The following is a 56,780-nucleotide window of genomic DNA, read 5'->3' on the forward strand; positions in this document are numbered from 1 at the left end:
CGCCGGGGCGGGGACCGGACGGCGGGCCGCCGGGGCGGCGGGGCCGGGCAGGCCGGGGCCCGAGTCGGTCACCTCGATCCGCAGCAGGTCGCCGCTGATCGACGCGGTGACCTGGTAGCCGTCGTCGGGGCGGCCGCCCGCGCCGTGCTCGACGGCGTTGGCGCAGGCCTCGCTGAGGGCGACGCCGAGGTCCTGGGCGATCTGCGGATCGACGCCCGCGGTCGCCATCGCGCCCAGCAGTATGCGGCGGGCCAGCGGCACGCTGGCCGGGTCGCGCTTGAGGTGCAGAGTCCACCAGATGTCCACGGGAGGTCCCTCCTGGCTGCGGCTCCACATATAACGAGGTATCTCCGGGCGGTGCGCAGGTGAACCGCGCCGGGGGTCCGCCACCGCCCGTTCGGCGGATGGACGGGGGGACGGGCATGTGCCGGGCGGCGCACGTCCGGGGGGCGCGCGGGCCGGTGCGCGGGGCCGATCGGGGCATTCGTAGGGATTTCCCACCCTGCCGGTCCGGTGGCCGTACGCGATGAGATGATGTCCCGGCCATGACTGCCCCAGCCGCCGCCCCGCACCCGGGCGCCCCCGCACCGGACGCGCCGGTGGGGGCCGCCGCCTGGGACCTGCGGCTTGCCCGGGCGGTCCCGTTCGCCCTGGTGAGCACGCTGATCGCGGCGGCCGGGCACGCGCTGGCGGGCGGCGGGGACGTCGCCCTTCCCGCGCTCTCGACGGGTTTCACCGCCTCCCTGGTGCTCGCCGCCGCCCTCGGCCGGCGGGAGCGCTCGCTCGGCGCGATCGCCGGGGCGCTGGCGGCGGTCCAGTTCGGGCTGCACTGCCTCTTCCACTCCTTCGGCGGCCACGCGGCCACCGGCGCGGCCGGTGCGCACCACGGCGGCCCGCTGGGCTCCGGCCCGCTGACCCTGCCGCAGGTGGCCGGCCGGCTGATCTGCAACGAGGCCCGGCCCGGCACCCTGGCCGGCCTGCCCGGCAGCCCGACCGCCGAGCAGCTGGTCGCCGGCGCGGGGCTGGACCCGCAGGCGTACGCGACCGCGCCCTGGTGGCAGGGCGGGGTGCTCGGGATGACGCCGACGATGCTGGCGGCCCACCTGGCCGCGGCCCTGGTCGCCGGCTGGTGGCTGCGGCGCGGCGAGGCGGCGCTCTGGCGGCTGGTGCGGATCGCCGCGTCGGCCGCGTGCGCCCACGGGGCGGAGCCGCTGCGCACCGCGTGCGCGCTGGCCGCGGTGCTGCTGCGCGGCCTGTTCGGCCTGCCGGCCGGCCCGGTCGGCAGGTCCGGCGGCCGCGGCGGGGACGACCCGCTGCCGGCCGGTGCCGCGCTGCGGCACAGCGTGGTGCGGCGCGGGCCGCCGCTCGGGGCCCTCGCGTACTGACCCGCCCCCGGTCCCCCGGTCCCCCACCGGTTCCGGCCCGACGGCGGACGGGTGTACGCGGCAGCCGAGCCGTACCCGCCCACGCGTGCGGTCCTACGGCCTCCCCCACCTCGTCCCCACGCCGCGCGGCCCCGCCGTGGCACGGATCCTCCCGTGCCCGGGAGCGGGCCTGCCCGCCGAGCCTCCGAACGGAGACACGAACCCCATGCGTGCCCTTTCCCCCCGCCGTACCGCCGCCGTCGCCCTCGCCTCAGCCGCCGCGGTGGTGGCGCTGGCCGGACCCGCCTCCGCGCACGTCACCGTGAACCCGGGCAGCGCCGAGCAGGGCGGCTACACCGCCGTCGACTTCCGGGTCCCGAACGAGAACGACGCCGCCGGCACCGTGAAGCTGGAGGTCAACCTCCCGCTGGACCACCCGCTGGCCTCCGTCCGCACCCAGCCGCTGCCGGGCTGGACCGCCGTGGTCGAGAAGTCCAAGCTGGACAAGCCGATCAAGGTGCACGGCAACGACGTCAACGAGGCCGTCTCCAAGATCACCTGGACCGCCGACGCGGGTGTGAAGATCGCCCCCGGCCAGTTCCAGGAGTTCCGGGTCTCGCTCGGCCCGCTGCCGGCCGACGCCGACTCGCTGGTCTTCAAGACGCTGCAGAGCTACGAGAACGGCGACGTCGTCCGCTGGATCGACGAGGCCAAGGACGGCCAGCCGGAGCCGGCCAAGCCCGCCCCGGTGCTGAAGCTGACCAAGGCCGCCTCCGGCGACGGCCACGGCGTGACCGCCTCCCCGTCGGCCGGCGCCGCCGCCCAGACCCACGGCGACTCGGCCGCCGGCGGGAGCGCCGCTTCCGACGACAAGGCCAGTGACTCCACCGCCCGGGTGCTCGGCGTCGTCGGCATCGTCGTCGGCGTGATCGGCACCGCCGTCGGCGTCCTCGGCCTGCGCCGCAAGAGCGGCGGCTCGGCCTCCTGACCCCCGCACCGGCGGGGCCGCGCCCGGCGCCCTCGGCGGGCCGTGCCCGTCTCCGGGCGCGGCCCCGCCGGTGATCCACCGCACACGATCGGACCTCTCCCATGCCCCGCTCCGCCCGCACCCCCCGCACCGCCCGGCTGGCCGGCGCCGCCGCCGTCGCCCTGGCCGCCGCGCTCACCCTGACCGCCTGCGGCTCCGACGGGGGCGGTAGCACCTCCCCCGCCAAGGTCGTCCAGCAGAAGGCCGACTCGCCCTACGAGGGCACCGTGCTCGGCAAGAACTTCGAGAAGCCGGACCTCCAGCTGACCGACACCTCCGGCCAGCCGTACGACCTGCGCCAGAAGACCAACGGCAAGACCACCCTGCTCTTCTTCGGCTACACCAGCTGCCCGGACGTCTGCCCGACCACCATGGGCGACATCGGCGTGGCGATGAAGAAGCTCTCCCCGGAGGAGCGGCAGAAGGTCAACATCGTGTTCGTCTCCACCGACCCGCAGCGCGACACCCCGCAGGTGCTGCGGACCTGGCTGGACTCGATGGGCAGCGACTTCATAGGCCTGACCGGCGACCTGGAGAAGGTGAAGGCGGCCGCCAAGACGCTCGGCATCCTGATCGAGGACCCGGTGACCAACGCGGACGGCACCGTCACCTCCACCCACGGCGCCCAGGTGCTGGCCTTCCTGCCCTCCGACGACAAGGCGCACCTGCTCTACCTGAGCGGCACCGAGGTGAAGACCTTCGAGCACGACCTGCCGCTGCTCGCCAAGGGAGTCGCCGCGTGAAGGGCGCCCGCGGCTTCCGCCGGACGGCACTCGCCGGGGCGGCGCTGGCGACGGCACTGGGCGCCGGAGCGATCCTGGTCGCCTGCGGCGCCGGCGACACCTCCGGCGGCGCGGCGGCCCGGCTGAGCGTCGCGGACTCCTACATCCCGCTCCCGCCGACCGGCGGGATGGCGGCCGGCTACCTGACCGTGCGCAACGAGGGCGGCCAGGGCGACGAGCTGGTCAAGGTCTCCAGCCCCGGCGCCTCGTCGGTCACCATGCACCGCTCCACCGCCACCACCATGGAGCAGGTCGACAAGCTGGACGTCCCCGCGCACGGCGCGTTGCAGCTCTCCCGCGGCGGCAACCATCTGATGATCATGGGATGGCAGAAGGCGCCCGTCCTCGGCGACGAGGTCGAACTCGACCTGACCTTCACCAGGACCGGCACCATCTCGGTGAAGGTGCCGGTCAAGGAGCTCACCTACCGCCCCGGCCAGCAGTAAGGGACCCGCACGATGCTCATCGCACCGGGACTGACGGGACCGCGGGGACGGCGGATCGCCGGGGTGATCGGCGTGCTCGGCGCCGTCCTCGCGCTGCTGCTCGGCGGCGCCGGACCGGCCGCCGCGCACGCCACCCTGCAGTCCACCGACCCCGGGCAGAACGCCGTCCTGCCCACCGCGCCGCCGTCCGTCACCCTGACCTTCAGCGAGGCCGTCTCGCTCTCCTCGGACTCGGTGCGGGTGCTCGACCCGTCCGGCAAGGCCGTGGACGCGGGCAACCCGGCGCACGCCGACGGCAAGGACAACACCGCCCGGGTCGGGCTCGGCACCGGACTCGCCAACGGCACCTACACCGTCGCCTGGCGGGCCGTTTCGGACGACTCGCACCCGATCGGCGGGGCGTTCACCTTCTCCATCGGCGCGCCCTCGGCCACCACCGTCTCCACCACCGCGCTGCAGAGCGCCGAGGCGGACGGCCTGGTCGCCGCGCTCTACGGCACCGGCCGGGCGGTCGCCTACGGGGCGTTCGCGCTGCTCGCCGGCGCGGCCGCCTTCGTGCTGCTCTGCTGGCCGGCCGGGGCGGCCCGGCGCCCGGTGCAGCGGCTGCTGATGGGCGGCTGGGTGGCGCTGCTGGTCTCCACGGTCGCGGTGCTGATGCTGCGCGGCCCGTACGAGCGGGGCTCGGGGATCGGCAAGGCCTTCGACCTGTCGCTGGTGCGCGCCACCCTGGACGAGCGGATCGGCACCGCGCTGGCCGCCCGGCTGCTGCTGCTCGCGGCGAGCGGGGTGTTCCTGTCGCTGCTGGTCGGCCAGCTCGGCCAGCAGCCGGCCGCCCGCGCCGGGGGCGGGGCCCGCGCCGACGGGGCCGGGCCGACGGACGGCGACGCCGAGGAGGCCGAGCTGCGGGAGCTGGAGCGGCGCGCCGCCGAACGCCCGCAGCGCGAGGCCCGGCTGGGCCTCGGGGTGGCCGGGCTGGTGCTGGCCGTCGCGCTCTCGGCGACCTGGGTCGGCGCCGACCACGCCTCGGTGGGCATCCAGGTCTGGCTGGCGCTGCCGCTCGGCATGCTCCACCTGGTCGCGATGGCGCTCTGGCTGGGCGGCCTCGCGGCCATGCTGGTCGGGCTGCGCGAGGGGATCGGCGCGGACGTCGCAGAGCGCTTCTCGAAGATCGCGTTCGGCGCCGTCCTGGTGCTGGCCGGCACCGGCCTGTACCAGTCCTGGCGCGGCCTCGGCAGCTGGGGCGCGCTGACCGGCACCGACTACGGGCGGCTGCTGCTGGTGAAGACCGGCTGCGTGATCGCCATGCTCGGCGCCGCCTGGATGTCCCGTAGCTGGCTGGCCCGGCTGCGGGCCACCCCGGAGGAGGCGGCCGAGGTCGCCCCGGCGGCGGTCGCCGTCGCGGCCGGCGGCTCCGCCGGCGCGGACCGCACCAAGAGCGCCCAGAGCGGCAAGAACGGCAAGAACGGCACAGACGGCGACGGAGCCGAGGACGACGAGGCCGGCCCGGACGGCGCGGACTCCGACGACCCGGTCCGCCGGGCCCAGCTGGCCCGGCAGCGGGCCGCCCGGGAGAACGCCGACCGGGCCCGCGGGCTCACCCCGACCCGCGCCGGGCTGCGCCGCTCGGTGCTGGTCGAGGCCGCCGTCGCGGTGGCCGTGCTGGTCGCCACCACCCTGCTCACCAACGCCCCGCCCGGGCGGGTGGCGGGCGAGGTCAAGGCCGGGGCCGCCAACGGCACCGCCCCGGCGGCCGGCACCACCGGCGGCGCGTCCGCCCCGCAGACGGCACCGGGCCGAACGGTGGAGCTGGCGCTCCCGTACGACACCAAGGGCCGTACGCCGAACGCCAAGGGCACCGCGACGGTCACCCTCGACCCGGCGGCCACCGGGTCGAACGAGGTGCACCTGAAGCTGGACGGCACGGACGGGCAGCCGGTCGAGGTGCCGGAGGTGCAGCTCGCCTTCACCCTGCCGGACCGCGACCTCGGCCCGCTCACCGTCCCGCTGACCGGCGAGGGCACCGGGCGCTGGACCGGGACGGCGCAGCTGCCGCTCGCCGGGAACTGGGTGGTGTCGGTGGTCATCAGATCCTCCGACATCGACCAGACCACGGAGATCAAGCAGCTGAAGATCGGATAGGGCGGACCACCTCCATGGAGACCAGCACCGACAGCACGGTCCAGCAGGACGCCACCGGCGGGCGCCCCGCCTCCGGCCTCACCCGGCGGGCCCTGCTGGGCACCGCCGGGGCGGGCCTGGTGGTCGGCGCGGGCGCCGGCGCCGCCGCGGACCGGCGCGACCCGGCGACCGGGCCGAAGGCGCCCGGCCCCGCCCACGGCCTCGGGCCCGCCCGGGTGGCGTTCCACGGCGAGCACCAGGGCGGGATCCTCGAACCCCAGCAGGCCCGGGTCCAGCTGGCCGCCTTCGACCTGGCCGGCGGGGTCGGCCGGGACGGCCTGCGCGCGCTGTTGAAGCGCTGGTCGCGGACGGCCGCCCTCATGGCCGTCGGCGAGCCGGCCGACGAGTTCGAGAACCAGGTCGCCCTGGACGCCGGCCCCTGCTCGCTCACCGTCACCCTCGGCTTCGGCGCGGGCCTGTTCGACAAGGCCGGTCTGGCCGACCGCCGACCGGCCGGGCTGGAGCCGCTGCCCGCCTTCCCGGCCGACGCGCTGGACCCGGCGCGCGGGGACGGCGACCTGTTCGTGCAGATCGGCGCCGACGACGCGCTGGTGGCCGTGCACGCCCTGCGGGTGCTGCAGCGCCAGGCGGCCGGCACCGCGGCGCTGCGCTGGCAGGCGTCCGGCTTCGCCCGGACGCCCGGTGCCACCGCCCACCCGATGACCGGGCGCAACCTGATGGGCCAGATCGACGGCACCAACAACCCGCAGCCCGCCGAGGAGGGCTTCGCGGCCAAGGTGTTCGTCACCGCCGGGGGAGAGCAGCCGGCCTGGCTGGCCGGCGGCTCGTTCCTGGTGTTCCGGCGGATCCGGATGCTGCTGGACAACTGGGAGGCGCTGCCGGTGGACCGCCAGGAGCGGGTGATCGGACGGCGCAAGTCGGACGGCGCCCCGCTCGGCGCGCCCGCCGAGGCGGGCGAGCGGACGCCGGTGGACCTCGCCGCGCAGGGGGCGGACGGCGCGCTGGCCATCCCGTCCGACGCGCACATCCGGGTCGCGGCGCCGGCCGCCAACGGCGGGGCGGCCATGCTGCGGCGCGGGTTCTCGTACCACGACGGGCTGCTGGCCGACGGCTCGCCGGACGCCGGGCTGCTCTTCCTCGCCTTCCAGGCCGACCCGCGCAAGGGGTTCACGCCCGTGCAGCGCAAGCTGGCCCGGGGCGACGGGCTCTCCCGCTTCCTGCGGCACGAGGCGAGCGGCGTGTACGCCGTCCCGCCGGGCGCACCGGAGGGCGGGTACGTCGGGCAGACCCTGCTCGACTGACCCCGCTCGACCGACCCTGCTCGACCGACCCCGCCCCGCCCGACCTGGCCCGGCCGGCCGGTTGTCCACCGGTTGTCCGTCCCCCTCCCACGGAGCGGAACGCGGTCACGGGAGGAGGGCGGAGTGGCTAAGGTGACTCCTTTCGGCGGTCCGCCGTTCTTTCCCACAGGTCCCGTTCCCCTTGGAGGCGTCATGTCGGCAACCCGCTACACGTACCTCGGGCCGGCGGGGACCTTTACCGAGGCGGCCCTGCGCACCCTGCCGGAGGCGGCGACCCGGGAACTGGTGCCGATGTCCTCGGTCCAGCTGGTGCTGGACGCGGTGCGCGGCGGCGAGGCGTCCGGCGCGTTCGTGCCGATCGAGAACTCGGTCGAGGGCGCCGTCACGGCGACCAACGACGAGCTGGCCTCCGGCGCGCCGCTGATGATCTACCGCGAGGTGCTGCTGCCGATCACCTTCGCGCTGCTGGTGCGGCCGGGCACCGGACTGTCCGACGTGAAGACCGTCACCAGCCACCCGGTGGCCCAGGCGCAGGTCCGCAAGTGGCTGGCCGCCCACCTGCCGGACGCGCACTGGGAGTCCGCGGCCTCGAACGCGGACGGCGCCCGGCTGGTGGCCGAGGGCCGGTACGACGGGGCGTTCGCGGGCGAGTTCGCGGCGCCGATCTACGGCCTCGACCCGCTGGTCAAGGACATCGTGGACGCGCAGAGCGCGACCACCCGGTTCGTGCTGACGGGGCGGCCCGGGCGGGTCTCCTCGCCGACCGGGGCAGACAAGACCTCGATGGTGGTCTGGCTGCCGGACGACCACCCGGGTGCGCTGCTGGAACTGCTCCAGGAGTTCGCGGTGCGCGGGGTCAACCTGATGCGGATCGAGTCCCGGCCGACCGGGGAGGGGCTGGGCAACTACTGCTTCCTCATCGACTGCGAGGGGCACCTCAGCGACCGCCGGGTGGGCGAGGCGATGATGGGCCTCAAGCGGATCTGCCCGCAGGTGCGGTTCCTCGGCTCCTATCCGCGCGCCGACCGGCAGGAGTCGGGGTACGGGCGGCCCGGCACCTCGGACGCGGATTTCACCGCGGCCGCGGACTGGCTCTCGCGCTGCCTCGACGGCCGCGGGGACATCTGAGTCCGTCCGGATCCGCCGGGGTCCGCCGGACATCCGGGCGCCATTCGGCGGCCATCCGTCCTTTTCGAACCGTTTTCCACCCCGCCGGGCGGCCGTCCACAGGGCGGCCGCCCCGGTCCGGGGCTTGTCCACAGGGGTGGGCGCTGTCCACAGGTCCGGGTTATCCACAGGCCTGGGGACGAGTCGACAAACCGGTATAGCCACTGCACGTTTCGGTCGGATCATCGGTTTGCGTCGCAGAGATGACTAATCGGACCAGAGTCACCCGGGTGTCAGCAAATCACCCGTCCGAGTGCTTCAATTCGCTCACCCGAGAAGGTCAATTCAGGTTTGAAACCTGAATTCCATGGTTCACTTCCCGGCCCGCCGACGCCTCCCCACGATCCACAGCCCACGCCCCGAACCTGTGGATAACCGGTCGCCGGACGGTTTCCCACAGTGGTTATCCACAGGCTGGCGCGAGTTATCCCCAGGGGAAAACCGGTACCGGTGGACAGGCCCCCGCCCGGTAGGCTTGCCCCGTGATTGACCTTCGCCTGCTCCGTGAGGACCCTGACCGAGTGCGCGCCTCGCAGCGCGTCCGTGGCGAGGACGTCGACCTGGTCGACGCCCTCCTCTCCGCCGACGAGCGCCGGCGGTCCTCGGGCACGCGCTTCGACGAACTGCGCAACGAGCAGAAGGGCCTCGGCAAGCTCGTCGCCAAGGCCCAGGGCGAGGAGAAGGCCGCCCTGCTCCAGCGCACCAAGGAGCTGGCCGCCGAGGTCAAGGCCGCCGACGCCGAGCAGACCGAGGCCAAGGAGGAGGCGGAGCGCCTGCTCCGCTCGCTGGCGAACCTCATCGACCCGGCCGCCCCGGTCGGCGGCGAGGAGGACTTCGTCACCCTGGAGGAGATCGGCACCCCGCGCGACTTCGCCGCCGAGGGCTTCGAGCCCCGCGACCACGTCGAGCTGGGCCAGCGGCTGGGCGCGATCGACACCGAGCGCGGCGCCAAGGTCGCCGGCGCCCGGTCGTACTACCTGACCGGTGTGGGCGCGCTGCTGGAGCTCGCCCTGGTCAACATGGCGATCGCCCAGGCCACCGCCGCCGGCTTCACCCCGATGATCACCCCGGCCCTGGTCCGCCCGGCCGCCATGGACGGCACCGGCTTCCTCGGCCAGGCCGCCGAGAACGTGTACTTCCTGGAGGGCGACGACCGCTACCTGGTCGGCACCAGCGAGGTCCCGCTCGCGGCGTACCACATGGACGAGATCCTCGACGCCGACAAGCTGCCGCTGCGCTACGCCGGCTACTCGTCCTGCTTCCGCCGCGAGGCCGGCACCTACGGCAAGGACACCCGCGGCATCATCCGCGTCCACCAGTTCGAGAAGGTGGAGATGTTCGTCTTCACCACGCCCGAGGACGCCGAGAACGAGCACCGCCGCCTGCTCCAGTGGGAGAAGGACTTCCTCAACGCCCTCGAACTGCCCTACCGGGTGATCGACGTCGCCTCCGGCGACCTCGGCGCCTCGGCCGCGCGCAAGTTCGACATCGAGGCCTGGATCCCCACCCAGGGCAAGTACCGCGAGGTCACCTCGACCTCGAACACCACCGAGTACCAGTCGCGCCGCCTCGCCATCCGGATGCGCGAGGAGGGCAAGGTCCGCCCGCTGGCCACGCTGAACGGCACCCTGGTCGCCGTCCCGCGCACCATCGTGGCGATCCTGGAGAACCACCAGCAGGCCGACGGCTCGGTCGTCGTCCCCGAGGCGCTCCGCCCCTACCTCGGCGGCCGCAGCGTGCTGGAACCCGTCCAGTAGGACCACCGGCACCGGCCGGAACCGCGGCGACGCGGACAGCGGTAACGAAGCAACTCCCGGGAGACCACGGCCCATGAGCACCACCAGCCCCAGCCCCGTCTCCCTCGCGGACGGTGGCGGCCTGCCCTTCAAGCTGGTCGCCACCGACCTGGACGGCACCCTGCTGAACAGCGCGGAGGGCGTCTCCGTACGGACCCGCGCCGCGCTGGCCGACGCCACCGCGGCCGGGGCGCTGCACATCATCGTCACCGGCCGGGGCGCCGCCTGGGCCCGCCCGGTCTTCGACGAGATCGGCTACCGGGGCATAGCCGTCTGCGGCCAGGGCGCCCAGGTCTACGACGCGGGCGCGCACAGGCTGCTCACCTCGATCACCCTGGACCGCAAGGTGGCCGCGCTCGCGATCGAGCGGATCGAGGAGGAGACCGGCCCGCTGGCGATCGCCGCCAGCCAGGACGGCCTGGACGGCGACGTGCTGGCCGGCCCCGGCTACGAGCTGCAGATCGCCTCCCACCTGCCGGTCGTCCGGGCCGAGCGGGACGGGCTGCTCGCCGCCCCGGTCAGCAAGCTCTACATCCAGCACCCCGAGCTGAGCGACGACGCCCTCGCCGAGGCCGCCCGCCGGGCGGCCGGCGACCTGGTCGGCGTGGTGATGGCCGGGGCCGGCATCGTCGAACTGCTGCCGCTCGGCCTCTCCAAGGCCACCGGGCTGGCCGTCGCCGCCCACCGGCTCGGGGTCAAGGCCGCCGACACCATCGCCTTCGGCGACATGCCCAACGACGTGCCGATGTTCGGCTGGGCGCGGCACGGCGTCGCGATGGCCAACGCGCACCAGGAGCTGCTCTCGGTCGCCGACGAGGTCACCCTGAGCAATGACGAGGACGGCGTCGCGGCCGTGCTGGAGCGGCTGTACCCGGCCGGGCTCGTCTGACGGCCCCGCCCGGCACACCCCGGCACCACCTCGCCCGACGGCACCGCCCCGCCCGACGCCCCCTCCGCGGCCGGGTGAACCCCCTTCCGGCCTCCGCCGGTTCAGCCGTTGGAGTGACCCTGCGGTGAGCCCGGACGGCGAAGCCGCGGGTCGGCGGGGGTGCGGCCGTTCCGGGCCGCCGGGCGGCGCCCGAGGAGTTTGTATGCTCCCAGCGTTGCCCGCTTCCGCCCCTGAGAGGTGCGCGCCATGTCAGTCCAGTGGGGCCAGAGCCCGCCGGATCCGGCTGGGCGGCGGCGTGCCGACGGCGGCCTCCGGACCGACCCCCCCGAGGACGCCCCCGGCCGGTTCCCGGTGCCGCGCACCGGCGGCCGGGCCGAGGCCCGCCGCGCCGCGCAGAACCGTGCCGCCCGGAGTCCCGCCGCGCAGAACCCCGCCGTCCAGAACCCCGGTGCCCAGAACCCCGGTGCCCAGAACCCGGCCGACCGGAAGCGCGCCACCCAGGGCCGGGTCACCCAGGCCCGTCGGCGGGCCGCCCCGCAGGGACGGCCGCGCGGCGCCCGGGGCGGCGCCCGGCGGCTGATCGCCTGGTCGGTGGCCGGGGCACTGGTGGCCCTGGTCGGGGCCGGTGGGGCGGTGTACTACCGGCTGAACGGCAACCTCCGGTCCTTCGACCCCGACGCCATCGCCCCCGACCGCCCGCCCGAACCCTCGGCCGACGCACAGGGCCACCGGCCGGTCAACCTGCTGCTGATCGGCTCCGACTCCCGCGCCGGGAGGAACGGCGACCTCGGCGGCGGCGACGAGGGCGGGGCCCGCTCCGACACCACGATCCTGCTGCACGTCCACGCCGACCACCGGCACGCGGTCGGCGTCTCGATCCCGCGCGACGCCCTGGTGACCATCCCCCGGTGCAAGCTCCCGAACGGCACCTGGACCCGGGAGCAGCCCGGACAGATGTTCAACTCCGCCTTCTCGGTGGGCAAGTCCGAGGCCGGAAACCCGGCCTGTACGCAGAACACGGTGGAGAAGCTCACCGGGATCCGGATCGACCACACCATCGAGGTGAACTTCGCGGGCTTCGCCGCGATGACCGGCGCCGTCGGCGGGGTCGACGTCTGCCTGCCGAACGCCGTCCACGAGGGGAACATCAACCCCAACCTGGGCCGGAAGGGCAAGGTGGTGCTCGCCAAGGGCCGCCAGCGGGTCTCCGGGCAGCAGGCGCTGGACTACGTCCGGCTCCGGCACGGCATCGGCGACGACTCGGACGTCGGCCGGATGAAGCGCCAGCAGGCCTTCCTGGCCTCGCTGCTGGCCAGGATCAAGAGCAAGGGGCTGAACCCCGGCACACTGCTGCCGCTGGCCGACGCCGCCACCCGGTCGATGACCGTCGACCCGGGCCTCGACTCGGCCGCCAAGCTGGTGGACTTCGCGCTGACGCTCAAGGACATCGACCTGCACGAGGTCAAGTTCCTGACCACGCCCTGGCGCTACAACGGCGCGCGGATCGACCTGGTGCACCCGGCGGTCGACACCCTGTGGCGGACCCTGCAGGCCGACCGGACCATCGACGGCCAGGACGCCACCGGCCAACAGCCGGACGCGACCGCCGCACCGTCCCCGGCGGCGCCCGCGCCGCCCCCGCCCCCACCGGTGCCGCCGACGCCGACGCCGACGCCCGGGGCCGACGGCGCGCCGATCAGGGTCACCGTCCACAACGGCACCGGCACCCCCGGTCTGGCCGCCCGGGCCGCCGAGACGCTCCGGGCGGCCCGGGTCACCGTCGCCGCGACGGCCACCGCGCGCGGCACCGCCCGGGCGGCGACCACCACCGTCGAGTACGGGGCCGGGCAGCGCACCAACGCGCAGCGGGTCGCCGCGCTGTTCCCGGGCGCCGCGGTGGCGCCCGTCCGGGCGGCCGGGATCAGCCTGCGGCTCGGCCTGGACTACGCCGCCGTGGCCGCCCCGGCCGCCGCCGCACCGGCCGGGGCGGTGGGCGCGGCGGTCGGCGGGGCGGCGGCGCTGCCCGCCGAGGTGGTCAGCGGGGCCAGGTCCGCCGACGACGACATCTGCAGCAACGTCTCCTACGGCTGACCGCCGGCGCCGACCGCTCACGGCCGGGCCGGGACCGCACCGTCCCGGCCCGGCCCGGGACCTCAGAGGGCGGCGCGGATCCAGCCGTCGACCAGCCCGGTGAGGTCCTCGCCGGCCTGGCCGTGGCCGACCACATGGGTGCGGATCACGTCCCCGCCGCCGCCGAACAGGCCGCCGCGGCGGTCCGCCTCCAGCACCACCTCGACCTTGTCCGGGGTGGTGACGAAGCTGACCTCCAGCGAGTTGCAGGCGTGCGCGTACTGCGGCGCCGCGGAGTACTCGATCTCCTGGTAGAACGGCAGCGTCTGGCCGGTGCCGCGGATGTGCCCCGCCTCCAGGTCCGCCGAGCGGAACCGGAAGCCCAGCTGGAGCAGCGTCTCCAGGATCCGGCGCTGCACCGGCAGCGGCTCGACCTCCAGCGGGTCGGAGTCGCCCTTGTCCAGCGCGCCCGCGATGTCGACCTCGGTGCGCACCCCGAGCTGCATGCCGTGCAGGCGCTGCCCGGCGATGGTGGTGACCGGCGCCTCCCACGGCACCTGGACGGCGAACGGGATCGAGCGGTTCTCGCCCGGCGCCAGCTTCAGCGGCGCGGTCACCGAGAAGCGCGCGAACGGGTACAGGCCGGTGCTCTCGCCGTCCTCGTGCTCGATCTCCACCCGGGCGACCAGGGTCAGCGTGATCCCGCGGATGTCGGCCTCCACCGTCCCGCCGGTCAGCTCGACCGTGCCGGCCATGGTCCCGCCGGGCTGCACGACCGGCGTGCTCAGGACGGTGTCGACACCGGGACCGCCGACGCCCAGGGCACCGAGCAGCTTCTTGAACACCATGCGGACGCTCTCCTCGCATCAAGGGGTGTGGGCCGGGTTCCGTCTCGCCGGATCTCCGGTCGTCCGAAGGAACGCCAGGTCGCCCCGGACGGTTCCCGCGCCGTTCATCCCCAGTTGTAGGATGACCGGGCAAGCAGTTGTAGGATGACCGATGACCGGGGCCGCGCACGCCCAGGACACCACCCGAACACGGCCCGCACCCGGGGAGGAGAGCCCGCCATGACCAGCGCGCACAGCGGCCACGACACGCTGCAGACCGCCGGGCGGCGCTCGCTCGTCGACACCGCGATCGAGCAGCTGCGGGAGCAGCTGAGCACCGGCGTCTGGCCGGTCGGCTCGCGGATCCCGACCGAGCACGAGCTCGCCGAGCGCCTCGGCATCGGACGCAACACCGTCCGCGAGGCGATCCGGGTGCTGGTGCACGCGGGCATGCTGGTCTCCCGGCAGGGCGAGGGCACCTTCGTGCGCTCCACCAGCGACCCGGCCGCCGTGCTGCGCGGCGTGCAGCGCTCCGGGGTGCGGGACGTCCTGGAGGTCCGCGCCGCGCTGGAGACCGAGGCCGCCCGGCTGGCGGCGCTGCGGCACACCCCCGAGGACGTCCGGCGGATGCGGGCCGCGCTGGCCCGTGAGGCCGAGGTGATCGCGGCACACCCCGAGCGGGCCGGCCGCGAGGCGACCGTCGAGCACGACCTGGAGTTCCACACCGCCGTCGTCGAGGCCGCGCACAACCCGGCGCTGACCGAGGTGTACCGCTACTTCGGCGCCTCGGTGCGCGAGTCGATGCGGGCCGCGTTCGGCGACCACGAGATGCCCGAGGTGGTCGTGGCGACCCACCAGGCCCTGGTCGACGCGATCGAGAGCGGCGACCCGGAGCGGGCCGAGCGGGCGTGTCGCGCGCTGCTCGCCGAGCCGACCGCCGCCGTCGAGCAGCTCCTCGCCGCCATCGCCGCCCGGAAGTGAGCGGGCCGAGGCCCTCGCTCCCCGCTCACCCGGTGTGCCCCCGCACGCCTTGAACTCCACGAAAGCAGCACCACCCATGGCCGTCACCCGTGCCCAGCAGCCGGTTGCCACCACCTCCGCGGGCGCCGTCCCGCTCCCCGTCCGCAGCCGGCTGGCCCACCCCGCGCTGCTGCTGACCGGCATCGTGCTGGTCGCCCTGAACATGCGCGCCTGCCTGGCGGCGGTGTCGCCGATGGTGGCCGAGATCCAGCACACCTTCGGCCTCTCCGCCACCGCGAGCGGGCTGATCACCACCGTGCCGGTGCTCTTCCAGGGCGTCGGCGCCCCGCTCACCCCGCGGCTGACCCGGCGGTTCGGCACCGAGCGGGTGGTGCTGGGCGCGGTGCTGGTGCTCGGCGCGGGCGTGCTGCTGCGGGTGCTGCCCTCGGTGGCGGCGCTGTACGCCGGGTGCGTGGTGATCGGCGTCGCGATCGCCGTGCTGAACGTCTCGATGCCGGGCCTGGTCAAGCGGGAGTTCCCCGGCCGGGCGGCCGCGATGACCGGCGTCTACTCGACCACCATGCTGGTCGGCGCGACGATGGCGGCCGGTCTCTCGGTGCCGTTGGAGCACGCGCTCGGCGGCGGCTGGCAGGCCTCGCTCGGCGCCTGGTCGGTGCTGGCGCTGGTCGCGACGGTGGCCTGGCTGCCCCAGGTGCTGCGGGCAAGGGCCGGTGCCGCCGTCGGCGGCACCGCGGGCCCGGCCGCGCAGGCCGCCTCCTCCCGGCCGATCGAGGGCATCTGGCGCTCGCCGCTGGCCTGGCAGATCAGCCTGTTCATGGGCATCTCGTCGCTGCTGGTCTACACCCTGGTCGCCTGGATGCCGACCATCCTGGCCGACCACGGCATGGACCGCGGCGAGGCCGGCCTGGTCTTCGCCTTCTCCAACCTGGTGCAGGTGACCGGCGCCTTCCTGGTGCCGCTGTTCGCCGGCCGGATGACCCGCCAGCGGGCGCTGGCCGTCTCGATGGCCGTGCTCAACGGGATCGGCATCGCCGTCCTGCTGATCGCCCCGGTGTCCGGCGCCTGGGTGTCGGCCACCATCCTCGGCGTCGCCCAGGGCGGCTCGCTCGGCCTCGGCCTCGCCTTCATCGTGCTGCGCACCGACAGCGCCGCCGGCGCCGCCCAGCTGGGCGGCATGTCGCAGGCGGTCGGCTATCTGGTCGCCGCGGCCGGCCCGGTCGGCGCCGGCGCCCTGCACCAGCTGACCGGCGACTGGACCACGCCGCTGGCGCTGATGCTGGTGCTGGCCGCCGTGGTCGCCGTCGCGGGCTGGGGCGCCGGCCGCAACCGGACGCTCTGACCCCGGGACCGATCGCGCGTCGGAGGGCTACTCGTCCGAGGCCAGCGTGAGCCCGGCCAGCCGCACCGAGGCCAGCGCGGTCGCCGCCACGGCGACCACCAGCAGCAGCGGCACGGCCGCGCCGAGCGAGACCGCCGAGGTGAGCGAGCCCTCGGCGGCCACCGACTCGGCCACCGCCAGCCCCCACTGCTGGACGCTGAGCGTCCGGGCGCCCTCGACGAAGTTGCCCACCAGCGACTCCCACACCAGGGCGTACGCCAGCCCGGCCACCACCGCGTGCCGGGTCACCACGCCGAGCAGCAGGAACAGCGCGCTGTACGCCGCCCCGGAGACCAGCGCGGCCACCGTGTAGGCGAGCGCCAGGCCCTCCTTCGTCCCGTACAGCAGCAGCCCGGAGAGCAGCATCGGCAGGGCCGCGAAGGCCCAGGTGGTGCCGATCGCGACCGCCAGCTTGGTGGTGATGATCTTCCACCGCGGCAGCGGCTTGGCCAGCAGGTAGACGATCGAGCCGTCGTCGATCTCGGTGGCGATGGCGCCGGTGCCCACGACCAGGCCGAGGATCGGCAGCAGGGTGCCGAGGCCGAGCTTGCCGAGCACGTTCACGACGAGTTCGTGCTTGTCGCCGCTCGACCCGGCGGCGATCGCCGAGATCGCCAGCAGCAGGACGGGGACCACCAGCAGCAGCAGGCCGCGGCGGCGGCCGAGCAGGCCGCGCAGCGTCAGCCTGGCGACGGTCGGGTTCATGGTGGGTCGGCCTTCCTGGGGTCCTGGTGGTGGGTGCCGGTCGGGGGGGTGCCGTCGCTAGGCGGAGACGAGGTAGGAGAACACGCTCTCCAGCGACTCGTCCGCCGGGGCCACGGTGTAGAGGCGGATGCCGGCCCGCTGGGCGACCCGCGGCAGCAGGGTGGTGAAGCCCTGGAAGTTCACCGCCTGGATCCGCAGCGCTCCCTCCTGCCGGTCCAGCTCGATGCCGGAGGTCGACGGATCGGCGATCAGCGCCGCCGCGAGCCGCCGGTCGTCGCTGGAGCGGACCAGGTAGCGGTGCGGCCGGTCGGTCATCAGCCGCCGGATCCTCCGGAAGTCGCCGGAGGCGGCGTGCCGGCCGGCCACCACGACCTCGATGTGCCGGGCCAGCTGCTCGACCTCCTCCAGGATGTGCGAGGAGAACAGCACCGTCCGGCCGTCCGAGCCGAACCGCCGCAGCAGCTCCATCAGCTGGAGCCGCTGGCGGGGGTCCATGCCGTTGAACGGCTCGTCGAGCAGCAGCACGGCCGGGTCGTGGACCAGCGCCGAGGCCATCTTGACCCGCTGCTTCATGCCCTTGGAGTAGGTGCCGGTCCGCCGCTCCTGGGCGTACTCCATCTCGACCAGGGCGAGCGCCCTGCGGGCGGCGGCGCCCGGGTGCGGCAGGCCGTGCAGTTCGGCGTTGGCGAGGACGAACTCCCAGCCGGTCAGGTAGTCGTACATCGACTCCCGCTCGGGAACCAGGCCGATCTGCCGGTACACCTCCTGGTTGCGCCAGATCGGTGCGCCGTCCAGGGTCACCGCTCCGGTGGACGGCGCCAGGAAGCCGCTCATCATGTGGATGAGGGTCGACTTCCCGGCCCCGTTCGGCCCCAGCAGGCCGGTGATGCCGGGGCCGATCGCCATGCTGACGTCGTTGACGGCGACCACGTTCCCGAACCAGCGGGAGACCTTGTCGATGGTGATGGTGGCCATGACGCCCTCTCAAACGTTGCGGTAGCGGCTCAGCAGCAGCCGGTACGAACCGGCCACCATCGCGGCGGCGACGGCGGTGAACACCAGCAGGCCGAGGCCGCCCGGCGCGTGCATCCGCTCGGCGCCGGTCCCCAGGTCGAACAGCTCGTTGGTCAGGCTCTCCACCAGTCCGCCCGGCGACAGCAGCACCGCCCACTGCGCGGAGTCCGGGAGGCTCTCGCCGACGGTGGTGGTGCTCATGCTCATCCCGATCACGACCGCGACCACCGTGGTGCTGACCGCGAGGTAGCCCATGATCGCGGCCACCCCGAAGCCGCGCCGCGGCGTGGCGGCGGCGATCACCACCGCGACCGAGGTCGGCACCAGCGCGTAGAGCACCGCGGCCACCAGGCCGTAGAGGAAGTGCTCGGTCTGGTCCCCGAAGTCCAGCTTGACCAGCAGCGAGCCGGCGTACAGCACCACCAGCGGCGCGATCATCAGCAGCAGCTGGGCGCAGGCCATCGCCCCGAACTTGGCGCGCACGTAGTCGGCGCGGGTGATCGGACGGGAGAAGTACAGCGGCACGGTGTGGTGGCGCAGGTCCCGGGAGAACAGCACCGGCGCCTGCGAGGCGAGGAAGATCGAGACCACCAGCCCGATCGAGCTCAGGTACTGCGCGTAGTCCACCGGGAGCTTGTCGGAGCCGGTCATCACCGCGACCGCCACGATGATCAGGGCCGGCACGGTGGCCACGCCCAGCACGATCATCGGCAGCACCTTGGACTTGCCGGACCGCCCCAGGCCGTAGGCGGCGCGCAGGCTCTGGGTGAACAGCGAGCGCGTGGCGTACCCGCGGCCGAGCCGGGGGCCGCCGTAGCCGCGGTAGCCGATGTCGTGGATGACGCCGGTGTCGGCCGGCCGGAACTCAGAGGGCAGCGACATCTGCGGTACCCCCCTCGATCTCCGTCGTTCCGGTCGTTCCCGTCGGGCCCGTCGGCTCCGCCGTCTCCGCGCCCTGCGTGAAGAGTTCGGCGACCCGGTGCCGCCGCTCCTCCAGCCGCACCAGCCCGAGCCCGAGGTCGGCGACCGCGTCCCGGATCAAGTCGTACGTGTCGTCACCCGCCAGCCGCACCAGCAGGATCCGCGCGCCCTCGGCCTCCACCGAGAGCCCCGCCCCCGCCAGCCGCTCGCGCACCGCGGCGCCCGCGTCCAGGGCGTGGTCCTCCGGGTGGTCCGTCACCTCGACGGCCAGGGTGGCCGTCGTCCCGGTGAAGGAGGCGGTGGACGAGGAGCGCAGCAGCTTGCCGCCGTCGATGACCACCAGGTGGTCGCAGGTGCGCTCCAGCTCGCCCAGCAGGTGGGTGGTGACCAGCACCGAGATGCCGAAGTCGGTGTACACCCGGCGGATCAGCGCCAGCATCTCGTCCCGGCCCACCGGGTCGAGACCGTTGGTGGGCTCGTCCAGCAGCACCAGCTTCGGGTCGTGCACCAGCGCCTGGGCCAGCTTCACCCGCTGCTTCATGCCCGTCGAGTAGCCGCCCATCGGGCGGTAGCGCTCCTCGTACAGCCCGACGTGCCGCAGCGTGTCGGCCGTCCGCTCGCGCGCCGCGGCGGCCGGCAGGCCGGCCATCCGCGCCATGTGCACCACGAACTCGGTGGCCGAGACGTCCGGCGGCAGGCAGTCGTGCTCCGGCATGTAGCCGACCCGCTCGCGGATCTCCGACCCCTGGGTGGCGATGTCCAGCCCGAGCACCCGCCCGGTCCCGGAGGTCGCCGGGGCCAGCCCCAGCAGGATCTTGATGAGTGTGGACTTACCCGCCCCGTTCGCCCCCACCAGACCGACCACCCCGGGCTCGACCTCAACGGTCAGCTGATCGAGGGCGGTCACCCGGGGGAACCTCTTGGTGAGGCCGTCCGTCTTGATGACAGTGGACACGTGCCTCAACGTAGTCCCCGCCCCCGCGCCGGGTCATGAGCTGCGATGACGACCCCGTCTGCTGCTCCGGTATGACGGCGCCGCCCCCTTCCCCTAGGGGATCACCGTGCCCGCTCCGGGGGCGGCGGCCGCGGCGCGCCACCCCCGGTCCGCCGTCATCCCAGCTGGGCGAGGCCCTCGGTGGCGATCCGCTCGAAGACCGCGAGGTCGTTCTCGAAGATCGAGTCCGGGACCGGCCAGTGGACCACCAACTCGGTGACGCCCAGCTCCCGGTACGTCCCGGCCCAGTCCACGAAGGCGTCCAGCGAGGCCAGCGGCCGCTCCGCCGTCGAGCCCTGGAGCAGCATCTTCTCCAGCGTCGCGATGTCGCGGCCCTTCTCCTCGCAGGCCTCCGCCAGCTTCTCGATCTGCCGGGCGATCACCCCGGGCGCCTGCTCGGCCGGCACGTCCGCCGGGCCCTTCGGGTCGCCGTAGGTCACCCAGCCCTGCCCGTACTCGGCCGCCAGCCGCAGGCTGCGCGGTCCGGCCGCGGCGACGTAGAACGGCACCCGGGGAGTCTGGACGCAGCCGGGGATGTTCCGGGCCCCGACCGCCGAGTAGTAGGTGCCCCCGCGGGTCGTGGCGTCCCGGGTCAGCAGCTCGTCCAGCAGCGGCAGGAACTCGGCGAAGCGGTCCGCCCGCTCCTTCGGCGACCACTCCTCCTGGCCCAGCACCGTCGCGTCGAAGCCGGTCCCGCCGGCCCCGATGCCCACCGTCAGCCGCCCGCCCGACACGTCGTCCAGCGTGATCAGGTCCTTCGCCAGGGTCACCGGGTGCCGGAAGTTCGGCGAGGTCACCAGGGTGCCCAGCCGCAGCCGCTCGGTGGCCGTCGCCGCCGCCGTCAGGGTCGGCACCGCCCCGAACCACGGCTCGTCGCGGAACGACCGCCACGACAGGTGGTCGTACGTGTAGGCGGCGTGGAACCCGAGCTCCTCGGCCCGCCGCCAGATCTTCTGCCCCTCGCCCCACCGGTGGATGGGGAGGATCACGGTGCTCAGTCGCATGGCCCCGACCCTACGCGGGCCCCGGGGGCGGGGGCGGCGGGCGACTCGCCGGGGGCGGTCAGGGGTGGGGGCGCTGGGCGGGGAGGCGCAGCGGGTGCGCGGGGGTGGTGCGCCGGGCGAGGTCGGCGAGGGTCTCGAAGAGGATGTCGCCGATCAGGACGGGCTCGCGGGACGACGGTGGGGCCTCCTCCTCGGGGAGGGGCGCGGGCTCGATCTCGATCTCGTCTGGGACCTGGCGAGTTCGCATGGCTCTTCCTGCCGACGGGGTGGCCGAGGGAGTCCTGCCCGGTCGGAGGCGGTGGAACACCCCGGAGGCGGGCGGTTCGGCCGGAACTGGCGCAGCGGGGGCCGAAACGCGCCGCAGTGATCGCTCCGGGGCGGTGCACGGGGAGGGTAGGGCGTGCGGCGCCGGTGGGCGAAGATGGAGCGGTGACCACTCCCCGCACCGCTCCCCCCACCCGGCTGATCGCCACCGATCTGGACGGCACGCTGCTCTGCTCCGGCGGCACCGTCACCGAGCGCACCGCCGCCGCCCTGGCCGCCGCCGAGGCCGCCGGGATCCAGGTGGTGTTCGTGACCGGCCGCCCGCCGCGCTGGATGCAGCAGGTGAGCGCGCACATCGGCGGCCACGGGGTGGCGATCTGCTCGAACGGCGGCGCCGTGGTGGACGTGCGGCGCGGCGCGCTGCTGGAGTCCTTCCCGCTGGCGTCCGAGGACGCGCTCGCGGTGGTGGCGCGGCTGCGGGCCAAGCTGCCCGGCACCGCGTTCGCCTTCGAGTACCCGGCCGGGTTCGCCCGTGAGCCCGGGTACGAGGTGCGGATGTGGGGACAGGACGAGAACCACCCGGTCGGCCCGGCCGAGGAGCTGCTCGGTCCCGGCGGCCCGGTGAGCGGGCTGTTCAAGCTGCTCGCCAAGCACCCGGACCTGGACCCGGACAAGCTGCTGGCCGAGGCCAGGGAGGCCGCCGGGGAGCTGGCCGAGATCACCCGCTCGGCGCCGATACCGCTGCTGGAGATCAGTGCGCCCGGCGTCACCAAGGCGAGCACGCTGGCCCGCTGGTGCGCCGGGCGCGGGATCGACCGGAGCGAGGTGGTGGCCTTCGGCGACATGCCGAACGACCTGGAGATGCTGGCCTGGGCCGGCACCGCCTACGCCGTCGCGAACGCCCATCCGCAGGTGCTGGCGGCGGTGCCGCTGCACACCGTGAGCAACGAGCAGGACGGCGTCGCCGCGGTGCTGGAGGAGATCCTCCGGCACCGCGGCGAGTGAGGGCGGGGGAGCGGACCGGTCAGCCGAAGCGGCCGTTGACGTAGTCCGACGTCCGCTGGTCGAACGGGTTGTGGAACACCTGCTCGGTCGGCCCGGCCTCGACGATCCGGCCGGGGGTGTCGTGGGTGGCCAGGAAGAACGCGCAGCTCTGCGACACGCGCTGGGCCTGCTGCATGTTGTGGGTCACGATCACGATGGTGAGCCGGCCGCGCAGCTCGGCGATGGTCTCCTCGACCCGTCGGGTCGAGGTCGGGTCGAGCGCCGAGCAGGGCTCGTCCATCAGCAGGATGTCCGGCGAGACCGCCAGCGACCGCGCGATGCACAGGCGCTGCTGCTGCCCGCCGGAGAGCGAGCCGCCCGGGGCGTCCAGCCGGGTGGCCACCTCGTCCCAGAGACCGGCCTGGCGCAGGCTGGTCTCCACCAGGTGCTCGCGCTCGTCCCTGGAGACCTTGATGCCCGCGAGCTTGAGCCCGCTGGAGACGTTGTCCTTGATGGACATCGCCGGGAACGGGTTGGGCCGCTGGAACACCATGCCGATCCGGCGGCGCACCTCGGCGGGACGCCGGCCGGGCCGGTAGACGTCGTCGCCGTCCAGCAGCACCTCGCCGGAGAGCGCGGCGCCGCGGACCATCTCGTGCATCCGGTTGAGGATCCGCAGGTAGGTGGACTTGCCGCAGCCGGACGGGCCGATCAGGGCGGTCACCTCCCCGGCGGGCATGACGAGCGAGACCCGCTCCAGCACCTTGCGGGAGCCGAACCAGGCGGAGACCTCGCGGGTCTCCAGGCCGGCCAGCGCGGGCTCCTCGCCGTAGCCCTCGTAGTGCGCGTCCTGCGGGTACAGCAGCTGCTGCCCGTCGTGGCCGACGGCGGGCAGGGTCATCGTGGTCTCGTCGGCCACCGGGGCCTGGTCGGTCATCGGTGCATCCGTCATCGGTACGGTCCTCCGGGCGCGCTTCAGTAGAGGTTGGGCAGCAGGGCGGCGGCGTTCTCGTAGACCGCCCAGAGCAGCGCGCCGATCACCGGCGCGAGGCTGAGGTAGGCGGCCGAGCGGTGCCAGTACCGGGCGAGCACGACGACGGCGACCACCGCGCCGAGCAGTCCCAGCGACCACAGCTGCAGCGTGGCCAGCGCGCCCTTGTCGGCGGCCAGCGCCTTGTCGTACGGCACGGTGGCGGGGCGGCCGCCCGGGTTGGCCACCGGGTCGCCGTCCAGCCGGGCGCCGATCAGCACCGTCGAGTTCGGGATCCAGCTGGAGTCGCTGGTCACCAGCACGAGCCGGTTGCGCACCGGGTCCACGATCGGGTGGTCCCCGTCGCCGTACACGTTGACGGTGTAGGTGAACTTGCCCTGCCCGGTGGTGGCCTCGATCCGGTCGCCGACCCGCAGCTTGGCGAGCTCGCCGAACGGCGCCCCGAAGGTCGCCCCGCGGCCGAACACCACCGACACGCCGGTCTGCCCGGGCAGCGCGGTGTCCCGGCGGTGGCCGGGGCCGCGCATGAGGTCCCGGCCGGTGGTGCCCTCGACCACGACCGCCTGGTGCAGCCCGATCGCCGGGATGTCCAGCAGGGCGACGGGCGCGCCGTCCGGCGCCGTGCCGGTCGGCGCGATCGCCTGGGCGAGCTGGTCCTGGAAGGACTTGTAGGCGGTCGACTGGAAGTGCTTCTGCTGCACGTGCGAGAGCGTGAACAGGTAGCCGACGAAACCCAGGACGAGCACCGCCAGCAGGCTCACCGCCCAGGCCGCCTGCAGGAAGCGGACCCGCTTGGCCGTCCGGCCGGAGCCCGGGGAAGCGGGCCCGGTCGCGGCGGGCTCGGGCTCGGCGGGGGCCGCCGGGGCCGGCGCGGACTGCGCCGGCCCGACGGGCTTCTCCAGGGCCGGGGCCGTCATGACCGGCCGCCCGTCTGCGAACGGCGGCGCAGCAGGCGGCGGCCGAGCAGCGGCGGGACGATGACGACGGCGAGCAGTTCGAGCGCGGTGAGGGTGCTCAGGGTCCAGTCCTCCGGACGGCCCGCGACCTCCACGACGTCCGCCGCCACCTCGGTGGAGCCGCCGCGGCCGCGCGCGACCACCTGGCCGGTCTGCGGGTCGACGACGTCCTCGGCGGCCTGGCCGTCGCCCTCGCCGGCCGCGTTCGGGTCGGCGGCCGCCGCGTTCGGGTCGGCGGCGCCGGCCGCCGGGGCGTTCGGGTCGCCCGCCCCGCCGGTGCCGGCGGCACCGCCCGCGGAACCGGTACCGGCGCCGCCGCTGCCGCCGGCCCCGGGGGCCTTGGTGGTGGTGGCCTTGCCGGTGCCCGCCTTGCCACCGGTGCCGCCGGAGCCGCCCGTGGCACCGGTACCGCCGGTGCCGCCGGTGCCGCCCGTGGCACCCGTGCCGCCGGTGCCACCGGACGACGCGCCGCCGGAGCCGCCCGAGGACGCTCCGCCGGAGGCCCCGCCGGGCGAGCCCGGCTTGCAGTCCAGCGCGGCGCCCTTCTTGTCGCACTCGCTGGGCTGGGGGGCGTTCTGCAGGACGGTCAGCACCTCACCGGTGAAGGTCGGGTTGGGGCAGTTGGCCAGCGTGTTGGGGTCGACCGGGCTGGCGTTGCCGGGGATGTGCGTGGTCTGCAGGATGCCGCCGCGCACCAGGTTGCGGGGGATCGGGGAGTAGCCGAGCTCATCGGCCTTGCCCTGGCCGGCGCAGAGCACGTAGGAGATGAAGCGGCTGAGCGCGTTGCCCTTGTCGTCGTTGAAGCGCGGTGGCACTGGCAGTTCCGCGCCCTTGCGCGGCACGATCAGGTAGCTGTAGCTGGAGACCGGGTAGGACCGCGGGTCCGCGTTGGTGTAGACGCCGTCGAGGTTCTGCTGGAGGTAGTTCGGGTCGCTCGGCGAGGTGTTGTCGTCGACGCCGCGGATCTTGGCGGCGGTGAGGGCGACGGCCACGTTGGACGCGGTGGGCAGCGTGTAGTACCCGCCGGGGTTCAGCACCTTGACGACCGGCCAGTTGCTGGACTTGGCGAAGGCGTACTCGTCGTAGCCGATGGTGCCGAGGCCGGCGGAGCCCATGATGTAGTTCGCGACGACGTCGGAGCCGTTCAGCGCGGTCATCCGGCCGGACTTCGGGAAGAACTCCGTGTAGTCACCGCAGGGCACGTTGTTGACGCTGCGGCAGTAGGCCTCCCACTCGTTCTTGTAGGTGTGCTGCATCCAGCGGGTGAACTGCGCGGTGGCGCCCGAGCCGTCCGAGCGGATCACCGGGGTGATCACGATCGACGGCAGCGCCTTGCCGTAGTCCTCGGTGATCTTCGGGTCGTTCCAGTTGGTGATCTTGCCGGTGAAGATGTCCACGATGGTCTTGGGCGAGAGCCGCAGGTCGCGGATCTGCTTGCCGCCGATGGACAGGTTGTACATGAAGGCGGTGCCGCCCGCGGTGATCGGGACGTACGAGTAGCCGTAGACCGGGTTCTCGACGTTGCCCGCACCGCCCTCGTGGCCGCCCTGGCCGAGACCGGTGTCGATCTGGGTGCGGAAGGGCACGTCGGAGGCGGTGAAGTCGTTCTGCCCGATGGCCCACTGGGCACGCCCGGCCGCGGAGCCGGTCGCACTGAAGTTGATCTTGATGCCCATCGGGTTGACGTCGTTGCGCCACTGGTCGATGGCCGGACCGGCCCAGCTCGACCCGTCGGCGTTCAACGAGGTGGCCGCGAAGGCCGGGACGCTCTGCCCCAGCAACAGCGTGGCCGCGGTCAGACACAGGGTGACCAGCATGGCGGCGGTACGTGCCACGGGTCGGCGAGCGGCCTCCCACGACATGGGAACTCCTCTGGTACGGAGGGTGGTTGTTACGGACATCAGTGCGCTCCCGCCACGACCGGCGCGGGGTTCCCGGCCGTACGGTGGGCATCCGCCGCGGCGGCCTCGGCGGCCCGGGCGGCGCGGTCGATCCGGCGGCGCTGCCGGCGGGTCAGCTGGCCGGGGCGTCGACCGCCGAGCACACGGGCGGTGACGAAGAGGATCAGCACCACGGTCATCAGGGTCAGACCGGCCGCGAAGGCCCGGGCGACCATGTCCGGGTACGGCGTCTTGACGTAGTTCCAGATGTACAGCGGCAGCGACACCTGGCGGTCGCTGAACGGGTTGGCGTTGAACTGGGTGGTGAAGCCCGCGGTGAGCAGCACCGGCGAGGTCTCACCGACGCCGCGCGCCATGCCGAGCACCACCGCGGTCACCAGGCCGGGCCGGGCGGTCGGCAGCACGACGTTCCACACGGTGCGCCACTGGCTGCCGCCCAGGGCGAAGGACGCCTCCCGCAGGGTGCCCGGCACCAGCCGGATCACCACCTCGGCGGCGCGGGTGACGATCGGCATCATCATCACCGTCAGGGCCAGCGAGGCGGCGAAACCGCTCTTCTCGAAGCCCAGGGTGATGATCACGACGCCGAGGACGAACAGGCCGGCCACGATGGACGGCAGCGCCGTCATCGCCTCCACCAGGGTCCGCACCGGGCGGGCCATCCGGCCGCCGACCTCGGACATGAAGACCGCCGCCGCGATCCCCAGCGGAACGGCGAACAGCGTCGCCAGGCCCAGCTGTTCGAGCGAGCCGACGACGGCGTGGATCGCACCGCCGGAGGTGATCGGCGAGAGCGCGGAGGTGGTCTCCATCGACTCGGTGAAGAAGTTGAGGTGCTGCGCCGCCTCGTAGCCGCGCATCGCGATGTAGCCGATCTGGTCGGCGATCAGGGCGAGCACCAGCAGGCCGGCGCTCCAGGCGACCACCGACACCAGGCGCTCGCGCACCAGCAGCGGGCCCCACTGGAGCCCGCCGAGCAGCGTGTACCCGGCGAGGAAGAGCGCGTACCAGCAGAGGAGGAAGCCCAGCGCGCCGCTGAAGGGCATGACCCGCTCGTACAGGATCCAGTCCAGCGCGAGCGAGCCGGTCAGCGCGCCGAGGATGGTCAGCACGTCCTCGCGGGTCACCCCGCCGATCCGGATCTTCCGCTCCGGCGGCGGCGCGGTCTTCGACGGGGCGGACGCCGACGCGGGCGCGGTGCCGGCCGGCAGGTCGAGGGTGGTCATCGGGTCGTCCCTCCAGGACGGGGCGGCAGCGGACGGGAGCGGTGTGAAGGGTCCACGGTCAGTCCGCCGTGGCCGCGCCGGAACGGGACCGGCTGATCACGAAGCCCGCCGCCACGTTGACCAGCAGCGTGAGCGCGAACAGCACCAGGCCGGCCGCCATCAGCGCCGAGAGCGAGAGCGGGTCCGACTCGCCGAAGCGCAGGGCGATCAGCGCGGAGATCGAGTTGGCCCCGTTCTCCAGGATGTGGGTGATCTGCTCGAAGTTGGGCGAGATGATCAGCGCGACGGCGATGGTCTCCCCCATCGCGCGGCCGAAGCCGAGCATCACGGAGCCGATCACACCGCCCTGGCCGAACGGCAGCACCACCGTGCGCACCATTCCCCAGCGGGTCGAGCCGAGCGCGTACGCGCCCTCCCGCTCGCCCTGCGGGGCCTGGGAGAACACCTCGCGGCTGAGCGAGGTGACGATCGGGATGATCATCAGCGAGACCACCACACCGGCGATGAAGGTCGACGAGGTGTAGGAGGTGCCGATGTCGCCGGTGCGCACCTTGAGGAACGGGATCGTGTCGCCCAGGTGGTTGGACAGCCAGCGGACGAAGCCGATGATCCGCGGCTGGAGGAAGAACAGGCCCCAGAGGCCGTAGATGATGCTGGGGATCGCGGCCATCAGGTCGACCAGCGAGATCAGCGTCGCCCGCAGCCGGACCGGCGCGTACTCGGAGATGAAGATCGCCGTGGCCAGGGCCACCGGCACGGCGATCACCAGGGCGATCACGGCGATCAGCAGGCCGTTCGGCAGCACCGAGGCGATGCCGAAGTTGTGCGCCTGGGTCAGCCACTTCTGCTCGGTGAAGAACGAGAAGCCCACCGCCCGCAGTGCGTCGGCGCCGCGCAGGATGAGGAAGAAGGCGATCAGGCCCATGATCGCGAAGACTGAGAGCCCGGCCGCGCGTAGGAGACCGCGGAACACCCGGTCACCGGGCGTGGACGGGGCGGTGATGGTGCGGGGTACATCGTGATCCGGCTGGCCTGGAGTCTCGGCGAACGGTGTCGCGGGCTCGGCGGCGGCTGTCATGGTCTGCTCTCCGGCGCGCTCGGTACGGGACAGGTGCGGGGGGACTGGCGGGAACGGGGAAGGGACTCGGCGGGGCCGGGACAGCGGCCCCGCCGAGTCGGAGGTGCGGTCGTCAGGCGCCGCGGCCCGGGCGCAGGCGCGCCCAGACGCCGGACGCCCCGGCGGCGACCCGTGCACCGGCCGGAGTACCGGCCAGGACGAGCGCCAGCGGACCTCCCACCAGCAGCACCGCGCCGGCGATCAGCGCGATCGGCAGCAGCAGTCGCGCGCCGCCGGAGCGGTCGGCGGCCGGAGTGCCGGCCGCGACCGGAGCGGCCGCGAGCGGAGCGGTGGCGCCCGGGGTCGAGCCGGCCTTGGCCGGAACCACGGGAGCGGTCGGCGCGCCGGCCGCGGGTGCCTGGGCGGCGCCGCCGGCCGCGGCGTCGTCGGTCAGGCCCGACGAGCCGGAGCCGCTCGACGTCTTGGTGCCGGTCGAACCCTTGCTTCCGGTGGTCCCGGTGGAGCCGGTGCCGCCGGACGCGTCGCCCGACCCGCCGGTGGAACCGCCCGTCCCTCCGGTCGATCCACCCGTACCGCCGGTGGTCCCGCCGTTGTCACCGCCGCCGGTGCCGCCGGTGGTCCCACCGTTGTCACCGCCGGTCCCGCCGTTGCCGCCCTCGGGCTCGGGCGGCTTGGGAGCGGTCTGGTTGCCGGGGTAGGTGCCGTCCTGCGCCGCGACGTGCGTCACGGCCGACCGCGCCTGCGCGCGCTGCGCGTCCGTCAGCGCGAGGAAGCCCGCGGTCAGGAGCCCCGGCGTGTTGCCGTAGCGCTGCCCCTCGGCGGGGTCGGTGACCCGCTTCAGGAAGCCCGACGCCGCCTTCGCCCGCTCCGCGGAGAGACCGCCGGTCGGCACCATCGCGTACTGCACGACGGACAGCGGGTACGCCTGGGCCGACTGCGAGAAGTCGGTGCCGGCCACGCCGTACGGCAGCTTCTGGGTGTCGGTGGCGGGGTCGAACGGCATGGTCGCGACGGCCGCCCGGAGGCTGTCCACGGACGGCGTCACGAACTGCCCGGCCGGGTTGCGCAGCGCGGCCTCGGACATGCCGTACGCCTTGGCCTGGCCGCTGTCCATGATCGCGAAGAGCCCGCGGCGGCCCGGGTCGACCGGCGGGCACGCGGGGTGCTTGCCGGAGACGTCGACCTGGGGGAGCTGGCAGGTGGGCTTGTTCATCAGCAGGTTGCGGGCCACCTGGGCCAGTCCGCTGTTGACCGGGTTGATCTCGTACGACTTCCACCCGTCCGGACCGGAGTAGTCCTGGACCCGGATCGCTTCCACCGGGTAGCCGGGGAACGCGGGCTGCTTGTAGAAGGTGTTGATGTGCATGTTGTTCGGGTCCGGCTCGCCGCGCAGGAAGGCCGCGGCCTCCGGGTCGGCGGCGATCCACGAGGTCAGCTGGTAGATCAGGTCGGTGGTGCCACCGACCACGATCGGCGCCGAGTCGGCCAGCCAGGACTGCTCGATGCACGTCGGCCAGCGCTGACCGCCCGCCGGGTCGAGCCTGTTGATGTCGAGGAAGTCCTTGTCCTCGAAGATGCACAGCGGGTTGCCGGCGACGGAGTCGATGGTGACGCCCTGGGCCATGGTGTAGGACTGGGTCAGCATCTTCGCCAGGAGCCGCGGCGTGAGGTTCAGCTTCTTGATCTCACCGGAGTTCGCGAGGTCGTCCACCCGGTAGGCCACCGAGATCGCCGTCGTCGCGAGCGGGGCGTAGACGTGCGGCCGGCTGGCCGGCTCGCTCTCCGGAAGCGCGGTCAGGGCGATGTCCGGCCCCTCCTTCTTCCGGAAGGCGGCCCGGGACTGCGGCTCACCGGTGTTCGAGACGTAGTCGACACCGAGCGACTGCGATCCCTGGCACAGGCCCGCACGCCACTGCTGCATCGCCCGGTTGGCCATCGCCAGGCCGCCGACCGTCAGGTCGATGGCGGTGGAGGCGCAGTCGCTCGCGGTGGGCGCGAAGGTGATCGGGATGACGATCCGGTTCTCCCAGGCGCAGGCCTCGCCCGGACTCCAGCGGTCGTCGGCGCCGCTCATGCCGCGGACCGCCTCGGACGCCATCGCGAAGTAGCCGCTGACGGCCGGGTTGTCGAGATCGTGGAAGGAGCAGTTGGGCTCCATCGTGTCCGAGGTGAAGCCGAGCGAGTCACCGCCGTAGTTGGCCTCGACGACGATCGAACACGGGTGGCTCGCGTCGCAGTTGAGGCTCTGGCTCTCCTGCGCGGTCCAGATCTCGATGTCCGCCTCGCCCCGGCCGTCCGGACCGGTGACCCGGACCGCGCCGTTGAAGGGGAACTCCGGCGTGATGGTGCCCGGCGGGGGCGACGGCTGCTTGAAGCCCAGGGAGGGGTCCTGGTTGTACTTGGTACTGCCGTAGCAGTCGTGCACGGTGGGGTTGGTGCCCCGGCACTGGTAGATCCGGACGGGGTAGAGCTCCTGGCCGGTGGAACTGCCCGGCACGACGAACTTCACCGGATTTCCGGCCGGGTCGACGGTCGGGGTGAAGCCCTCCCAGGAGACACGGACGACCTCGTTGCCGAGGTTGGTGGTCGAGGAGACGGTGATCTTGCCCTTGTCCCCGTGCTGACCGGTCGCCGGGTACCAGATGGCCGGCCCCTCCACGGTCGTCGCCGTGGCGGCGGCCGCCTGCGACACCGTTCCCGCCCCCAGCGGGAGAATCGCCGAGACCCCCACAACGGCCCAGGCCGTCCCCAGCGCCAGCAGCCCCTTTCCCCACCTCCCCAGGGCTCTCGAACCCGGTGGACGGACTCTCATGACGTGCACCTCCAGGGACGCGCTTCGCGCGTAGACGGGGAACCGGCCGGACCCCGGCGCGAGTGGCCAGATGCCGCCGATGGTCAGTCACCATTCGGCCAGCCGTACATGGACGCCGTGGATCGCCAGGGTGTACGAGGCCACAACACGCCTGCGAACCGCCCTGGTTGATCTCCCGTCACCGGCTGTTTCCCCGGCGCGCGGAACAGCGGGGCCCGGACATCCGGACCCCGCCGCCGTTGCCTGGTGCGTGTCAGCTGCCGGCCTTGAAGGTGAGGTTGAGCGAGCCCACCGACTGACCACCGGTGAAGAAGGTGGTGTTCAGCTTGGTGTCGAGGAACTTCGCACCCTCCTCGTCCACCTGGAGGTCGCTGGCCGTCAGCGAGCTGGCGGCGGCGTTGCCGGAGACCGAGGTGTCGCCGGTCGGGTCGAGCAGCGCGACCGGGGCGGTGCCGCCCTGCGGGACACCGGTGATCTGCCAGGTGCTCACGCGGAAGGAGAGGTCCTTGAAGACCGCCGACTTGCCGGTGCGCAGGTTGATGAAGAGCAGCCCGCCGCCCAGCTGGATGTCGCCGTAGTAGGCGGCGAGGTTGGCGGAACCGCCGGTCACCGGGAACGCGGCGGACAGGCCGGTGGCGCTGTCGTAGGAGCCGGTGGCCGTCGGGAGGGCGAAGACCATAACGCCCGCCGAGAGGGAGTTGATGAGGAAGGTGTTGCTCTCGTTCACCACGGCGCTGCCGGTGGCAGGGGTGGCGGCCTCGGCGGTGGCCGAGGTGGCCGCGCCGGTGGTGGCGAGCACGACAGCGGTGGCAACGGCGGCGAGACGGGCGCTGGTGCGGGACATACTGCTCTCCTAAGTGCGCAAATGAAACGGTTCGGCCGTGAGGCCGTGGGTTCGTGCTGTGCGGTGGTGCCTTCACTCGGTGGTGCGGTGGTGCGGTGGTGCTTCGCCGGGCCGACGGTCGGTGCTGTGCCGGTACGGCCCGGCGTGGCCCGGCGGCCAGGGGCGGAAGCCCCTGGCCGCCGGAAGTACGGGGTGCGATCAGATGGTGGAGTGGGTGGTGCTGCCGCAGGCGCCGAGCGGCAGGGTCAGGAAGCCGTAGCTCTTGATGTCGGCGGCGGCGGTGGCGTTCTTGCAGATCCAGCCGTTGCTGCCGAAGATCGCGCGCAGCGCGGTGCCCTGGGTGTCGGTGGCGAGCCAGTTGGTCTGGCGGACCACGTTGTAGATCACGCGGCCGAAGGAGGTGGCGGCGAAGATCGGCGACAGGGTGTTGTCGCTGGTCTGGATCGGGGCGACAGCGTCGATCGAGCGGATGGTGACGTTGCCGGCCTGGTCCGCGCCGGAGCCGTGGCCGTTGTAGACCTGGCCGATGTAGTGGGCGACGGAGTAGGGAACGATCGCGTCGGCGTCGGCCAGCAGCAGGTCGGTGCCCTGGTTCTCCTGGACGCGGGTCGGCTGGACGCACGCGCCGGGGGCGGTGAGGCCCAGCGCCGACAGGAAGAAGGACAGGGTGCCGGAGCCGTTCTGCGGCAGGTAGGCCTTGATCGGGTTGGCCGGGAGGGACGCGTTGATGTCCTTCCAGGTCAGGGCGGAGCAGTTGTAGATGCGGGTCAGGTCGGCCTTGGACAGGTTGACCGGAGCGTTGCTGCCCGTGGTGGCGGTGGCGTAGGAGACCGCGTCCTTGGCGAAGGCCACGAACAGGTCGGTGGTCGGGTCACCCGGGGTGGTGCCGACGGTGTTCTTCGGGCCACGCGAGGAGCGGGCGAAGTCGATCGTGGTCTTGCTGCTGGCGTCCAGGGCCGAGATGCCGGCGGACGAGCCGTTCGGGCGGTTGATCGAGGTGGCACCGGTCTTGGTGGTGAGCGGCGAGGTGCCGGTCGAGTCCCAGCTGTACAGACGCGGCAGGGTGCTGCTGGCGCCCAGGAACGCGTTGTAGTCGGTGGAGAACTGGTTCAGGACGGCCTGGGTGGTGTCCGAGCCGACACCCACGATGTCCTGGGCGGCGGGGGTGACACCGGCGGCCGGGTCGGCAACGGCGGTGCCGGTGGCGACGGTGGCGACCGAGGTCGCGATGGCGACGGCGGCGAGCAGCTTGGCAGCGGTCTTGCGCATGTTCGTCTTCCTCCGGTGGGAGAGATGTACATCGCTTTTCCCGGGTCCTGCTGGTCAGTCCCGGAGCCGGCGGCCACGTCCGCGGTGGCCGTTTCGGCAGTGCCGATCCTGTCGGTCGGCGCGGTTCCGTCGGAAGGGTGGACGGTCGCCCCGGGCAATTGTCGATTTCTCGGTTCAGAGAGGTTTAGCAACAGGTCAGCCCGGCTGTGGAGGGGTGTAAAGCCGCAGGTCAGGGGCCGGTGACGTTCTTCTCCAGGTGGCGACTCGGGGGGTTGCCGGATACCTGCGCTTCACCGGAAGAGGGGGAAACGGGGCGCGGCCCGGGGCCAACGCGAGAAGCCGCCCGAAGGCGGCCGGCGAAGCTTTGTCGACGGTACGTCAGAACCACGTACGTCAGAACGGCCAGGCGTCGTCCCGCCCGGGGCGGCGCAGGTCCTGCCCCAGGCGCTGGAGCCCGGCGAGGAAGCCGGTCACGCCGGCCTGGCACTGATCGCGTCTCAGGTAGCCGCGGGCGCTGCGGGCCACCGGGCCGGCCGCGTCGGCGGCGCCCGGGCGGGTGGTGCGCACCGGCAGGTACGCCGTCCACACCCACAGTCTCGCCTCGGACTGGCCGACGGCACATCGCAGTGCGGCCCGTTCGATGATCAATTCACGGACCGCCTCGGCGAGTTCCGCTTCACCCCGGTAGGTGCGCACGCCGACGCCGAGCTGCCGCCCGTTGGCCGCGCGCAGCGCCCAGGACAGCGAGCGGTCACCGACCGGGACGGTCAGCAGGCGCGGCCCGCGCCGGTCAGCGGACATCGGACGTTCTCAACGACGTCCCCCGTTCGGAGAGTTCGGGCAGTTCCAGGGCGGGCTGCTTGGCCAGCAGCACGACGAACCGCCGGAAGGCGTTCTGGCAGGTGGCGTACCGCTCGTAGGCGCGGCTGGACCGCACCTCCGGCAGGGTGCGCGATCCGGGGATCACCCAGATCCAGCCGATGCCGTCCCGGACGTGCGTGATCCGGGCGGTGAGCCCGTCCGCGACGGCCCGTAAGCCGTCGAAGCCGCGCTCCGCCTCCCCGGCCGTCTCGTACGCGGCCGGGGTGACCGCGACGACGCGCCCGTTCGGTGCCTTCAACTGCCAGCGGTACCGCCCGTCCGGTGCCCGTTCGGCCCGGAACCCCCCTCGACTTGCCCCTGCTGCGGTGTGACCGCGGCTCGACGCGTCCACTGCTCCCCCACAGTCCGGTTTGCTCTCCGAGACGGGAGTAAAGCTATGTGTGCACACGAGAGCGCCGGAAGGCCGTGAAATACACAACTTGCTCCGTTGGCCGGGAAGTTCTCTCTCGTTAAACTTTCACGGAGTACACACGGTGTGAGCGCCAACCGACCCCGGGACGGCTCCCCGTCGTTTACAAACCGTTCGAGGCCGTCCGGGGGATGTCCCACCGGTCGGACGGGTGTTCACAGCCGGGCCGTCCAGCGCACCCGGGTGCCCCGGCCGAACGGGCCCGGCTCGTGCCAGGCGTCACCGCCGAGCGCCTCGGCGCGCCGCGCCAGGTTCCGCAGGCCGCTGCGCCGACCGCCCTCGGGGATGCCGACGCCGTCGTCGGTGACGGTCAGCAGGACGCCGGGCCGCCCGCCCCGGTCCAGCGACTCCGGATCGCCGCCGACCGGGCGGCCGCAGCCGTCCAGGTGCACGGTCGCGTCGACCTCGACGCCGACCCGGGAGGCCCGGGCGTGCCGAGCCGTGTTGGACAGCATCTCCCGCAGCGCCGCCAGCAGTTGGCGCTCCGTCTTCTCGCCGACCAGGCTCTCCACCGGACCGACGAAGGAGACCGAGGGCTTGAAGCCGAGCGCCGCCGCGCTCTGGCTGCACTCGCGCAGCACCCGGGTCCGCAGGGTGTCCGGCGCGTCGCCGTGGTCGTCGTGCTGGAGCGCGTAGATGGTGGTGCGGACCTCCTGGATGGTGGCGTCCAGCTCGTCCACCGCCTCCCCGATCCGGACCTTCACCTCGGGGACGACGGCCCGCCGGGCGGCGCCCTCCAGCATCATGCCGGTGGCGAAGAGCCGCTGGATGACCAGGTCGTGGAGGTCCCGGGCGATCCGGTCGCGGTCCTGGAAGACGGCGAGCCGCTGCTGGTCGCGCTGGCCCTCGGCGAGCCGCAGCGCGAGCGCGGCCTGCGAGGCGAAGGTCTCGGCGAGCTGCTTCTCGGCCCCGGAGAACGGCACGGCGCCGCGCGAGCGCCAGACGCAGAGCCCGCCGAGCACCCGGCCGGCGGCGACCATCGGCACGGCCAGCGAGGGGCCGAAGCTGCGGGCGAGCCGGATCACCACGGTCGGATCGGTGGACATGTCGTCGAGGTGGACGCTCTCCCCCTGGAAGAGCTTGCCCGCGACGCTGTCGGAGGGCATCAGCTCGCCCTGCAGGAACTCGGCGGCCTCCCCGGACGCGTGGGCGACCCGCATCTGGCCGTCGACGGTCGGCAGCAGGATCATGCCCAGCGCGGCGTCCGCCAGCTCCCTGACCTGCTCGGCGGCCACCGTGAGCGCCACCCGGGCCTCGTCGGTGGAGAGCAGCGCGGTGGTGACGGCGGCCGCCCCGGCGATCCACCGTTCGCGGCGGCGGCCCTCCTCGTAGAGCCGGGAGTTCTCGATCGCGACGCCCGCCGCGGCGGCCAGCGCGTGCACCACCTGCTCGTCCTCCGGGGTGAAGGCGCCGCCGGTGCGCTTCTCGGTGAGGTAGAGGTTGCCGAACACCTCGTCGCGGATCCGGATCGGCTCGCCGAGGAAGGTCCGCATCGCCGGGTGGTGCGGCGGGAAGCCGTACGAGCGCGGGTCGGCGGTGAGGTCGGTGAGCCGCAGCGGCTCGGGCCGGTCGATCAGCGCGCCGAGGATGCCCCGGCCGACCGGCAGCTCGCCGATCTCCCGGACGGTCTCGTCGTCGACGCCGACGTGGATGAAGTCCTGGAGCCCCTGTCCCCCGGGCGCGACCACCCCGAGCGCGGCGTACCGCGCGTCCACCAGCTCGGCGGCGCCGGCGGCGATCCGGTGCAGGGTGGCGTGCAGGTCCAGCCCGGCGCCGACCGAGACCACCGCCTCCAGCAGCCGCTGCATCCGGTCGGTGACGGCGGCGGCGGACTGCAGCCGCTCCGACACCTCGGTGACCAGCGTGTCCAGCCCGAGCGAGGAGATCTCGGGCACCCGGTGCGGCGCCGGATCGGTCTCCGGCTCCGGCGGGGTGAAGTCCGGCAGGTCTGGCGTGGGGTCCATGGTGAAGAGCGTAGTTTGTACGGTTTTCGACAGAAGGAGCGACGCGGCGGGCGGCGGCCCCGCCCCGGTCAGCCGACCGCGAGCGGCAGCCCGTCGGTCTCCCGCTCCCGGTCGTGCATCGCCCGCAGGCGGCCGGCCGGGCGGGCCAGGAGCTCGGACCAGCGGCCGCGCTCGACGACCCGGCCGGCGTCCAGGACGAGGACCTCGTCGACGGTGCCGTCGTCGAGGCCGGCCAGCCGGTGGGTGATCAGCACGGTGGTGCGGCCGGCCGTGGCGGTGAGCAGGTCGGCGGTGAGGGCGTCCGCCGTGGGCAGGTCGAGGTGCTCGGCGGGCTCGTCCAGGACGAGCACCGGGAAGTCGGCGAGCAGTGCCCGGGCGAGCGCGAGCCGCTGGCGCTGGCCGCCGGAGAGCCGGGCGCCGTGCTCGCCGACCAGGGTGTCCAGGCCGTCCGGCAGGGTCTCGGTGAAGTCCAGCAGCCGGGCGGCGGCGAGGGCGGCGCGCAGCTCGTCCTCGTCGGCGTCCGGCCGGGCGAGGCGGAGGTTCTCGCGCAGCGAGCTGTCGAAGACGTGGGCGTCCTGGGCGCAGAGCCCGATCACCCGGCGGACGTCCTCCCCCGCGAGCTCCCGGCTGTCCACAGCCTGTGGACGGCCGGCGGCGAGCAGCACGCTCCCGGCGTCCTGGTCGAGGAAGCGCAGCAGTGCCTGGGCGAGGGTGGTCTTGCCGGAGCCGGACGGGCCGACCACGGCGATCCGCCGGCCGGCGGCGAGGTCGAGGTCGACACCGGACAGCGCGTCGGCGTCCTGACCGGGGTGGCGGGCGGTCAGTCCGCGGACGGCGATCGGCAGCGGCTGCTCGGGCAGGGCCTTCGGCGCGACCGGTTCGGCGACGGCGTCGGGCGCGTCCAGCACCTCGGCCAGCCGCGCCGAGGCGGCCAGGCTGCGCCGGCGGGCCTGGACGGCGAGCGGCATGCCGGTGACGGCCTCGAAGGCGGCCAGCGGGGTGAGCACGACCACGGCCAGGCAGACCGGGGCGAGCGCCCCGGACTCGACGCCGCGCAGGCCGACGGCCGCGGCGGCGGCCACCGTGAGGCCGGTGAGCAGGGTGATCAGCCCGGTGCCGAGCGCGGCGGTGGCGGCCGAGCGGGCGGCCAGCCCGGTCAGCTCGGTGTCGGCGGCGCGGACGGCGGCGAGCCGGCCGGGCAGCGCGCCGGCCACGGTGAGCTCGGCCGTCCCGCTGAACGCGTCCAGCACGGTGGTCGCGAGCCGGCCCCGGGCCGGGGCCTGGCGGCGTTCGGCGGCGGCCGACCAGCGGGCGGTCAGCGCGGGCACCACCAGGCCGGCGAGCAGCAGCCCGGCGCCGAGCACCAGCCCGGCGGCGGGCAGGAAGGCGCCCATCGCGACGGCGGCGGCCAGCGAGACCACGGCGGCCACGGCGGCCGGCAGGCGCCAGCGCAGGTAGTGGTCCTGGACCGCGTCGACGTCGGCGACCAGCCGGGAGAGCAGGTCGCCGCGCCGGAAGGCGGGCAGCGCGGCGGGGGCGAGCGCGGTGAGCCTGCGGTACACGGCGGCGCGCAGGGTGCCGAGGGTGCGCAGCACGGCGTCGTGCGAGACCAGCCGCTCGGCGTAGCGGAAGACGCTGCGGCCGATGCCGAAGGCGCGCACCGAGGTGACGGCCATCATCAGGTAGAGGACCGGCGGCATCTCGGAGGCGTAGGAGATGAGGTAGCCGGAGGTGGCCATCAGCGCGACGGCGCAGCCGAGCGCGAGGGCGCCGAGGAGGACGGAGAGGGCGAGTCGGGGCCCGGGCCCGGTCACCGCGTCCGGGCCGGACGGCGGCTCGTCCGCCGGCGCCGGCGGGGTGGGCCGGCCGCGGTGCGCGAGCACCGGGACGGCCGCCGGGGAGGCCGGGGGAGCGGCCGGCCCGGCCAGCCGGACCCGGTGGTCGGCGGCGGCCAGCAGTGCGGGCCGGTGCGCGACCAGCAGCACGGTGCGCGCCGGGTCGGCGGCCAGGGCCCGGACGGTGTCGACGACGGCCGCCTCGGAGGCGCCGTCCAGGTTGGCGGTGGGCTCGTCGAGCAGGACGAGCGGACGGTCGTCGGCGAGCAGCACCCGGGCGAGCGCGAGCCGCTGGCGCTGGCCGGCGGAGAGCCCGGCGCCGTCCTCGCCGAGGGGGGCGTCCAGCCGGGTGACGAAGTCGAGGGCGTGGGCGGCGCGCAGGGCCGTCCACAGCTGCTCGTCGGTGGCCCCGGGCCGGTAGAGCCGCAGGTTGTCGGCGACGGTGCCGGCGAACAGGTGCGGGTGCTGCGGCACCCAGGCGATCTGCCGCCGCCAGCTCTCCGGCTCCAGGTCGGCCAGGTCGTACGTCCGCCCGTCGGCGGCGGTGATCCGGACGGTGCCGGCGTCCGGGGCGGTGAGGCCGAGCAGGACGCCGAGCAGGGTGGACTTGCCGGCGCCGGACGGGCCGGTGAGCGCGACGGTCCCGCCCGGCGGCAGGGTCAGCGCGGCGCCGTCGAGGGCGGCCGCGGCGCGGTCGGGGAAGCGCACGGTGAGGCCGTCGGCCTCGACGGCGGCCCCGGCGAGGTCGGGTGCGGGGACCGTGCCGGCGGCCGGGATCGGGGTCTCCAGCACCTCGAAGATCCGGTCCGCGGCGGTCAGGCCCTCGACGCTGGAGTGGTAGAGCGCGCCGACCTGGCGGATCGGGAAGTAGACCTCGGGGGCGAGGATCAGGATCAGCAGCCCGGTCTCCAGGTCGAGGCTGCCGTTCACCAACCGGAAGCCGATCGAGACGGCGACCAGCGCCACCGAGAGGGTGGAGAGCAGCTCCAGGGCGAAGGAGGAGATGAAGGCGATCCGCAGGGTGCGCAGGGTGGCCCGGCGGTAGTCGGCGGTGATCCGGGCGATCGTGGCGGCCTGGGCGCGGGCCCGGTTGAAGACCTTGAGCGTGGGCAGCCCGGCGACCACGTCCAGGAAGTGGTGGGAGAGCCGGGACAGGGTGCTCCACTGGCGGTCCATCCGGGCCTGGGTGGCCATCCCGATCAGCACCATGAACAGCGGGATCAGCGGCAGGGTGCAGGCGATGATCGCGGCCGAGGCGGCGTCGGCGCCGACGATCCGCAGCAGCACGGCGGCCGGGACGACCACGGCGAGCGCCAACTGCGGCAGGTAGCGGGCGAAGTAGTCGTCGAGCGCGTCGACGCCCCGGGTGGCGAGGGCGGTGAGTTCGCCGGTGCGCCGGCCCGCCGGGTGGGCCGGGCCGAGCGCGGTGGCGTGGTCGAGCAGCCGGCGCCGCAGGGTGGACTTCACCCGGGCGACGGACCGGTGCGCGGTCAGCTCGGTGAGCCAGCCGACCAGCCCGCGCCCGATCGCGGTGAGCACCAGCAGCGCCAGCGGCGCGGTGAGCTCGTCGAGCCCGGCCCGCTGCTGGAAGCCGCGGACCACGAGCTCGGCGATCAGGCCCGCCTGGGCGACCACCAGGGCCGCGTTCGCCGCGCCCAGGAGGACGGTCCCGGCGAGGAAGGCCCGGGTGGTGCGGGCGTACCCGAGGAGTCGGGGGTCGACCGGCTTCACGGCGTCAGGCCTGGTCGAGGGCGGCGGCCGGGTCGTGCCCGGGGATGTGCTGGACACCGATCCGCTTGCGGAACACCCAGTACGTCCAGCCCTGGTAGAGCAGCACGAGCGGGGTGAAGACCACCGCCACGATGGTCATCAGCTTGAGCGTGTAGGCCGAGGAGGCCGCGTTGCTCACGGTCAGGCTCCAGTCCGGGTCGAGCGTGGAGGGCATGACGTCGGGGAAGAGCGAGAGGAAGAGCATGGCCACGGCGGCCACGATCGTCGCGCCCGACAGCACGAACGCCCAGCCCTCGCGGGCCACCTGGTTGGCGGCCAGCGCGCCGGCCAGCGCGAGCACCGCGATCACCAGGGCGGCGAGGCTCCAGCCGTTGCCGTGGTCGGCCTGGGTCCAGATCAGGAAGACCGCGGCGAGCGCCGCCGTCGCCAGGCCGGTGCGCAGGGCGGTGGCCCGGGCCCGGTCGCGGATCTCGCCGACCGTCTTGAGCGCGGCGAACACCGAGCCGTGGAAGACGAACAGGACGAGCGTCACCAGGCCGCCGAGCAGCGCGTAGGGGTTGAGCAGGTCCCAGACGCTGCCGACGAAGTTCTTCTGCGCGTCGATGTCGACGCCGCGCACGATGTTGGCGAAGGCGACGCCCCAGAGGAAGGACGGGATCAGCGAGGTCCAGAAGATCGCCTCCTCCCAGTTGCGCTGCCAGCGCGGCTCGGGCCGCTTGGCCCGGTACTCGAAGGCGACGCCGCGGACGATCAGGCAGACCAGGATGACCAGCAGCGGGATGTAGAAGCCGCTGAACAGGGTGGCGTACCAGTCGGGGAAGGCCGCGAAGGTCGCGCCGCCGGCGGTCAGCAGCCAGACCTCGTTGCCGTCCCAGACCGGGCCGATGGTGTTGATCAGCACCCGCCGCTCGGCGGTGTTCCTGGCGAGCGTCTTGGTGAGGACGCCGATGCCGAAGTCGAAGCCCTCCAGGAAGAAGTAGCCGATCCAGAGGACGGCGATCAGGACGAACCAGACGTCGTGAAGTTCCATGGTGTGTCGGTCCTATCGATCCGCGGGGGCCTCAGTAGGCGAAGGCGAGCGGCTTGTCGGCGTCGTCGTCCGAGGCCGGGCCGCGCAGGGACGGGTCCTTGGCGGGCGGCTGCTCGTCGGTGGCCGGGCCGGCCTTGGCGTACTTGACCAGCAGTTTGACCTCGATGACGGCGAGGATCGCGTAGAGCGCGGTGAAGGTGCACAGCGCGCCGATCTGGGTGCCGACGCTCACGTTGGGCGAGACGGCGCTGGCGGTGGTCATCAGTCCGAAGACCGCCCAGGGCTGGCGGCCCATCTCGGTGAAGATCCAGCCGAAGCTGTTGGCGATCAGCGGGAAGCCCATGGTGAGGATGCCGATCCGCCAGCTCCACTTGGTGAGGAACGGGCCCAGCTCCCGCTTCGGGGTGAGCATCAGCCTCGGCACCTCCTCGTCGCCGGTGCGGAACTCCGGTGCCAGGAAGCGCTTCTTCCGGGTGGTCCAGAGTCCGATCAGGCCGGCCACGAAGGAGGTCATCCCGAAGCCGATCATGAGGCGGAAGCCCCAGTAGGTGACGAAGATGCTCGGGATGTAGTCCTTGGGATCGCCGCCGTACTTGGCGGCCTCGGCGGCGGCGGTGTCGTTGATGCCGGGGACGGAGGAGCTGAAGTCGCTGTTGGCGAGGAAGGACAGTGCGGCGGGGATCTCCAGCTCGACCGAGTTGTGGCCCTTGCCGACGTCGCCGACCGCGAAGACCGAGAACGGCGCGGGCGCCTTGGTGTCCCAGAGGGCCTCGGCGGCGGCCATCTTCATCGGCTGCTGGCGGAACATGACCTTGGCGAGCTGGTCGCCGCTGAGCGCGGTGCCGAGGCCCGCGATCACGGCGAGGACCAGGCCGAGGCGCAGCGAGGTGCGCATCGCGGCGACCCGCTTGGGGTTGGCGGTGCCCGGCTTGCGCTTGGCCTTCCAGAGGTGGAAGGAGGCGATGCCGACCACGAACGCCGCGCCGGTGAGGAAGGCCGCGGTCAGGGTGTGCAGGACGACGGTGACGGTGGTGTCCTGGAACAGCACCCGCGCGATGTCGTTGAGCTGGGCCTTGCCGGTGGCCGGGTCGATCGCGTAGCCGACCGGGTGCTGCATCCAGGAGTTGGCCGCCAGGATGAAGTAGGCGGAGAGCACGGTGCCGAGCGCGACCATCCAGATGCAGGCGCAGTGCAGCTTCCGGGGCAGCTTGTCCCAGCCGAAGATCCACAGGCCGATGAAGGTCGACTCGAAGAAGAAGGCGATCAGCGCCTCCATCGCGAGCGGGGCGCCGAAGACGTCACCGACGAAGCGGGAGTAGTCGGACCAGTTCATGCCGAACTGGAACTCCTGGACGATGCCGGTGACCACGCCCATCGCGATGTTGATCAGGAAGAGCTTCCCCCAGAACTTGGTGGCGTGGAAGTACTTCTCCTTGTCCGTCCGCACCCACGCGGTCTCCAGTCCGGCGACGATCGCGGCGAGGCTGATGGTGAGCGGGACGAAGAGGAAGTGGTAGACGGTGGTGATGCCGAATTGCCATCGCGCGATGGTCTCGTGAGCGATTGCCAGTTCCACGTCGCCCTCTCTCCAACCGACCCTGTCGAGGTCACATTTCAGGACAAACTTCATCTATAGCGGCGGACCGCCGCCCAAGCGCGCAAGCTTGTCCGCTTGTGAACGTGAACACGTTCACAAGCATCAGTATCCACCACCCTTACAGGCGATTCACCGGCGGGGTGGGCTTGACCGGCAGCGATGCCGTGCGCACAGTCTGCGAAGGGGGTCGTCGGACCACAACGAACGAGCGGGTGCACGCCGCGGAAAATCTGGACGATCTGTCCATTGACAGCCGCCGGACCCTCCAGAGCGGCGGATCGGGGACACAACTCCCCCGAACCGCCGCGGACCGCCCTGACCGGCTGCACCCGGGAGGCCGGGTTCCTGCTCGGCGGGGCCGCCGAGGGCGCGGCCCGCGGACGGCTAGGCCCGGCCGAGGAGCTGGGTGCCGGGGGCGGAGGGGGCGCGGGCGGTGAAGAAGTCGACGAAGCCGCGCAGGAACTCGGCCACCGTGATGACGCCGTCCCCGTCGGTGTCCAGCCGGCGGAAGCCGTGCGAGAGCTCGGCCGGGTGCACCCGGCGGCCGTCGAACAGCACCCGGTACTCGGCGAAGTCCAGCAGGCCGTCCCCGTCGGTGTCGGCCGCCGCGAACACCGCCCGCAGCGCGGGGAGCAGGCCGCCCTCCAGGTAGGCCGGGTCGCGGTCGCAGCCGGCCAGCGTGGCGGCGACGTACTCGGCCCGGCTGATCCGGCCGTCGCCGTCGGTGTCCATGGTCGCCCGCAGCTGCTCCCACCACGCCTCGAACGCGGCGTGCACCCGGGCCTCGCCCTCCTCGGAGAGCTCCAGCTGCCAGCAGACGTTGTGCGCCATCGCCTGCAGGTCGCGGGCCGTCAGCAGGCCGTCGCCGGTCTGGTCGAGGACCTCCCGGAAGAACCGGTCCAACCGGGGCGGCCGGGTGTCCTGGCGCGGCATCCGCCGGGGCCGGGACGGCGGGCGGACGCCGGGGGCGCGGTAGCGGTAGCGGTCCGGCAGCCCGGTCAGCACCGCCCGGCCGCCGCGGTGCAGCACCCGGGAGAGCAGCGCGCCGCGGCGGGTGCGGACCAGGCCGAACCGCTCGCGGTACACCGCCGGGAGGTCCGCGACGGTCAGCTCGGTGACCGTCCGGGCCACCACCGACCGCAGCACCCGCCAGCCCACCGGCCCGAGGAAGCGCAGCCTTCGCGGGCAGGGCGCCTCGTGCAGCATGTCGTACAGCAGGTGCCGCGCCGTCCCGGTGAACTCCAGCCGCTCGGCGGTCGTCCGCCGCAGGTAGCCGGGCAGCTCGGCGGCGGTCGCGGGCAACTCCCCCGGCGGAAGTCCGAACACCGCCGCGATCTCGGCGAACTCCTTGTAGATGGTGTCGAGTTCGTCCGCCGTGTACGGCTCGCCGCTCAACTCCCGCATGGCGGCCACCGCTTCGAAGAGGGTGAGCAGCACCCAGGCCCGGGTGGCCGGGTCGTGGGCGTCGTACGACCGGCCGTCCTCGGTGGTGCCGCGGATCCGCCGGTGCGCCCGGTCGAGCCGCTGGACCTCGCGCCAGAGCTGCTCCTGGTCGGCCTGGAAGAGCCGCCGCCCGCTGCCGAGGGTGTGCTCGATCCGCCGCCAGGGGTGGCCGCGGTAGGTGGAGTGCTCGTCCATCCCGGCCGCGACCACCGGATGGGAGGCCTGGAGGACCAGCAGCCGCCAGGCGACGAGCACGATCCGCCACTCGGAGAGGTCCCGGCGGAAGGACGCCCCGGGACGTGCTGCCGACGCTGCCGACGCTGCTGACGCTGCCATCCGGGAATCTCCTGGGAGTTGCGGGACCTTCGCGTACGGGCGGGGCCCTTCCCGGCCGTCCGGCGGGGAAACCCGGCGCCGGATTGATCAGACAGCCCTACTTGGCAGGCGCTGTCAGTTCTGCGAGCTCGGCGAGGTCCGCCGCGTCCAGGCGCAGCGCGGCGGCGTCGACGTTCTCCTCCAGGTGCGCCGGCGAGGAGGTGCCCGGGATGGCCAGGATCGCCGGGGAGAGCGCCAGCAGCCAGGCCACCATCACCTGGGCCCGGGTGGCGCCGTGCCGTTCGGCGACCGCGCGCAGGGCCGGGTGGTCGGGCACCCCGGTGCCGCCCAGCGGGTAGAACGGCACGAAGGCGATGCCCCGCCGCGCGCAGTCGGCCAGCAGCCGGTCGTCGGCCTCGTCGTGCTCCAGCACGCTGTACCTGTTCTGCACCGCGGCCACCGGGGCGAGCGCCTCGGCCTCGGCGAGCTGGGCCGCGTTCACGTTGCTGACGCCCAGCCGCCCGATCAGGCCCTCCGCGCGCAGCTCGGCCAGGGCGGCGAAGGGTTCGGCGATCGAGGACTGGCTGGGCAGCCGGCGCAGGTAGACCAGGTCGAGCCGCTCCACGCCCAGCTCGCGCAGATTGCGGTGGACCGCCGCGCGCAGCGCGTCCCGGTCGGCCGGGTCCATCCACGCGCCGTCCGGTTCACGGCCGGGGCCGACCTTGGTGGCGATCACCAGGTCGTCCCGGTAGGGGTGCAGGGCCCGCCGGATCAGGCCGTTGGCGGAGACGTCGCGGAAGAAGTAGAACCAGGCGGTGTCGATGTGGTCGACGCCCAGCTCCACCGCCCGGCGCAGCACCCGCACGCTCTGTTCGGGGTCGCAGGCGGGGCCGCCCCAGTCGCGGGAGGGCAGCTTCATCGCGCCGAAGCCCATCCGGGAGACGGGAAGCCCGCCGGCCAGGGGGAAGGTGCCGGCCGCGGCGGCAGGAGGAGTCGTCGTCATGGCGTCCAGCCTCGCCCGGGCTCGCCGGGGCGCCGTCCGATCTGGCAGCTTGCTGCCATGAGTACTGATCAGATCGTCACCCTGCACGGCGAACGCGCACTCGTCCAGCGGGCCGGCCACCTCTTCCTCGCCTCGCGCGAGGAGTTCCTGGTCGCCGCCGCCGATCTGACGACCTGGTCGCCGGGCGTCAACGCGGCCTTCCGCGAGGGGAAGCGGCCGCACGTCGTCCCCGGCCTGGCCATGCGCAAGCTGTACAGCCGGCGCGCCCTCGCCGACCCCGAGCAGCACCGGCGGCTGCGGCGGATCGCCGCCACCGGCATCGAGGTCCGGATCTCCGACGGGCCGATCGCCCGCGAGGCCGTCGTCATCGACCGGCGCACCGCGATCCTGGCCGGGCCGCCGGTGCGCGGCGTCCGCCCCTACACCGTGGTGCACACCCCGGAGGTCGTGGACGGCGTGCGCTCGCTGTTCCGCGCCACCTGGGAGACCGCCACCGACCTCGCCGACTGCGCCGCCCCGCCGCCCCCGCTGGACGACCGGGCCCGCCACATCCTGCGCACCCTCGCCGCCGGCCACACCGACGAGGCCGGTGCCCGACTGCTCGGCGTCTCGCTGCGCACCTACCGCCGCCGGGTCGCCGAGCTCATGACCGCCCTCGGCGCCACCTCCCGCTTCCAGGCCGGCCTCCTCGCCCAGGGCCTGCTGGACGAGGAGGCCGCCCCGGCCGGCCCCCGGTGAGCCCGGCCTCAGCGCTGGTGGGGGAGTTCGAGCCGGAAGGTGGCGCCGCTGCCGGGGCTGGTGTGGAGGGTGAGGGCGCCGCCGTGGGCGTGGGTGAGGGCGGTGGCGATGGCGAGGCCCAGGCCGGCGCCGCCGCGGCCGTCGGGGCGGCTGCGGGAGGCGTCGACGCGGTAGAAGCGGTGGAAGACCAGGGCGGCCTGGTCGGCGGTGAGGCCGGGGCCGGAGTCGGCGACCTCCAGGAGGCAGAGGCCGCCGTCGGTGCCCACGCCGATCCGCACCGGGGTGCCGGGCGGGGTGTGCTTGACCGCGTTGCCGACCAGGTTGGTGACCACCTGGCGGAGCCGGGCCTCGTCGCCGAGGACCGGCGCGGGACCGGGCGGGCCGCTGCCGGCCGGGCCGGTGAGCGCGACCGGGCGGCTCGGGTCCAGCGCGGTGAGGTCGTGCAGGGCGTCGGCGGCGAGCGTGCGCAGGTCCATCGGGGCGAGGTCGAGCGGGCGCTCCTCGTCGAGCCGGGCGAGCACCAGCAGGTCCTCGACCAGGGCGCCCATCCGCACCGCCTCGTTCTCGATCCGGCCCATGGTGCGCCGCACGTCGGACTCGGTCGGCAGGGCGCCCATCCGGTACAGCTCGGCGAAGCCGCGGATGCCGGCCAGCGGGGTGCGCAGCTCGTGCGAGGCGTCCGCGACGAACCGCCGCATCCGGGACTCGGACTCCGCGCGGGCGGCGAAGGCGGACTCGATCTGCGCCAGCATGCCGTTCAGCGCGATGGAGAGCCGGCCGACCTCGGTGTGCGGCGGGAGGGCGGGCATCCGGTGCGAGAGCTCACCGGCGGCGATCCGCTGGGCGCCCTCCTCGATCCGGCGCAGCGGCCGCAGGCCGGCCCGGACGGCGAAGAAGCCGAGTGCGGCGATCAGCACCAGGACGGCGCCGCCGATGCCGAGGAAGGCGGTGCGCAGCCGCGCGACGGTGCCGTCGATGTCCTCCCGGGAGACGGCCACCATCACGTACGCGGAGCTGGGCGCGGGCGCGGCGAAGACGCTGGCCGGGGCGGTGTTCTGGCGCTGGACCGGCAGCACCAGCGCCCGCCAGCGGTGCCGGCCGCCGTGCTGGTCGGGCAGGTCGAAGGGGGTGTCGGGGTCGACCCGGGCGGGGTCGAAGCCGGCCGGCTGCGGCGCCGGGTCGCTCTCGGAGACCGGCTGGCGCATCACGCCCTGCACCTTGCCGTCGGCGGACAGGTACTGGACCAGGTACTGGCTGGGCAGGGCGGCCAGGTACTGCGGGGTGGAGCGCTTGCCGCCGACCGCGGGCAGCGGCTGCTGCTTGGCCTCCGGCCAGTTGAGCCGGGACGGCGCGCGGCGGGCGAGCGGCTCGCCGTAGCGCTCCAGCTGTTCGTCGAGCCGCTGCACCAGCTGGTGCCGGACGGTGCCGAGCACCACGGTGTCGCTGACCACCAGCCCGGTGGTGACCAGGGCGAGCACCAGCACCAGCAGCCGGGCCCGCAGCGACACCCGGCCGCGGCGGCGCGGGGCGGGGTCCGGCTCCGCGGCGCCCGGCCGCAGCGGGACGGGCTCGGCGGTCGGCGGGGCGGCGGTCGGTCCTGCGGTGGTCACCTGCGGGCCGCTCAGCTCTGCGGCGGGCGGCGCAGGGCGTAGCCGATGCCGCGCACGGTGTGGATCAGCTTGGGCCCGTGCGCCGGACCGGAGTCGAGCTTGCGGCGCAGGTAGGAGATGTAGGACTCGACGATGGAGAGGTCGCCGCCGAAGTCGTAGGCCCAGACGTGGTCGAGGATCTGCGCCTTGGAGACCACCCGGCCGACGTTGGCCATCAGGTAGTGCAGCAGCTTGAACTCGGTCGGGGAGAGCGCGACGACGCCGCCGCCGCGGGTGACCTCGTGGGCTATCGGGTCCAGGACGAGGTCGGCGACGATCAGCCGGCCGTCCTCGGCCGGTCCGCCGGAGCGGCGCAGGATCGCGCGGATCCGGGCGATCAGCTCCTCCAGGCTGAACGGCTTGGTCACGTAGTCGTCGGCACCGGCGGCGAGGCCCTGGACCTTGTCGCCGACACCGTCCTTGGCGGTGAGGAAGAGCACCGGCAGGTGGTCGCCGGGGTGGCCGTGGGCGGGGCCGGCGATCAGGCCGCGGCTGGTCTGCTCGCGCAGCCGCCCGACCAGGGCGAAGCCGTCGAGGTCGGGCAGCATCACGTCGAGGACGACCAGGTCGGGGCGGTCCGCGGCGATCAGCCGGAGCGCCTCGGCGCCGGTCGCGGCGGAGGCCACCCGGAAGCCCGAGAAGCGGAGCGAGGCGGACAGCAGTTCCCGGATGTTCGGTTCGTCGTCGACGACCAGGAGGAAGGCCTCCCCCTGCCCGCCGCTGGTCACCGCCGGAGTTCCTGGTGTCGACACAGTGCCTTGCACGGGGGTTCCGCCTCCCGGTCGGACGATGGCGTTCAGCTTGAGGCTAGCCCGGGGAGGCTATGGGCCATCGATGAATGTTGGATTAACACCTTATCGGGCGGTTTTGTCCGGACGGACCCGCGGGGGCAGGCCTGGGTGGTGTGCGCACGGTTCCGGCGGCGCCCCCGGAACCGTGCCCGGGAAACGCCGCGGCGGAGCAGGCCGCCCCGTGGGGACGCCCGCTCCGCCGCGTGCCGGAGCAGGGGGGTCACAGCTCCTTGCGGAACGCCTCCGCCACCGCGAGGAAGATCGAGTTGCCCTCGACCTCGCCGATCGAGATCCGCACGCCCTCCGGGAACGGCCGGACGATCACCCCGGCCTCGGCGCACGCCGCCGCGAAGTCCTGCGAGCGCTCGCCCAGCTCCAGCCAGACGAAGTTGGCCTGCGAGTCCGGGATCTCCCAGCCCTGGGCGCGCAGCCCGGCCACCACCCGGGTCCGCTCCTCCACCAGCGCCTCGACCCGGACCATCAGGGCCTCCTCGGCGCGCAGCGAGGCGACGGCGGCGTCCTGGGAGAGCTGGGTGACGCCGAACGGCACCGCGGTCTTGCGCAGGGCGTTCGCCACCGGCTCGTGCGCGATCGCGAAGCCGACCCGCAGCCCGGCCAGGCCGTAGGCCTTGGAGAAGGTGCGCAGCACGCAGACGTTCGGGCGGTCCCGGTAGAGGTCGATGCCGTTGGGCACCTCGGGGTCGCGGATGAACTCGATGTACGCCTCGTCGACGACGATCAGCACGTCGGACGGGACGGCGTCCAGGAAGCGCTCCAGCTCGGCGCGGTGGATCACGTTGCCGGTGGGGTTGTTCGGGTTGCAGACGAAGATCAGCCGGGTCCGCTCGGTGACCGCGGCCAGCATCGCGTCCAGGTCGTGGTCCCCGCCGGCGGTGAGCGGCACCGGGACCGGGGTCGCGCCGGCGACCTGGGTGATGATCGGGTAGGCCTCGAAGGAGCGCCAGGCGAAGATCACCTCGTCGCCCGGGCCCGCGGTCGAGAGGATCAGCGACTGGGCGACGCCGACCGAGCCGGTGCCGGTGGCGATGTGCTCGGCCGGCACGCCGAAGTGCTCGGCGAGCACGGCGGTCAGCTCGGTGACGGCCATGTCGGGGTAGCGGTTGAGCCTGCCGGCCGCCGCGACCGCCGCCTCCAGGACGCCCGGGAGCGGCTCGTAGGGGTTCTCGTTGGACGACAGCTTGTACGCGTCGGCGCCGGCGGGCTTGCCCGGCTTGTAGGTGGGGATGCCGTCCAGGGTCGGCCTGAGGCGGGGGCCCTGTGCTGCGGTCACGGTCGGTCTCCTTCTGTTCTTCCCGCTGCGTTCGCCCGCCACGGCCGGGATCACCGCCGTGTCCGGGATCTGGGAACGCACCCGGTCCACCCCGGTCGGGTGCCCTGAACGATACCGATCCGCACTCACCCGTAGGAGTGAGATGCCCGGTCGGGTTACAGGTGCAGATCAGCCATTCTGCCGGGTTCCTTTGGCACATGTCAGAGGTAAACCGGCTGGTTTCGTCCGGGGATCGAAGGGGCGCGCGCGGGCTCACTCATGGAGAAACGTATCTCCACAGGCTCCCAATGCGCCGGTCACAGACCCTTGTCAGGAGCCATACGATCGGTCCGCCATGACAGCAGCAGCCAACCAGAGCGGTCGGCGTCCCACCACCTCACGGCGTCTGGAGCGGGCCGGCATCCGGGATGTGGCAGCAGCCGCCGGAGTGTCGATCACCACCGTCTCCGACGCGCTGAACGGGAAGGGCCGCCTGCCCGACGAGACCAGAAGCCGGGTGCGCGAAGTCGCCGAGCGCCTCGGTTACCGCCCCTCGGCGGCCGCACGGACCCTGCGCACCGGACGGTCCGGCCTGATCGGGCTGACCGTCACCACCTACGGCGAAGAGCCGTTCACCTTCACCGAGTTCGCCTACTTCGCCGAGATGGCCCGGGCCGCCACCAGCGCCGCCCTGGGCCGCGGCTACGCGCTGGTGGTGCTGCCCGCCTCCTCCCGCCACGACGTCTGGGGCAACATCGCCCTGGACGGCACCGTGGTGATCGACCCGCCCGACCAGGACCCGCTGGTCAGCGAGCTGTACCGGTCCGGCGTCCCGGTGGTCAGCGACGGCAAGCCGGGCAACTGCCCGGTCACCGCCTGGGTCGACAACGACCACGAGGCCGCCGTGCTCGGCATCCTCGACCACCTCTCCGAGGCCGGCGCCCGCCGGATCGGCCTGCTCACCGGCACCAGCACCGACACCTACACCCGGCTCTCCACCGAGGCCTACCTCGGCTGGTGCGCCAAGGTCGGCCAGGAGCCGGTCTACGAGACCTACCCCGCGCACGACCCGGCCGCCGGCGCCGTCGCCGCCGACCGGCTGCTCGCCCGCCCCGACCGGCCGGACGCCGTCTACGGCCTCTTCGACCCCAACGGCACCGACCTGCTCGCCGCAGCCCGCCGCTACGGCCTGCGGGTGCCCGACGACCTGCTGCTGGTCTGCTGCAGCGAGAGCGACGTGTACGCGACCACCGAGCCGCCCATCACCACCCTGTCGCTCAAGCCGCGGCGGATCGGCACCACCGTGGTCAACCTGCTGATCGACGCCATCGAGGGGGTGGACTCCGGCACCGGCGTCGACATCGCCCGGCTCTTCCCGCCCCGCTTCCGCACCGCCGGCACCGGCCCGCCGCCCGGCACCCTGATGCCCACCGAACTCATCGTCCGGGCCTCCTCCCAACGGCGGAGCCCGCGCACCACGGTCAGCCCGCCCCGCCCGCCAGGCGAGGTGTGACCCCGGGCCGCACCCCCGGGTGTGTGGCCCGCCCCCCTGCCGAGTCGGGACAAATCGGACCTGACGGACCGACCGGCTGACGCTCCGGAGGATTGGATACCCACCAGGTGACGACGCCGGGAGAGTGGTCTTCCTATGATGGGCGAATGACACCCGAGGACCGCTTCCCCGGGCCTGAACACCCGGACTCAGGCCCACGCCACCAGCCGGACCTCGACGTGCTGCCGTACGGCACCTATTACGAACCGGAACCCGTCGCCGACTTCTCCGGGGGCGGCTACGAGGCCGAGACCTACAGCGGCTACGGCGGCGCCCGCTACCTCGAACAGCACTGGCCGGCCGCCGGCCCCGAGCACGGCCACACCGTGCACGCCCAGAGCGGCGGAGACGACCCGCCGACCATCGAGCTCGGCCCCCCGCTCACCGAACCCGCCCCGCCCTACCACCCGTACCCGGCCCCCGGCCCCGGCGAGCCGCCCGGCCCGCTCTACGTGGTCGGCGACGTGCACGGCTACCTCGACGAGCTCCGCACCGAGCTGCGCCACCAGGGCCTGATCGACGCCGACGGCCACTGGTCGGCCGGCCGCTCCCGGATCTGGTTCCTCGGGGACTTCACCGACCGCGGCCCGGACGGCATCGGCGTCATCGACCTGGTCATGCAGCTCGCCGCCGAGGCGGCCGCCGCCGGCGGCTACTGCCGTGCCCTGATGGGCAATCACGAACTGCTCTTCCTGGGCGCCGCCCGGTACGGCGACGAGCCGGTCCAGTCCACCGCCGGCACCGCCTCCTTCCTCGCCGCCTGGCGGCTCAACGGCGGCCAGCAGAACGACCTGGACCGCCTGGAGGCGCACCACATCAGCTGGCTCTCCCGGCTCCCGGCGATCGCCCTGGAGGACGGCCACCTGCTGCTGCACTCCGACACCACCGCGTACCTGGAGTACGGCGAGTCCATCGCCGAGGTGAACGACGCCGTCCACGACCTGCTCGCGGACGAGGGCGTCGACGAGTGGTGGGACTGCTTCCGCCGGTTCACCAAGCGCTTCGCCTTCCGCGGCGACGCCGGCCCGATGGCGGTCCGCGAGCTGCTGGACACCTACGGCGGCGCGCGCGTCGTGCACGGGCACAGCCCGATCCCGTACCTCACCGGCGCGGTGCACGCCGACGACGGCATGCCGCCGCACGTCCCGGGCCCGTACGTCTACGCGGAGGAGCTGGCCGTCGCCATGGACGGCGGCGTGACGATGGAGGGCCGGCTGCTGGTCTCCCGCCTCCCGGTCTGACCCGCGGCGCGGGGCCCGGTCCCGGCCTATTCCGGGGCCTGCGCCGGGGCCGCCACCGAGTCCGCCGCCGCCCGGACGAACGCCCGGACCCGCTCCGTGGTGTTCCCCTCCACCCAGACCGGCCCGCGCTCGATCGGCGGGGCGTCGACGATCGGCACGTAGGCGAGGTCCGGTCGCGGGTGGTACCGGAGCGAGAGCTCGCCGACCGGCAGGACCCCGCGGCCCAGCGCGACCAGGGTCAGCATCTCGGAGAAGGTGTTCCCGACCGGGCCCTTCGGCACCGGGCGCCCCGACGGCGTGCGCTCGGGGGTGCGGTCCCGCTTGAAGACCGCCGAGGTCACCTCCGGGTACTGCACCACCGGGTGGTCGCCCAGCACCTCCAGCGACACCGAGGCGGCACCCGCCAGCGGATGTCCGGCCGCCACCGCGAGCACCCGGCGCTCGGTCATCAGCACCGGGCCGTTCGCCATCCCGTCGAACGGGAAGGCGGCGATCAGCACGTCCACCGAGCCGTCCAGCAGGCTGGAGCGGGTGGTCGCCAGCTGGGCCTCCCGGATGTCCACCCGGCAGTCCGGGTGCCGCTCGGCGAACAGCGCGGCCGCCCTGAGCAGCACCGGCGCCGTCCCCTCCCCGAGGAACGCCACCCGCAGCCCGCCGCTGACGCCCCGGTTCGCCTCGGCCGCCCGGTGCACCGCCGCCGCGATGCCCGCCGCCAGCGGCTCCAGGTCGTCCGCCAGCCTCCGGCCCACCGGGGTGATCCGCACCGAGCGGCTGGTGCGCTCGAACAGCGCGCCCCCGACCCGCCGTTCGAGCTGCCGCACCACCTGGCTGACCCGCCCGGTGGTGAGCCGCAACCGCTCGGCGGTCCGGCCGAAGTGCAGCTCCTCGGCGAGCGTCAGGAAGATCTCGATCTCCAGCCGTTCCAGCACCCGGCGCACCCCTCCCGTCGTTTAGCCCGGCTCAATGATCGTTCGCCGATCGCCCCTTGATGCGACCGGCCGCCCGGCGGATCGTGGAAGACGTCACCCGGCAGCCTCCCTCCCGACTGGAGCCACCATGACCGCCCTCCGCGTGAAGGCCTTCGACCACCTCGTGCTCAACGTCCGCGACGTCGAGCGCTCGCTGGAGTTCTACAGCGGACAGCTCGGCCTGGAGCCGGTCCGGGTCGACGAGTGGCGGGCCGGGAAGGCCCCGTTCGTGTCCGTCCGGATCACCCCGGAAACGATCATCGACCTTACCGACCGCCCGCGCGGCGAGTCCAACGTCGACCACATCTGCCTCACCGTGGACCCGCTCGACTGGCAGGAGGTCATCGCCGCCGGCACCTTCACCGTCCTGGAGGGCCCCGTCCAGCGCTACGGCGCCCGCGGCAACGCCACCTCCGTCTACGTCCAGGACCCGGACGGCAACACCGTCGAGCTCCGCTGGTACCCCGAGGACGCCGCCTGACCGCCGGCGCACCCGCACCGGCCCTCCCCGGCCCGCCCCGCAGCACGCCCGAGCGCCGCCCCGATCGACTCGGGACGGCGCTCGGGCACGCGCGGTGCCAGTCGGCCGGCGGGCGGTAGACCCGGTTGCCCTAGCCGCGAACTCGGCGGACGTCTCGGCCATCCCGGCCAGGGCGTCCGCGTCGTAGCCGGAGCCGGAGCCGACCGCGGTGGAGCCGTCGCCGTGCTCGTCGCGGACCTTCTGGGAGATCTTCATCGAGCAGAACCTCGACAAACGATGCATCGACTGGTCTGCCGGATGAAGCCCTGTCGGTCAGGCGGGCACGTTGGTGAGCAGGAAGTCGTCGGCGGTGGCGTCCATCAGGAGTTCGTCGCAGGGACGGCCGCGCCAGTAGCCCGACTGCCGCAGGCGCCCGGCGGGCTGGAACCCGGCCTTCTGGTAGGCGGCGACGCCTGCCACGTTCGGCTCCAGGACCTTGAGCCACACCATTCGCAGGGCCGTGTACTCGAAGGCCCAGCGGAGCGTCAGCTCAGTGGCCTCGGCCGCGAAGCCCTTACCGCGCGCCTCCGGGGCGAGGAGGATGACGTACTCGGCCGTCCTCACGGCGGGGTCGATCGAGAGGGTCGTGATGCCGACCGGCGTGTGGTCGTCGCCGGCGACCACCTCGAACTGGGGGTAGTCGCGGTTGCGGCCCTGACCTTCCCAGCCGCCCGCGCGGACCTCCCAGGACTGGGCGACCTGCGTGCCGAAGCCGAGGATGGTGCCGGGGTCGTTCTCCCATCGGTGATAGTCGGCCAGGTGGTCACGGTTGGTCATCGCCAGGCTGACGCGCTCGCCGGGCAGCAGGATGTGAGGGGTGGGCATCAGTGCCTCGTTCCGGGTCGGTCGGTGCGTTGATCGGTGTGCAGTCGCCAGTCTGCTCGGGTTCCTCCACCGGCAGGCCGTGAACGTCGCAGATCCAGGCGTGCAGGCGTATCGGGTCGGTGGCCACGCCGTGGCGCCAGGCACCACCACGGCCGCCGAGCAGGAGCAGGAGGGAGGCCGCCACGCTCTCCTCCAGGCATGCGACACGGGTCGGGAACGCGCGGGCGGCCCAACGGACCGAGCGAACCGCGAGGCCGGCGTGGCGCGCGGTCGGGAGCGGCAGCCGGCCACCGGCCTCGGCGAGGCGGCGAAGGCGGCCGAAGCTTCTGCCAGGACGGCCTGCCGTGCGCACGGCCAGGGTCGTCGCCACCACGGCCGTCGCCGCCAGCCGCCATGCCCACGGTGGTGGGGCGACCGCTTCCAGGCGGGCGGGGGATTCGCGGGTTCCCCAGGAGACCTGCGAGTCGCGCAGGACGACCGGGGCCGGTGCCGCGCTGTGCTTCAGTGCGGCGAGCCAGCGGGTGAGCGTGTCGCCCGTAAGGAGGACCGTCCGGCCGGTCCGGTAGTCGACGACGACGCCCGCGCGGCCGGTCAGTGCGGTACGCGTGTGCTTCGTCGGCGTGGGAATCGTCACGGCCTCTCCTCCCAGCGAACCGCCTGTCCGGCCGCGGTCGAGGCCCGGAGCCAGAGTTCCGTGCCGAGAACGGGTTCGATCAGGCCCCACGGGATGTCGACGCCGAGCACGGCATGGCCCAGCAGCGGGCGCACGGTCGCCGGGCGGATGAGACCGAGGTCGGCGAGGTGCCCGTCCACCAGGTTCAGGACGAGGGCCTTGTTCGCGCGCAGCCCGTGGTGGTGATCGGCCGCGAACAGTCCTTTGGCGCCCCGCTGAAGGACCCCTTGAGGCAGGAGACCGGTCACGGCGTCGGTCAGCAGCGGCTTGTAGCGGCGTGCGGACCACCGTTGCGTCGCGGGTGTGGCGAGGACGGTCTCCACGATGCGGGCGTCCGTGTAGGGGTTGTGCATCTCGATGCCGTGTGCGGCGGCGAGTTGGTTCTCCGTTGCGGCGGTCCGGCCGACGTAGCGTGCTTCTCCCAGGAGGTAGCGGTCGGCGTGCCCGAGGGTGAGCGTGTCCGCGTGTGGAGCGGTGACGGACCGGGCCAGGTCGAGCGTGCGGCGGGTGAGCCACGGTATCGGCGCCGTCGCACCGCCGAGCTTTCCGGGGTCGTTCCAGGCCGCGGCCACCACTGTCCAGGGGCTCGACCGGTAGAGCCGTGCCCATGCCTGCGCGTCGTCGGCCAGGCGGAGGAACCGACCCGATCGCGCCAGGTCGGCCATGTGCACCGGGGGCGGCATGAACAGAGAGTCCCCGCCGTCCCCGGTCAAGTGCACGTTCACGCCGTCAACCGCCAGCAAGTGCAGCTGTGCGGAGAGTTGGGCGTGGACCATGGCCGACGGCGCCGGTTCGTCCGTCAACGGGACGGAACCGAGGTCCGCGAAGGGCAGGTGCTCCGGGCCCAGGGGCATGAAGCGGTGGCGGATCGTGGGGAACGCACGGGCGACGGCGCGGGCGTGGTCGATGTCGCCGCCCCTCTCCCGCCCCTTTGGGTGGTAGGTGAGGCCGGTGACGGGACCGGACGTTGCGGCGATCGCCGAGAGGGTACTGGAGTCGAGACCACCCGACAGATCGGAGGAAGCCGCTTGTCCGGAGACCCGGATGAGCACACTGTCCTCCAGGTCTTCGCGCAGCCGCTGTACGGCGTCGCCCCAGGCGAGGCGGGGCGCCCGCCAGAACGGAGCGAAGGCGGAAGCGCCATGCGCGTTGGCGGTCCAGCGATGCCCCGGCGGCACCTGTTCCACTCCCTTCCAAGCCGACCGGCCGGGAAC

Annotated in this window: 48 protein-coding genes (1 of these 48 running past the window's edge); 17 read left to right on the plus strand and 31 right to left on the minus strand. The window is 73.7% G+C overall.

What is annotated here, in order from left to right; translation table 11 throughout:
* Positions 1 to 306, minus strand: a 306-nt coding sequence (locus ACFVFS_RS25495) for an ATP-binding protein (RefSeq protein ID WP_380627017.1), incomplete at its 3' end; no start/stop codon positions are given.
* A 239-nt stretch (positions 307 to 545) separates the two neighbouring features.
* Here ACFVFS_RS25495 and ACFVFS_RS25500 point away from each other — a divergent pair.
* The 10 genes from ACFVFS_RS25500 to ACFVFS_RS25545 all read left to right on the plus strand — a co-directional run bounded on the left by ACFVFS_RS25500 (position 546) and on the right by ACFVFS_RS25545 (position 13,002).
* Positions 546 to 1,385: a hypothetical protein gene (locus ACFVFS_RS25500; RefSeq protein ID WP_380627019.1), complete on the plus strand. Its 840-nt coding sequence runs from the start codon at positions 546 to 548 to the stop codon at positions 1,383 to 1,385.
* A gap of 205 nt (positions 1,386 to 1,590) precedes the next feature.
* Positions 1,591 to 2,352, plus strand: a complete 762-nt coding sequence (locus ACFVFS_RS25505) for a YcnI family protein (RefSeq protein WP_380627020.1) — start codon at positions 1,591 to 1,593, stop codon at positions 2,350 to 2,352.
* Between the two features lie 101 nt (positions 2,353 to 2,453).
* Complete coding sequence (locus tag ACFVFS_RS25510; RefSeq protein WP_380627021.1) at positions 2,454 to 3,134, plus strand: SCO family protein; 681 nt, start codon at positions 2,454 to 2,456, stop codon at positions 3,132 to 3,134.
* Positions 3,131 to 3,619 carry a copper chaperone PCu(A)C gene (locus tag ACFVFS_RS25515; RefSeq protein WP_380627022.1) on the plus strand — a complete coding sequence of 163 codons (489 nt, stop codon included), beginning with the start codon at positions 3,131 to 3,133 and terminating at the stop codon, positions 3,617 to 3,619. Before ACFVFS_RS25510 ends, ACFVFS_RS25515 begins: the two co-directional genes overlap by 4 nt.
* 12 nt (positions 3,620 to 3,631) lie before the next feature.
* A complete protein-coding gene (locus ACFVFS_RS25520; RefSeq protein WP_380627023.1) occupies positions 3,632 to 5,758 on the plus strand; it encodes a FixH family protein in 2,127 nt (708 codons plus the stop codon).
* Positions 5,759 to 5,772: 14 nt separating this feature from the next.
* A complete protein-coding gene (efeB, locus tag ACFVFS_RS25525; RefSeq protein WP_380627024.1) occupies positions 5,773 to 7,059 on the plus strand; it encodes an iron uptake transporter deferrochelatase/peroxidase subunit in 1,287 nt (428 codons plus the stop codon).
* A 192-nt stretch (positions 7,060 to 7,251) separates the two neighbouring features.
* Complete coding sequence (gene pheA / locus ACFVFS_RS25530) at positions 7,252 to 8,187, plus strand: prephenate dehydratase (protein ID WP_380627025.1); 936 nt, start codon at positions 7,252 to 7,254, stop codon at positions 8,185 to 8,187.
* Between the two features lie 521 nt (positions 8,188 to 8,708).
* Complete coding sequence (gene serS, locus ACFVFS_RS25535) at positions 8,709 to 9,983, plus strand: serine--tRNA ligase (protein WP_380627026.1); 1,275 nt, start codon at positions 8,709 to 8,711, stop codon at positions 9,981 to 9,983.
* Positions 9,984 to 10,056: 73 nt separating this feature from the next.
* Complete coding sequence (locus tag ACFVFS_RS25540) at positions 10,057 to 10,911, plus strand: HAD family hydrolase (RefSeq protein WP_380627027.1); 855 nt, start codon at positions 10,057 to 10,059, stop codon at positions 10,909 to 10,911.
* 246 nt (positions 10,912 to 11,157) lie between these two features.
* A complete protein-coding gene (locus ACFVFS_RS25545) occupies positions 11,158 to 13,002 on the plus strand; it encodes an LCP family protein (protein ID WP_380627028.1) in 1,845 nt (614 codons plus the stop codon).
* A 62-nt stretch (positions 13,003 to 13,064) separates the two neighbouring features.
* Here the strand turns inward: ACFVFS_RS25545 and ACFVFS_RS25550 are convergent, their stop codons facing one another.
* Positions 13,065 to 13,829 (minus strand): sporulation protein, encoded by a 765-nt coding sequence (locus ACFVFS_RS25550; protein WP_380627029.1) that lies wholly within the window; start codon positions 13,827 to 13,829, stop codon positions 13,065 to 13,067.
* A gap of 219 nt (positions 13,830 to 14,048) precedes the next feature.
* Here ACFVFS_RS25550 and ACFVFS_RS25555 point away from each other — a divergent pair, with 219 nt between their 5' ends.
* Both ACFVFS_RS25555 and ACFVFS_RS25560 read left to right on the plus strand, forming a co-directional pair.
* Complete coding sequence (locus ACFVFS_RS25555) at positions 14,049 to 14,789, plus strand: FadR/GntR family transcriptional regulator (RefSeq protein ID WP_380627030.1); 741 nt, start codon at positions 14,049 to 14,051, stop codon at positions 14,787 to 14,789.
* Positions 14,790 to 14,865: 76 nt separating this feature from the next.
* Positions 14,866 to 16,128 (plus strand): CynX/NimT family MFS transporter, encoded by a 1,263-nt coding sequence (locus ACFVFS_RS25560; RefSeq protein ID WP_380627031.1) that lies wholly within the window; start codon positions 14,866 to 14,868, stop codon positions 16,126 to 16,128.
* A 27-nt stretch (positions 16,129 to 16,155) separates the two neighbouring features.
* Here the strand turns inward: ACFVFS_RS25560 and ACFVFS_RS25565 are convergent, their stop codons facing one another.
* From ACFVFS_RS25565 to ACFVFS_RS25590, 6 genes are all read right to left on the minus strand, one after another.
* Positions 16,156 to 16,872, minus strand: a complete 717-nt coding sequence (locus ACFVFS_RS25565; RefSeq protein WP_380627032.1) for an ABC transporter permease — start codon at positions 16,870 to 16,872, stop codon at positions 16,156 to 16,158.
* A gap of 57 nt (positions 16,873 to 16,929) precedes the next feature.
* On the minus strand, positions 16,930 to 17,847 hold the full coding sequence (locus ACFVFS_RS25570) for an ABC transporter ATP-binding protein (protein WP_380627033.1): 918 nt from the start codon (positions 17,845 to 17,847) through the stop codon (positions 16,930 to 16,932).
* 9 nt (positions 17,848 to 17,856) lie between these two features.
* On the minus strand, positions 17,857 to 18,768 hold the full coding sequence (locus ACFVFS_RS25575; RefSeq protein WP_380627034.1) for an ABC transporter permease: 912 nt from the start codon (positions 18,766 to 18,768) through the stop codon (positions 17,857 to 17,859).
* A complete protein-coding gene (locus ACFVFS_RS25580) occupies positions 18,752 to 19,762 on the minus strand; it encodes an ABC transporter ATP-binding protein (RefSeq protein ID WP_380627035.1) in 1,011 nt (336 codons plus the stop codon). Before ACFVFS_RS25580 ends, ACFVFS_RS25575 begins: the two co-directional genes overlap by 17 nt.
* Before the next feature lie 155 nt (positions 19,763 to 19,917).
* A complete protein-coding gene (locus ACFVFS_RS25585) occupies positions 19,918 to 20,805 on the minus strand; it encodes an LLM class flavin-dependent oxidoreductase (protein ID WP_380627036.1) in 888 nt (295 codons plus the stop codon).
* Positions 20,806 to 20,863: 58 nt separating this feature from the next.
* Positions 20,864 to 21,052, minus strand: coding sequence for a hypothetical protein (locus ACFVFS_RS25590; RefSeq protein WP_380627037.1), 189 nt, complete (start codon positions 21,050 to 21,052; stop codon positions 20,864 to 20,866).
* A 182-nt stretch (positions 21,053 to 21,234) separates the two neighbouring features.
* Here ACFVFS_RS25590 and ACFVFS_RS25595 point away from each other — a divergent pair, with 182 nt between their 5' ends.
* Positions 21,235 to 22,074: an HAD-IIB family hydrolase gene (locus tag ACFVFS_RS25595; protein ID WP_376086493.1), complete on the plus strand. Its 840-nt coding sequence runs from the start codon at positions 21,235 to 21,237 to the stop codon at positions 22,072 to 22,074.
* A gap of 19 nt (positions 22,075 to 22,093) precedes the next feature.
* On the opposite strand, the gene ACFVFS_RS25600 is transcribed toward ACFVFS_RS25595, so the two are convergent.
* The 16 genes from ACFVFS_RS25600 to ACFVFS_RS25675 all read right to left on the minus strand — a co-directional run bounded on the left by ACFVFS_RS25600 (position 22,094) and on the right by ACFVFS_RS25675 (position 45,339).
* A complete protein-coding gene (locus ACFVFS_RS25600) occupies positions 22,094 to 23,005 on the minus strand; it encodes a phosphate ABC transporter ATP-binding protein (RefSeq protein WP_380627038.1) in 912 nt (303 codons plus the stop codon).
* A gap of 23 nt (positions 23,006 to 23,028) precedes the next feature.
* Positions 23,029 to 23,961 (minus strand): class E sortase, encoded by a 933-nt coding sequence (locus ACFVFS_RS25605; RefSeq protein WP_380627039.1) that lies wholly within the window; start codon positions 23,959 to 23,961, stop codon positions 23,029 to 23,031.
* Positions 23,958 to 25,835 (minus strand): substrate-binding domain-containing protein, encoded by a 1,878-nt coding sequence (locus ACFVFS_RS25610; protein WP_380627040.1) that lies wholly within the window; start codon positions 25,833 to 25,835, stop codon positions 23,958 to 23,960. The genes ACFVFS_RS25605 and ACFVFS_RS25610 overlap by 4 nt, the downstream gene beginning before the upstream one ends.
* 65 nt (positions 25,836 to 25,900) lie before the next feature.
* Positions 25,901 to 27,127 carry a phosphate ABC transporter permease PstA gene (gene pstA / locus ACFVFS_RS25615; protein WP_380627041.1) on the minus strand — a complete coding sequence of 409 codons (1,227 nt, stop codon included), beginning with the start codon at positions 27,125 to 27,127 and terminating at the stop codon, positions 25,901 to 25,903.
* Positions 27,128 to 27,185: 58 nt separating this feature from the next.
* Entirely contained in the window at positions 27,186 to 28,205 is a 1,020-nt protein-coding gene (gene pstC / locus ACFVFS_RS25620) for a phosphate ABC transporter permease subunit PstC (RefSeq protein ID WP_380627042.1), read from the minus strand.
* A 112-nt stretch (positions 28,206 to 28,317) separates the two neighbouring features.
* Entirely contained in the window at positions 28,318 to 30,897 is a 2,580-nt protein-coding gene (locus ACFVFS_RS25625; protein WP_380627043.1) for a hypothetical protein, read from the minus strand.
* A 373-nt stretch (positions 30,898 to 31,270) separates the two neighbouring features.
* Positions 31,271 to 31,861: a hypothetical protein gene (locus ACFVFS_RS25630; RefSeq protein ID WP_380627044.1), complete on the minus strand. Its 591-nt coding sequence runs from the start codon at positions 31,859 to 31,861 to the stop codon at positions 31,271 to 31,273.
* Positions 31,862 to 32,059: 198 nt separating this feature from the next.
* Positions 32,060 to 33,130, minus strand: a complete 1,071-nt coding sequence (locus tag ACFVFS_RS25635; protein ID WP_380627045.1) for a hypothetical protein — start codon at positions 33,128 to 33,130, stop codon at positions 32,060 to 32,062.
* A gap of 393 nt (positions 33,131 to 33,523) precedes the next feature.
* On the minus strand, positions 33,524 to 33,931 hold the full coding sequence (locus ACFVFS_RS25640) for a hypothetical protein (RefSeq protein ID WP_380627047.1): 408 nt from the start codon (positions 33,929 to 33,931) through the stop codon (positions 33,524 to 33,526).
* Positions 33,921 to 34,250, minus strand: coding sequence for a hypothetical protein (locus ACFVFS_RS25645; protein WP_380627048.1), 330 nt, complete (start codon positions 34,248 to 34,250; stop codon positions 33,921 to 33,923). Before ACFVFS_RS25645 ends, ACFVFS_RS25640 begins: the two co-directional genes overlap by 11 nt.
* Positions 34,251 to 34,576: 326 nt before the next feature.
* Complete coding sequence (locus tag ACFVFS_RS25650) at positions 34,577 to 36,385, minus strand: GAF domain-containing protein (RefSeq protein ID WP_380627049.1); 1,809 nt, start codon at positions 36,383 to 36,385, stop codon at positions 34,577 to 34,579.
* A gap of 68 nt (positions 36,386 to 36,453) precedes the next feature.
* Positions 36,454 to 39,951, minus strand: a complete 3,498-nt coding sequence (gene cydD / locus ACFVFS_RS25655) for a thiol reductant ABC exporter subunit CydD (protein WP_380627050.1) — start codon at positions 39,949 to 39,951, stop codon at positions 36,454 to 36,456.
* A 4-nt stretch (positions 39,952 to 39,955) separates the two neighbouring features.
* Positions 39,956 to 40,981 carry a cytochrome d ubiquinol oxidase subunit II gene (cydB, locus tag ACFVFS_RS25660; RefSeq protein WP_380627051.1) on the minus strand — a complete coding sequence of 342 codons (1,026 nt, stop codon included), beginning with the start codon at positions 40,979 to 40,981 and terminating at the stop codon, positions 39,956 to 39,958.
* Between the two features lie 31 nt (positions 40,982 to 41,012).
* Positions 41,013 to 42,557: a cytochrome ubiquinol oxidase subunit I gene (locus ACFVFS_RS25665; RefSeq protein ID WP_380627052.1), complete on the minus strand. Its 1,545-nt coding sequence runs from the start codon at positions 42,555 to 42,557 to the stop codon at positions 41,013 to 41,015.
* A 405-nt stretch (positions 42,558 to 42,962) separates the two neighbouring features.
* Complete coding sequence (locus tag ACFVFS_RS25670) at positions 42,963 to 44,357, minus strand: oxygenase MpaB family protein (RefSeq protein ID WP_380627053.1); 1,395 nt, start codon at positions 44,355 to 44,357, stop codon at positions 42,963 to 42,965.
* Positions 44,358 to 44,454: 97 nt separating this feature from the next.
* Positions 44,455 to 45,339, minus strand: a complete 885-nt coding sequence (locus ACFVFS_RS25675; protein ID WP_380627054.1) for an aldo/keto reductase — start codon at positions 45,337 to 45,339, stop codon at positions 44,455 to 44,457.
* Between the two features lie 57 nt (positions 45,340 to 45,396).
* On the opposite strand from ACFVFS_RS25675, the gene ACFVFS_RS25680 reads away from it, so the two are divergent.
* Positions 45,397 to 46,077, plus strand: a complete 681-nt coding sequence (locus ACFVFS_RS25680; RefSeq protein ID WP_380627055.1) for a DNA-binding response regulator — start codon at positions 45,397 to 45,399, stop codon at positions 46,075 to 46,077.
* A gap of 8 nt (positions 46,078 to 46,085) precedes the next feature.
* Here the strand turns inward: ACFVFS_RS25680 and ACFVFS_RS25685 are convergent, their stop codons facing one another.
* The 3 genes from ACFVFS_RS25685 to hisC form a co-directional block, all read right to left on the minus strand.
* Positions 46,086 to 47,687 (minus strand): sensor histidine kinase, encoded by a 1,602-nt coding sequence (locus tag ACFVFS_RS25685; RefSeq protein ID WP_380627056.1) that lies wholly within the window; start codon positions 47,685 to 47,687, stop codon positions 46,086 to 46,088.
* 11 nt (positions 47,688 to 47,698) lie between these two features.
* Positions 47,699 to 48,454 (minus strand): response regulator transcription factor, encoded by a 756-nt coding sequence (locus ACFVFS_RS25690; RefSeq protein WP_380627057.1) that lies wholly within the window; start codon positions 48,452 to 48,454, stop codon positions 47,699 to 47,701.
* A gap of 283 nt (positions 48,455 to 48,737) precedes the next feature.
* Positions 48,738 to 49,808: a histidinol-phosphate transaminase gene (gene hisC, locus ACFVFS_RS25695; protein ID WP_380627058.1), complete on the minus strand. Its 1,071-nt coding sequence runs from the start codon at positions 49,806 to 49,808 to the stop codon at positions 48,738 to 48,740.
* A gap of 334 nt (positions 49,809 to 50,142) precedes the next feature.
* Here hisC and ACFVFS_RS25700 point away from each other — a divergent pair, with 334 nt between their 5' ends.
* Positions 50,143 to 51,300, plus strand: a complete 1,158-nt coding sequence (locus ACFVFS_RS25700; protein ID WP_078879728.1) for a LacI family DNA-binding transcriptional regulator — start codon at positions 50,143 to 50,145, stop codon at positions 51,298 to 51,300.
* A gap of 146 nt (positions 51,301 to 51,446) precedes the next feature.
* Entirely contained in the window at positions 51,447 to 52,580 is a 1,134-nt protein-coding gene (locus ACFVFS_RS25705; protein ID WP_380627059.1) for a metallophosphoesterase, read from the plus strand.
* A 26-nt stretch (positions 52,581 to 52,606) separates the two neighbouring features.
* On the opposite strand, the gene ACFVFS_RS25710 is transcribed toward ACFVFS_RS25705, so the two are convergent.
* Positions 52,607 to 53,509 (minus strand): LysR family transcriptional regulator, encoded by a 903-nt coding sequence (locus tag ACFVFS_RS25710; RefSeq protein ID WP_380627060.1) that lies wholly within the window; start codon positions 53,507 to 53,509, stop codon positions 52,607 to 52,609.
* Between the two features lie 127 nt (positions 53,510 to 53,636).
* Here ACFVFS_RS25710 and ACFVFS_RS25715 point away from each other — a divergent pair, with 127 nt between their 5' ends.
* Positions 53,637 to 54,029 (plus strand): VOC family protein, encoded by a 393-nt coding sequence (locus ACFVFS_RS25715; protein WP_376086467.1) that lies wholly within the window; start codon positions 53,637 to 53,639, stop codon positions 54,027 to 54,029.
* 312 nt (positions 54,030 to 54,341) lie between these two features.
* On the opposite strand, the gene ACFVFS_RS25720 is transcribed toward ACFVFS_RS25715, so the two are convergent.
* The 3 genes in view from ACFVFS_RS25720 to ACFVFS_RS25730 are tightly spaced (each overlapping or abutting the next) and all read right to left on the minus strand, a layout consistent with a single transcriptional unit that may run on beyond the window.
* Positions 54,342 to 54,893: a GNAT family N-acetyltransferase gene (locus ACFVFS_RS25720; protein ID WP_380627061.1), complete on the minus strand. Its 552-nt coding sequence runs from the start codon at positions 54,891 to 54,893 to the stop codon at positions 54,342 to 54,344.
* Positions 54,832 to 55,527 carry a lasso peptide biosynthesis B2 protein gene (locus ACFVFS_RS25725; protein ID WP_380627062.1) on the minus strand — a complete coding sequence of 232 codons (696 nt, stop codon included), beginning with the start codon at positions 55,525 to 55,527 and terminating at the stop codon, positions 54,832 to 54,834. Before ACFVFS_RS25725 ends, ACFVFS_RS25720 begins: the two co-directional genes overlap by 62 nt.
* A protein-coding gene (locus tag ACFVFS_RS25730; RefSeq protein WP_380627063.1) for an albusnodin/ikarugamycin family macrolactam cyclase crosses the window boundary here: on the minus strand, positions 55,524 to 56,780 show its 3' portion. The gene runs 438 nt beyond the window's last position; only the last 1,257 of its 1,695 coding nucleotides appear in the window; its start codon lies beyond the right edge, outside the window — the gene reads right to left on this strand; it ends in the stop codon at positions 55,524 to 55,526. Before ACFVFS_RS25730 ends, ACFVFS_RS25725 begins: the two co-directional genes overlap by 4 nt.

The organism is Kitasatospora sp. NPDC057692, from assembly GCF_042799475.1.
In the GTDB taxonomy this organism is placed as follows: Bacteria; Actinomycetota; Actinomycetes; order Streptomycetales; family Streptomycetaceae; genus Kitasatospora.

What these genes read in the sequence shown, in the direction of transcription:
- ACFVFS_RS25550 (WP_380627029.1), bottom strand. Translation starts at nt 13,829, where the DNA reads ATGGTGTTCAAGAAGCTGCTCGGTGCCCTGGGCGTCGGCGGTCCCGGT.
- pstA (WP_380627041.1), bottom strand. Translation starts at nt 27,127, where the DNA reads ATGACCACCCTCGACCTGCCGGCCGGCACCGCGCCCGCGTCGGCGTCC.
- ACFVFS_RS25510 (WP_380627021.1), top strand. Translation starts at nt 2,454, where the DNA reads ATGCCCCGCTCCGCCCGCACCCCCCGCACCGCCCGGCTGGCCGGCGCC.
- pheA (WP_380627025.1), top strand. Translation starts at nt 7,252, where the DNA reads ATGTCGGCAACCCGCTACACGTACCTCGGGCCGGCGGGGACCTTTACC.
- ACFVFS_RS25545 (WP_380627028.1), top strand. Translation starts at nt 11,158, where the DNA reads ATGTCAGTCCAGTGGGGCCAGAGCCCGCCGGATCCGGCTGGGCGGCGG.
- ACFVFS_RS25705 (WP_380627059.1), top strand. Translation starts at nt 51,447, where the DNA reads ATGACACCCGAGGACCGCTTCCCCGGGCCTGAACACCCGGACTCAGGC.
- ACFVFS_RS25650 (WP_380627049.1), bottom strand. Translation starts at nt 36,385, where the DNA reads ATGGACCCCACGCCAGACCTGCCGGACTTCACCCCGCCGGAGCCGGAG.
- ACFVFS_RS25500 (WP_380627019.1), top strand. Translation starts at nt 546, where the DNA reads ATGACTGCCCCAGCCGCCGCCCCGCACCCGGGCGCCCCCGCACCGGAC.
- ACFVFS_RS25585 (WP_380627036.1), bottom strand. Translation starts at nt 20,805, where the DNA reads ATGCGACTGAGCACCGTGATCCTCCCCATCCACCGGTGGGGCGAGGGG.
- ACFVFS_RS25630 (WP_380627044.1), bottom strand. Translation starts at nt 31,861, where the DNA reads ATGTCCCGCACCAGCGCCCGTCTCGCCGCCGTTGCCACCGCTGTCGTG.
- pstC (WP_380627042.1), bottom strand. Translation starts at nt 28,205, where the DNA reads ATGACAGCCGCCGCCGAGCCCGCGACACCGTTCGCCGAGACTCCAGGC.
- ACFVFS_RS25555 (WP_380627030.1), top strand. Translation starts at nt 14,049, where the DNA reads ATGACCAGCGCGCACAGCGGCCACGACACGCTGCAGACCGCCGGGCGG.
- ACFVFS_RS25700 (WP_078879728.1), top strand. Translation starts at nt 50,143, where the DNA reads ATGACAGCAGCAGCCAACCAGAGCGGTCGGCGTCCCACCACCTCACGG.
- ACFVFS_RS25575 (WP_380627034.1), bottom strand. Translation starts at nt 18,768, where the DNA reads ATGTCGCTGCCCTCTGAGTTCCGGCCGGCCGACACCGGCGTCATCCAC.
- ACFVFS_RS25635 (WP_380627045.1), bottom strand. Translation starts at nt 33,130, where the DNA reads ATGCGCAAGACCGCTGCCAAGCTGCTCGCCGCCGTCGCCATCGCGACC.
- cydB (WP_380627051.1), bottom strand. Translation starts at nt 40,981, where the DNA reads ATGGAACTTCACGACGTCTGGTTCGTCCTGATCGCCGTCCTCTGGATC.
- ACFVFS_RS25680 (WP_380627055.1), top strand. Translation starts at nt 45,397, where the DNA reads ATGAGTACTGATCAGATCGTCACCCTGCACGGCGAACGCGCACTCGTC.
- efeB (WP_380627024.1), top strand. Translation starts at nt 5,773, where the DNA reads ATGGAGACCAGCACCGACAGCACGGTCCAGCAGGACGCCACCGGCGGG.
- ACFVFS_RS25570 (WP_380627033.1), bottom strand. Translation starts at nt 17,847, where the DNA reads ATGGCCACCATCACCATCGACAAGGTCTCCCGCTGGTTCGGGAACGTG.
- ACFVFS_RS25600 (WP_380627038.1), bottom strand. Translation starts at nt 23,005, where the DNA reads ATGACGGATGCACCGATGACCGACCAGGCCCCGGTGGCCGACGAGACC.
- ACFVFS_RS25675 (WP_380627054.1), bottom strand. Translation starts at nt 45,339, where the DNA reads ATGACGACGACTCCTCCTGCCGCCGCGGCCGGCACCTTCCCCCTGGCC.
- ACFVFS_RS25715 (WP_376086467.1), top strand. Translation starts at nt 53,637, where the DNA reads ATGACCGCCCTCCGCGTGAAGGCCTTCGACCACCTCGTGCTCAACGTC.
- ACFVFS_RS25560 (WP_380627031.1), top strand. Translation starts at nt 14,866, where the DNA reads ATGGCCGTCACCCGTGCCCAGCAGCCGGTTGCCACCACCTCCGCGGGC.
- ACFVFS_RS25590 (WP_380627037.1), bottom strand. Translation starts at nt 21,052, where the DNA reads ATGCGAACTCGCCAGGTCCCAGACGAGATCGAGATCGAGCCCGCGCCC.
- ACFVFS_RS25540 (WP_380627027.1), top strand. Translation starts at nt 10,057, where the DNA reads ATGAGCACCACCAGCCCCAGCCCCGTCTCCCTCGCGGACGGTGGCGGC.
- ACFVFS_RS25605 (WP_380627039.1), bottom strand. Translation starts at nt 23,961, where the DNA reads ATGACGGCCCCGGCCCTGGAGAAGCCCGTCGGGCCGGCGCAGTCCGCG.
- ACFVFS_RS25670 (WP_380627053.1), bottom strand. Translation starts at nt 44,357, where the DNA reads ATGGCAGCGTCAGCAGCGTCGGCAGCGTCGGCAGCACGTCCCGGGGCG.
- ACFVFS_RS25505 (WP_380627020.1), top strand. Translation starts at nt 1,591, where the DNA reads ATGCGTGCCCTTTCCCCCCGCCGTACCGCCGCCGTCGCCCTCGCCTCA.
- ACFVFS_RS25720 (WP_380627061.1), bottom strand. Translation starts at nt 54,893, where the DNA reads ATGCCCACCCCTCACATCCTGCTGCCCGGCGAGCGCGTCAGCCTGGCG.
- ACFVFS_RS25640 (WP_380627047.1), bottom strand. Translation starts at nt 33,931, where the DNA reads ATGTCCGCTGACCGGCGCGGGCCGCGCCTGCTGACCGTCCCGGTCGGT.
- ACFVFS_RS25520 (WP_380627023.1), top strand. Translation starts at nt 3,632, where the DNA reads ATGCTCATCGCACCGGGACTGACGGGACCGCGGGGACGGCGGATCGCC.
- ACFVFS_RS25565 (WP_380627032.1), bottom strand. Translation starts at nt 16,872, where the DNA reads ATGAACCCGACCGTCGCCAGGCTGACGCTGCGCGGCCTGCTCGGCCGC.